Genomic DNA, 55,531 nt, shown 5'->3' with positions numbered 1-55,531 from the left:
GGGCTTCAGCCGGTGCCGGTCGGGGTGGCGGGGGAGTTGTATGTCGCCGGCGTGGGCCTGGCCCGTGGTTATGTGGGCCGCCCGTCGCTGACGGGCGAGCGGTTCGTGGCCTGCCCCTTCGGCACTGGTGAGCGGATGTACCGGACCGGGGACCTGGCGAAGTGGAGCCCGGACGGGCAACTGCTGTTCGCCGGGCGTGCGGATGAGCAGGTGAAGATCCGCGGTTTCCGTATCGAGCCGGGTGAGATCGAAGCCGCCTTGCTCACGCACGCGGACGTCAGGCAGGCCGTGGTGATCGCCCGTGAGGACACCCCGGGAGACAAGCGCCTGGTCGGCTACGTGGTGGCCGTTGGTGACGAAGAGCCCGAGGGCCTGCGGGAGTTGGTGGCCGCGCGGCTGCCGGAGTACATGGTCCCGGCCGTGTTCGTGACGCTTCCGGAGCTGCCGCTGACGGCCAACGGCAAGCTCGATCGCAAGGCCCTCCCGGCACCGGAGTACGCCACCGGCACGGGGCGTGCGCCGGCGACGGTCCAGGAGGAGATCCTGTGCGCGGCCTTCGCCGACATCCTCGGCGTGGAGTCGGTCGGGGTCGACGACAACTTCTTCCGGCTCGGCGGGCATTCACTGCTCGCGGTTCGGCTGATATCGAGGATCCGCGCGGTGCTGGGCGTGGAGGTCAGGGTCCGGTCGTTGTTCGAGGCCCCGACCATGGCCGGACTGGCGGCCCTGCTGGCAGAGGACACGGGGCAGGCCCGTACCCCGCTGCGGGTTGCGGCACGTCCGGAGCGGGTGCCGTTGTCGTTCGCCCAGCAGCGGCTCTGGTTCCTGGCCCAGCTCGAAGGCCCGAGCCCGACGTACAACATCGCCACCCCGATCCGCCTGCGCGGTGACGTGGATGCCGCGTCGCTGGAGCAGGCGCTGCGGGATGTGATCGAGCGGCACGAGTCGCTGCGGACGGTCTTCCCCGCCCAGGACGGCAAGCCGTACCAGCAGATCCTCGACTCAGCGGAACTGGACTGGGAGCTGCAGGTCCGCCGGCTGGATCGAGGCGAGATGGCGGATGCCGTGGGGGAGGCCTCGCAGTACGCGTTCGATCTGTCGACCGAACTGCCGATCCGGGCATGGCTGTTCCACGCCGGATCGGACGAGCAGCTCTTGATGGTCGTCATGCACCACATCGCCGGCGACGGCTGGTCGATGGGTCCGCTGAGCCGGGATGTCGCCACGGCCTATGCGGCTCGGCGGCGCGGCCAGGTCCCGGACTGGGAGCCGTTGGCGGTGCAGTACGCCGACTACACGCTCTGGCAGCGGGAGTTGCTTGGCGAAGAGTCCGACCCGGACAGCCTGCTCTCGAGGCAGACGGCATACTGGCGGCGGACGCTGGCCGGTGCTCCGGAGGAGCTGGCGCTGCCGAGCGACCGGCCGCGGCCGGCAACGGCAAGCCACCGGGGACACCGGATACCGGTGCGGATACCGGCTGAGGTCCATCGGTCACTGGTCGACCTCGCCCGTGCCGAGGGCGTGACGGCGTTCATGGTCCTGCAGGCGGCGATGGCGGTGACGCTCTCACGCCTGGGGGCTGGTACGGATGTGCCGATCGGGTCGCCGATCGCGGGTCGTACGGACGAGGCGTTGGACGATCTGGTCGGGTTCTTCGTCAACACGTTGGTGATCCGTACGGACTTGTCGGGTGATCCGGAGTTCCGGCAGGTGCTGGGCCGGGTGCGGGAGGCGAGTCTGGGTGCGTTCGCGCATCAGGACGTGCCGTTCGAGCGCCTGGTGGAGGAGTTGGCGCCGACGCGGTCGATGGCGCGGCACCCGCTGACGCAGGTCTTGTTGTCGATGCAGACCAGCGACGACGCCTCGCTGGAGCTGCCGGGCATGCGTGCCGGCGCGGGCACAGGGGTGTCCGACGAAGCGGCACCGTCCTCGGCCAAGTTCGACCTGAACTTCGGATTCACCGAGGTACTGGACGGCAACGGCCGGCCCGCCGGCCTGCACGGTTCGGTGACGGTGGCGGCGGATCTGTTCGACGCGCCGGCGGCGGGACGTATGGCCCAGTGCTTCGGCCGTGTCCTTGAACAGGTGGTGGCTTCCCCCGATGTGCCTGTGTCAGCGGTGGATGTGCTGGAACCCGGGGAGCGGGATCGGGTGCTGGTGGGGTGGAACGACACCGTGGCGGAGGCGGAGTCGTCCTCGGTGGTGGAGCTGTTCGAGCGGCAGGTGCGAGCTGTCCCGGACGGGGTGGCGGTGGTCGCCGACGGGGAGCAGTTGACGTACGGCGAGCTGGATGAGGCGGCCGACCGACTGGCGTGCTACCTGCGTGATGTGGGTGTGGGCCGTGAGTCGGTGGTGGGGTTGTGTCTGCCGCGTGGTGTGGGGATGGTCGCGGCGATCTTGGCGGTGTGGAAGGCGGGGGCGGCGTATGTGCCGATCGATGGCGCGTTGCCGGCGGAGCGGGTGGCTTATCTGCTGGCTGACAGTCGTGCGCAGTTGGTCCTCGGCACCCAGGAGGCCCTGGACGAGCGTTCGGCCGGCCAGGTTCGGATGATCGCCCTCGATGACCCCGCGACCGTCGCCCTGCTGGAGGGCTACGCGGGCACCGCGCCGGAGATATCCATCACCCCGGCCGGACTGGCGTACGTGATCTACACGTCGGGTTCGACGGGGACGCCGAAGGGGGTGGCGGTCACACACGGATCGTTGGCCAACTACGTGGAGTCGGTCTCCGAGCGACTCGGCTGGACCGCGGTCGGGGCGCGGTATGCGCTGTTGCAGGCGCAGGTGACGGACCTGGGCAACACGGTGGTGTTCTCCAGCCTGGCCACCGGAGGCCAGTTGCATGTGCTGGAGGAGGCGGCGGTGACCGATCCGGAGGAGGTCGCCAGGTATGTGACCGAGCAGAACATCGACGCGTTGAAGGCGGTGCCTTCGCATCTGCAGGCGTTGACGGCCGCGGCCGGCGTCGAGGCGTTGCTGCCTGCTCGTTCCCTCGTGCTGGGTGGCGAGGCCGGGTCGCCCGGCTGGGTTCAGGAGCTGGTGGAGGCGGCCGCGGCCGGTGGCCGGCGTGTGTTCAACCACTACGGGCCGACAGAGACCACGATCGGTGTGGCCACGGCGGAACTGACGCCGAATATGGTCGGCGGCGGGGTGGTGCCGATCGGTACCCCGATCGCCAACACCCGCTTCTTTGTGCTGGACGAGACACTCCAGCCGGTGCCGGTCGGCGTCACGGGTGAGCTGTACGTCGCCGGCGCCGGTCTGGCCCGCGGCTACATGGGTCGTCCGTCGCAGACCAGTGAGCGGTTCGTCGCCTGCCCGTACGGGGCCGGTGGCGAGCGGATGTATCGCACCGGGGATGTGGCCAGGTGGAGTGCGGACGGGCAGTTGGTCTTCGCGGGCCGGGCGGACGAGCAGGTCAAGATCCGCGGGTTCCGCATCGAGCCGGGTGAGGTCGAAGCCGTCCTGTCCGCGCACCCGGAGGTGGCGCAGGCCGCGGTGTTCGCCCGCGAGGACACCCCCGGCGACAAGCGTCTGGTCGCCTACGTGGTGTCCGTCGACGGCGATGAGCCGGATGGGCTGCGGGAGTTCGTTGGCGGGCGGTTGCCGGAGCACATGGTGCCGGCCGCCTGCGTCACCCTGCCGGAGCTGCCGCTGACCGCCAACGGCAAACTCGACCGCAATGCGCTGCCCGCCCCCGACTACGCCGCCGGAGCGACCGGCGCGGAGGAGAAGAGGAACCTCGCCACGAGCCTGGAGTACCTCGTCAGCGACGTATTCGCCGACGTTCTCGGGCTCGACGAGGTCGGCTTCGACGACGACTTCTTCCGGCTCGGCGGACACTCCCTGCTGGCGGTGACCCTCGTCACGCGGTTGCGGGAGAAGGGCATCTCGACCACGGTGCGGAATGTGTTCGCCGCGCCGACCGTCGCCGGCATCGTCCGCCAACTGACCCTGGCGTCGATGAGCGACTCGCTCGGCAGGGTCCTGCCCATCCGGGCCGGGGGAGACCGGCCGCCGTTCTTCTTCTTCCACCCCGCCTCCGGCCTGAGCTGGTGCTACCGACCGCTGACACGCTACGTACCCGATGGAATTCCGCTCTACGGGCTGCAGGCCGCCGGAATGGACGGCAGCGGCACGCTGCCGAGCACGATCGACGACATGGCGTCGGACTACGTCGAACAGATCCGGACCATCCAGCCACACGGCCCCTACCACCTCGTGGGGTTCTCGTTCGGCGGTATCCCCGTCCACGAGGTGGCCGTTCGCCTCCAGGAGGCGGGCGAGACCGTCGCGGCGCTCGTCGTCATGGACACCTATCCGGCCCAGCACAGGGGAGAGGAGACCGTCCGGCCTCCTGAGGACGTGCGGCCGGCCGTCGAACAGCGCGACCCCGAGACGCAGTTGCGGGAGGACGCGGCGCGGATCCGAGGGGAGGTCGGCGACATCATCGACGGAATCACCGAGGAGGAACTGCTCCTCATCACGAAGATCTTCCGCAACAACACAATGCTGCGAAAGCGTCATGAGGCCGGTGTCTTCCACGGTGACATGCTGGTCATCGTCGCCGAGGGCGGCGAGGACAGCGAGTCGCATGACTCGCAGCTATGGCGTTGGGAACCCCACGTCCGCGGCTCGATGTCGGCGGTCGGCCTGCCCTGCCGGCACACCGACCTCATGCTCCCCGACATGCTGAGCCGGGCATGGGAGGCGATAGCCGCATGGATGGAGTCGAGGAGCGCGGAATCCGGGACGTGAGCGGAACCCCGGGCCGGACCCGGACCGGAGGTGCCGGCCACCTCCGCTCCCGGCGGCCCGCGGATCAGGCGGACAGCACCGGGGCGTGTACCGGCAGGGCCACGCGGACCGAGAGCCCGCCCTCAGGGTTGGCCGTCGCGTGCACGCTGCCGCCATGGGCGTTGGCGATGGCGACGACGATGGAGAGCCCGAGGCCCACGCCTTCGGACGAACCGGTCCGGTCCGCGCGCAGCCGCCGGAACGGCACGAACAGCTCGTCGACCTGCTCGTCCGGAACCTGCGGGCCGGTGTTGTGGACCACGAGACCGCCGTCGGGGGACAGGTCGATCAGAACGTGCCCGCCATCGACGTTGTGCCGGATCGCGTTCTGCACCAGGTTGGCGACGAGACGGGTGAGCAGCACTTCGTCTCCCGAGACGATGACGGGAGGAGCGACGGCCGTGAGGCTGATGTTGCGGCGTTCGGCCAAGGGGAGTTGTTCGGCGATGACCTGGTCGACTGCGGTGGCGAGATCCACCGGATCCCGGGTGGTGAGCTCCTGCTCTCCCTGCGCGAGTACGAGCAGGCCCTCGATGAGCCGCTCGAAACGCATGGTGGCGCGGAGGAGTTCTTCGCGAATCCGGGTCACCCGCTCCGGGGTCGGGTCGTTCAGGCCGATCTCGATCGCCGTCCGCTGGATGGCAAGGGGGGTGCGCAGCTCGTGGGAGGCGTTGGCGACGAAACGGCGCTGGCTCGCCACGGCGTTGTCCAGTCGGTCGAGCATGGCGTCGAAGGCGTCGGCGAGCTCCTTGAGTTCGTCCTGTGGCCCCGACAGGGCGATGCGTTCGTGCAGGGTGGACAGTGACAGGCGGCGGGCGGTGGCGGTGACGCTGTGCAGCGGACGCAGCAGCCGTCCGGTGAGCCACCAGCACACCACGATGGCCAGCAGCACCAGCACCCCGATGGCGATCAGGCTGATGATGAGCTGGGTGTCCGCCAGTGCCTCCTGCAGCTGCTCCTTCTCGCCCACGATGATGGCCGATGGCTCGGACTTGGGGAGGTCCGGAGAGACGGCGTCGGACGCCTCGTACGGGAGGACCGAGCAGGGTGCCTCCGGAGGCCGGAAACGGCAGGGGATCTTGGCGATCGAGCCGGGTGAGACGAAGTAATTGTCCACCTTGTTGCTGACGGCGCGCTGCTGGAATCGTTGCGTGACGATCAGCACTGCCAGGGTGATGATCGTGAACATGCCGCTGTAGAGCAGCGTCATCCGGGCCCGGAGCGAGCCACTGAACGCCGAAGGGATGCGCCGCACGATCCGTACCAGCCCCATGACCTGCGCCCGCTTCCTGCGATGGTGACGACAACGGCGGGGTCGCCGACATCTAGTGACGCAGATGCCCTGTACGGAGGGGGTTAACGCCTTCGGTCACCTTGCGGAAACCATCTTGGCCTTTCTCCGCACAACCGACCGGAACGCGAATCGGCCGCCAGGCGAACCTGACGGCCGATCATGGAAGGATGAAGCTCAGTCCGTACCTTTCATGGCTTCTATCAGGCTCTTGGGCCGCATATCGGTCCACGTTTTCTCGATGTACTCGAGGCACTCATCCCGTGGCGCCTCGCCGAACGTGGTCTTCCAACCGTCGGGCACATCCACGAAGACGGGCCACAGCGAATGCTGGCCTTCATCGTTGACCAGGACCAGATAGCTTGCGTCGGGATCCTCAAAAGGGTTTGGCACGACACCGTCCTTATTTCTCGCGACAAGAGACCGCAGCGACGAGCGGATCCACTGTTGCATAGGCCCTCACGGGTCATCAATGGGTGACGGTGCATACAGCTTTACCGCTGAAGGCGGAGCTGTTCAACTGCGGCGTTTCGCCGGTTGGACGGGGGTCGGCCGACGTTGACGCAGCTGGGGCGCTGTGGTGCGTTAGTAACCACGCGCGGCGCAGGCGTATGCGCGGAATCAGTTCGCAGGGAACCGGGTGCCGGTAAAGCGGCAGCGTAAATTCCGTACAGGAGGGCCCAGATGCCTGACAGCCGAGACCGAATATTTCTCCGCTCGAATGCGATCATCGAACCACTGGTCGACAGGTTCTATGCGTGGATGCATATTGTTGCGCCCGCTCAGGCGTCCATGAACCTGGCGAATGTGCAGGTGCCGCTGCTCGAGTCGTACCTCCAGTCTCCGCAGGTGCACATCTCGGCCAGCAGCAACCCGGCTCTGCGCGGCGGATACTTCGTCGACGTCGAGGAGTCGCGGGCTGCGGAGGTCGGCGAACTGCTGGACACCATCAAGCGCGAGCGCGCGGACATGCTCGCGTTCGCCGCTGCCATAGCCGAGGCGGACGAGCTGCTGCGGCAGAACGCCACCGGCTTCGATCTCACGCCGCTGTACCCGAAGCTGCCGGCGGCGCTGAACGGCTTGGTGGAGCTGGCCTACGACACCAGCAACCAGGCGTCCGTGCACCTGATCGAGCCGCTGCTGTACCACAGCAAGGCCTTCGACCGGGGCCGCCAATCCGTCCAGCTCTCCCTCGACGACGGTGTGGAGCGGCCGTTCATCCTCAGCACCCCCCGACTTCCCTCACCCGACGTGCTGGACCTGCAGATCCCGTTCGACCACCCCGGTCTTGACGAGCTGATGAGGGCGCGGATCGAAGGGACGACCGCCGCTCGCCTGCACGAGGCGCTCGGGCTCGACGGCGCCCAGGCCGCCCAGCTGGACCGGCTGCTCGTCCCGGAGCCGAGCCTCGCGCCGGACCGGCACATCGACAGCGGCGGCCGGATCCGCTACTTCGGGCACGCGTGCCTCGTGCTGCAGAGCCCGGAGGCCGCTGTCGTGGTGGATCCCTTCATCAGCACGGACAACCGGCACGGCGACCGGTACACCCTCGACGACCTGCCGGACCACATCGACCTGGCGCTGATCACGCACGGGCACCAGGACCACATCGTCCTGGAGACCTTGCTGCAGCTGCGCTCGCGCACCGACGCGGTCGTCGTCCCCCGCTCGTCGCGGGGCAACCTGTGCGACCCGTCGATCGGCCTCTACCTCAAGTCCATGGGCTTCACGGTGATCGAGGTCGACGACTTCGACGAGGTGCCGCTGCCGGGCGGCGCCCGAGTGGTGGCCACGCCGTTCCTGGGCGAGCACTCCGACCTCGACATTCGCTCCAAGTCGACCTACTTCGTGCAGTTGGCCGGTCTTTCGGCGTTCATCGGCGCGGACTCCTCGGGCATCGACCCGGTGCTGTACCAGTACATCCGCTCGCACCTGGGCGGCGTCGACAAGGCGTTCCTGGGCATGGAGTGCGACGGTGCCCCGCTGACCTGGCTCTACCAGGGACTGCTGACCCGCCCGGTGACCAAGAAGATGAGCGACTCGCGCAAGCTGTCGGGTTCGAACGCGGAGCAGGCAGGCGCGATCATGACCGAGCTCGGCGCGGGAGAGGCGTACGTGTACGCCATGGGTGAGGAGAGCTGGCAAGGCCACGTCATGGCGACGACGTACACGCCCGACACGTACCAGATCCAGCAGATAGAGGAGTTCCTCACCTGGTGCAAGGCGCAGCAAATCCACGCGGAACACCTGTTCAACAAGCGCGAGTGGCGCTGGTAAGAGGTCTTCGACGATGCCATATCTCCAGTCCAACGGGATCCGGCTCGCCTACCAGAGGTCCGGGCCGGGCAGCGAGACGGTGCTGCTCATCATGGGGTCGGCCGCGGCCGGCTACGCATGGGACATGCACCAGACGCCGGCGCTGCACCGGGCCGGCTATGCGACCGTCACCTTCGACAACCGCGGGATCGCGCCCTCGGACGCCCCACCCGGCAAATACACGCTGGCGGACGTGGTCGCCGACACCAAGGGCCTGATCGAGGCGCTGGATCTGGCACCGTGCCGGATCGTCGGCACCTCGATGGGGTCGCTGATCGCCCAGGAAATTGCCATCAGTGACCCACACCTGGTCCGTTCGGCGGTGCTCCTGGCCACCCGCGCCCGCTCGGACGTGCTGCGCCGGGCGCAGACCGCGGCGGACCGGGCCCTGCTGGAGAGCGGGGTCAAGCTGCCGCCGAAGTACCGGGCGGTCAATTCGGTGCTCCACATGCTGTCCCCGGACACCCTCAACGACGAAGAGGCAGCGGCTTCCTGGCTGGAGATATTCGAGCTGGCCGGCGGCGACGGACAAACCGTCGCCGCGGGCCAGCAGTGGATCGACACCGACCAGGACCGCCGATCGGACCTCGGCAGGATCATCGCACCCTGCCGCGTCATCACCTTCGCCGATGACGCCGTCACCCCGCCGCGCCTCGGCGCCGAAGTGGCGGACGCCATCCCGAACTGCGACCTGGTGGAGATTCCGGGCTGCGGGCACCTTGGGCATCTGGAGCGCCCGGAGCCGGTCAACGAGGCGATCGTGGAGTTCTTCGACAAATATTGATCCATGTCATTGGCGGGCCGGCGGCGAACGAAGCGGCGCCGGCCCGCCAACGGGCGTCGCAGCCCCTCCGTACCGGCCTCACAGCCTGTACCCGCTTCCCGGTACGGTGACGATGACGGGCGGATCGCCGAGCTTGGACCGGAGCTTGCTCATCGTCACCTTGACGACGGTGGTGAACGGGTCCGTGTGCTCGTCCCAGGCCCGTTCCAGCAGCTCCTCCGTGCTGACGACCGCGCCTTGAGCCTGCATCAGCACTTTCAGCACCGCGTACTCCTTGCGGGACAGCGGCAAGTAGCGCCCGTCGCGGGACGCCTGCCGACGCGCCGTGTCCAGCGTGATGTCGCCGCACTCAAGGACCGGGGGCAGCAGCGGCCCGGCGCGGCGGCCGAGCGCAAGGACCCGCGCCACCAGCTCGTCGAAGGCGAAGGGCTTGGCCAAATAGTCGTCGGCCCCCAGGTTCAGTCCCGCGACCCGTTCGTGTACCGCGCTGGAGGCGGTGAGCATCAGGATGCGTACACGCCCCCCGAGTTGGGCCATGGCGCGACAGATCTCGTCGCCGTGTACCCGTGGCAGGTCACGGTCCAGGACCAGTACGTCGTAGTCGTTGACGGCTAGTCGCTCCAACGCGGTGGCACCGTCATAGACGACATCGACCGCCATCGCCTCATCATGAAGCCCCTCGGCCACCAGGTCCGCCAGAAATTGCTCATCCTCGGCCACCAGAATTCGCATGCTCAACATTGGCACACATCCGCCGTAATGCGGCGGTGAACAAACACAGTTCGAGCCGGTGGAGATCAGGCGGAGGTGTCCGCGGTCAAGGACGTCAGCAGGTCGTTGAGCCGGGTGACGAATGCGGCCGGCTCGTCGATCCGGGCACCTGTGGCAAGGACCGCCTGGTCGAACAGGACATGCGCCCAGACGGGCAGGCGCGGGTCGTCCTGTCCGCGGTTGAGCCGCTTGACCAGGGCGTGGCCGGGGTTGATCTCCAGGATCGGCTGGTGGGGCAGACCCGAGCCCCGTAGCCGCTGCACGGCGGTGACGTCGGTTTCCGTCCCGTCGGTGACGATGCAGGCGGGGGAGGTCGTCAGCCGGCTGGTCACGCGTACGTCCCACGCCTTGCCCGCCAGGTGCGCCTTGAGCCGGCCGAGGAGCGCGGCGTAGTCGGAGCTCGCCTGGTCGGCGGCCTGTTTCTCGGCGTCGTCCGTCAAGTCGCCGAAGCCGGGCGGCCCCTGGGCGACGGACTGCAGCCGCTTGCCCTGGTACTCGCGCAGCGGGCCGGAAACGACGAAGCCGTCCACCGCCTCGCCCAGCAGGAGCACTTCGATGCCCTTGGTGCGGAACGCCTCCAGGTGAGGGCTGGCCGCGGCGGCGGCCGGGCTGGGTGCCAGGAGGTAGTAGATCCTGTCCTGGCCCTCCTTCATCCTGGCCACGTAGTCGCTGAGCGAGACGTCGGCGTCCTGCGTGCCCGAGTAGGTGGAGGTGAAGCGCAGGAGCTCGGTGATGTCCTCCCGGTGGGGAGGGTCGTCGGAGATGCCTTGCTTGAGCACGCCGCCGAACTGCGTCCAGAAGTCCGTGTACTTGTCCGGCTGGTTGTCCGCGAGGCCCTTCAGCAGCTTCAGCACCCTCTTGACCGCGCTGGAGCGGATGTGGTCGACAGCCTGGCTTCCCTGGAGGATCTCCCGGGAGACATTCAGTGGCAGGTCGGCCGAGTCGATGACCCCGCGCACGAATCGCAGGTAGTCGGGCAGCAGCTGCCCGGAGTCCTCGAGGATGAAGACGCGCCGAATGTGCAGGCGTACGCCGCCGCGGGCCCGCGGAACCCACAAGTTGTGCGGTGCGCGGGACGGGATGTACAGCAGGAGCGTGTACTCGTACCGCCCTTCGACCTTCGTGTGCAGATGGGCGAGCGGATCGGAGAAGTCGTTGGTGAGGTGCCGGTAGTAGGAGTGGTAGTCCTGCTCGCTCAACTCACTTTGCGGGCGCGCCCACAGGGCCGATGCCTGATTCACCGGGGCTTCGTCCTGCCCCATCACGATCGGCTGGCTGATGTGGTCCGAGTAGCGATGGATGATCGAGCGCAGCCGGTGCTCGTTCAGCAGCCCGTCCTCGCCCTCGCGCAGTTCGAGCACGATCGTGGTGCCGCGATCGGCGCGCTCGACGGCCTCCAGCGTGTACTCGCCCTTGCCGTCCGACGACCAGCGCACTCCCTCGGACGCCGGCAGCCCGGCCCGCCGCGAGGTCAGCACCACTCGTTCGGCGACGATGAACGCGGAGTAGAAGCCGACACCGAACTGGCCGATCAGTTCGGCATCGCGGCGCTGGTCCCCGGTGAGCGTCCGGATGAACTCGGCGGTGCCCGAGTGGGCGATGGTGCCGATATTGTTCATCGCTTCCTGGCGGCTCATGCCGATTCCGTTGTCGGCGATGGTGATCGTGCCCGCGTCCTTGTCGAACGTGACGCGGATCTGCGGCGCGTCGTCCTGCTCACCACTGGCCGATTCCGGGTGGGAGTACTGTTCGAACCGTAACCGGTCGATCGCGTCCGAGGCATTCGAGATCAACTCGCGCAGGAAGATGTCCTTGTTGCTGTAGAGCGAGTTGGCCATGAGGTCGAGAAGCTGCGCCGCTTTGGCCTGAAAGGTGCGCGTCTCCGGATGTGCCTGCAGTGTCATCGCTTACCTTCCGTACCGGCAGTAGAAGAATTCCCCACAGCTCACAGGCACTGCTGGTAGTCACGTTTGCCGAGCTGTTCGGCGATCTTCGCCCAGCTCTCGGCGTACTGCCGGGCCAGGTCGGCCGTCGTCCGGGTGCAGTGGTGCGGGACCGCGTCCATCAGCTCCGGCCACTGGCTCATGACGGTCACATTGTGGTGAAGGAGTCGCAGCAGCTCGCGGCCGGTCTGTTTGTGGCGCAGCGAGGGATCGCGCATCAGCATCTTCAGCGCGCGGCCGGGGTCGACCTTCTCCGGGGCTTCCCGGCGTCGGCTCTGCGAGGGCCTCGCCGGTTCCGTCGGCCGGCCCTTGGCGCCCACCACAGGCGGGGAGGACAGTGCTTTCACCGGAGGTTCTCCCGCCGCGAGCCGCCTCTTGACGTCCGTCACGGTCGCGGGTGAGATGCCGGCGAACCTGGCCACCTCACGCAAGGACGCGTCCGGACGCTCGGCAAGCACGTGGGCAGCCCGCAGGCGTCCCTCGGTGCTGTTCAACGGGCGGACCTTGCCGTCGATTCCGACCCGCACGTGCGGCGCGGGGGAGGCGGCCCGTCCCCGGAGGGCGGCAATCGTCTTGGCCCCCAGGCCGGTGGCACGAGCTATCGCCCGGTCCGACATGTGTGCGTGCGAGACGAGGATCCTTTCCGCCGCAGTGCGGCGATCCGCGAGTGACAGCGGAAGGCCGTGCGTGACATTGGCCTGGACAGCGCATAAGAAGGCGTCGTCTTCGCTGCCGTCGAAGAAGACGGCTCTGATTTTGGTGTCGCCTCGCAGGACGGCGGCGAAGACGCGATGCACCCCGTCAATGACCTGCATGGTGCGTTTGTTGACGACGATCGGTGGCAGTGGGCTATCGGTTTCTGCCAGGCGAATGATATGCAGCCGGTCTTCTCCCTCGACTCGGGGAGAATCGCCCGAGCGCAGTGCGGAAATCTCGACTGTGGTGAATTCCTGCTCCTGCTCGGCGGGGTGCTCATGCGTTCGTTCTTTTAGATCATTGGGCGACTGCCGCAGGACAGGGGCAGTGATATCGATGTCAGACTGCTGCAATGCGATCACCTCGCGTGTGGATTGCTGCTGTTTCGCGTGAGGGCGCAGCAGCAGGAATTATGCGATGGGTCAGCGGTTGTCCAGTGGGAGTGCGCCCGGCATCTCTGCCATGTCAACTCGCCGGCGCCGTCTGGTCCTCCTGGCCTGCGGCGAGTTGGGGTGAGCCTGCTGCGAGTTGGGTCAGGGGAGCGCCCGCTCGTCCAGCGCCTGCGCGAATTCCCGCCAGGTGTCCGCGTTCTGCTGCGCCAGCGCGATGACCAGGTCGCCGCAGTGCGGCGGCACGGCGTCGGCCAGCTCGAGCCACTGGTAGACCCCGACAAGGTTGCTCCGCAGCGAGCCGACCAGCCGTCTCCCCAGTTCCGTGTCGAGTATGAGCGGGTCGTGCAGCAGGGGTTCCAGCAGGGATGTCGGCTTCTCCTGCGTCCCCTGCTTCTCCGGCTTCTCGGGCTTCTCCTGCTTCTCCGGCGTCTGGATCTGCCGGGGCTCCGAGGCCGGATCGGAGGGCGGCTCCGCCGGCGGCTCTGGAGTGGTGGCGGCCGGCCGCGTCGACTCGCCGACAACGCTTTCGCCCGCGAGGATCCGCTTGCGGACATCACTCGCCGTGGCCGGCGAGATCCCGGCGATCCGGGCCACTTCCCGCACGGAGGCCTGCCGGTTCTGGGCGATCACCTCTGCCGCCCGGTGCCGGCCTGCCGCCCGGTCGAGTGGCCGGACTCTGCCGTCCTGTCCGGTGCGGGTGTCCAACTCCGTCCGGGACGCAGTTGAACGCCGGATGGCGGCCACGCTCTTGGCGCCAAGACCCGATGCTTGTGCGATCGCCCGATCGGACAGGTGGGGGTGGGAGGCGACGAGCCGTGCTGTCGCCGCACGCCGGTCGGCCAGCGACAGAGGCAGGCCGTGTTGCGAGTTCGATTCGATGGCGAGCAGGAAGGCATCGTTCCGTGATAGATCGACGATGCGTGCCTCGATGGTTTTCTGACCTCTGAGGAGGGTGGCCAGAACGCGATGTACGCCGTCGATGACCTGAATGTTCCGCCGGTTCACCAGTATGGGCGGAAAAAGTGTATCGCTCTCTGCGAGTTGCTCGGCGTATTTCCTGTTCTGCCCCGCAAGGCGGGGTGACTCGCTGAACTGCAGCAGCGCTATGGGGAGTTTCGAAATTTCCCCGGTCCGGGACGACGTATTTCTCTCTGCATCTGCCGATCCGCTTGCCGACTCGATGTGCGCACTCTTCGTTCTGAACTCAAACAGACTCAAACTATCCCCCGTTGGAGTTTGAGCTACAAATACTGGAATGGATAGGCTACATTCGAGTGGAACGTCCCGCCGATATCAGTACGTGAAACATCGACAGGCATAACGATGCGACCGGCCATTTCCCGCAACGCAAAGAAAGACCTCCCCCTGCCGCAGCGCGGTTACCCCTTCGCTCCCGCTGTGCTTGCTATCGAAAGAATAGCCTCTGGTATTGACGCGTCAACCGCGGAAAATGGAGAACGATCGTCCACTCCTGCGTCATTGCGGGTCGCCATGGGAGCTGGCGTACGGTTATGCCCCTGAACGATCAACGGGTTCGGAGACCTTGATTATCTGAGGTCGCGTCCACCATGTGGACATGGGGCCTGCCGGGGCGTACGAAAAGGATCACGGTCAATCCGAATATTGAGAGTGCCCGCGTCCATCCGTAGCATCCTCAGCCGCCAAGGGAATGGATACGGTCACCATGGAAAATGCCCTCGTGGTCGGCACGGGTTTGATAGGGACCTCCGCCGCGCTCGCCCTGAACGCCCGCGGCGTGACCGTGCATCTGCGGGACGCGGATCCCGCCGCGGTCAGGATCGCTTCCTCCCTCGGAGCCGGCACAGTGGAGGCCCCGCAGGAACGCGTGGATCTGGCTGTCGTGGCCGTACCCCCGGCGCTGGTGCCCGATGTCCTGGTCGGGCTGCAGGCCGACGGCGTGGCGAGGCACTACACCGATGTCGCCAGCGTCAAGGCCGGACCGCAGCAGGAGGCGCTTGCCCTCGCCTGTGACACCGCGCGCTACGTCGGCGGCCACCCGATGGCGGGCCGTGAGCGCGGCGGGCCACTGGCCGCCCGGCCGGATCTCTTCGTCGGGTGCAACTGGGTGCTCACACCGACGCCCGACACCGACACCGACACGCTGAACAGCGGGCTCGAACTCGTGGCCCTGTGCGGGGCCGTGCCGGTGGTGATGGACGCCGTCGCGCACGACCGCGCGGTCGGCCTCGTCTCGCACGCTCCGCACGTCGTGGCGAGCCTGGTCGCCGCCCTCCTGGAACGGGCCGACGAGCGCGCGGTGCGCCTCGCGGGCTCCGGCGTCCGCGACCTCACCCGCATCGCGGCCGCGGATCCGGGCTTGTGGGTGGACATCCTCGGCGCCAACGCGCTGGTGGTGGCCGATCTTCTCGAAGAGCTGTCGGAGGGCTTGGACGACGCAGTCGCCGGCTTGCGCGCCATGGCGGCCACCGACGAGGACAAGCGCGACAGCGGCGCACGCACGGTCGAGAACCTGCTGCGCCGCGGTCAGTCCGGGCGCGTCCGCATTCCGGCCAAGCGCGGCGTGCTGCCGGAGCAGTACGAGACGGTGACGGTCGTGATCGGCGACCAACCGGGCGAGTTGGCGCGGCTCTTCACCGATGCCTCGCGCGTCGGCGTCAACGTCGAGGACGTACGCCTGGAGCACTCGGCCGGCCAGTCGACCGGGCTGGTTCATCTGAGCGTGGCCCGGGATCTGATGGACGTGCTGGTGGCGGAACTCCGAAACCGTGAGTGGCGGCAGAACTGAGCGGCTTCACCGGCGGTCCGGCGTGCCCGGTCCGCCGGCGCATGCGCTGTTCGGGTCCGCAGGCTGCTGCACGTCAGTCGGTGCGGACCCGCAGGCTGCTGCACGTCAGTCGGTGCGGACCCGCAGGCTGCTGCACGTCAGTCGGTGCGGACCCGAAGGCAGCTGTACGTTAGACACTGAGGACCCGAAGGCGCCTGTCTCGCGTGGCCTCGACGGCAGGCGACCGATCGGCTCAGTCCTCGATCCAGCCGTGACTCCCGCCGAACTTCACCAGCTCATGGCGGAGTTGCAGAATCTGATCTGCCGTCAGTGATGATCCGGCCTTCAGCAGGAGTTCGGTGATGTCCCTCGTGTACTCCTCACCGGTGAGCACGTCACACATCGGATACTCGCCGTCCGCTGCCTTGGCCGCCTCGCCTCGCCCTCTCGGTGACGAGGGCATCGGCGTCGCCGAGACGTCCGGCCTGGTCCGGACCGCGGCGGGCGCAGCGGAGGCGTCGGAGGTGCCGGACTCGGCGGAGTCCTGAGCGAGCCTGATGCTCGAGGCCTTCAGCCCGCGCCCACCGTCCTCGACCTCGAATTCAACCGCCAGTCCCGACCGGAGATACATCTCGGGGATCAGCAGGTCATTCACATGCAGAAAGATGTCCTCACCGGCATCGTCCGGAGCGATGAAGCCGTAACCCCGCGTGCTGTCGAACCGCACCACACGTCCTGAAGTCATACGAACCCCTAACACATCCGGGCCCCTTGCCCGGCCCCATGTACCGGCACCGTAACTTTTCCGCGGACATGGCGGTGTGTCCAGTGATGGTGCTCAACGGCTCGGGAAGCGGCCGGCCTCATCTCCGCAGCCGGCCAACTGACCTGCCCAGACGCCCAAATGATTAAGGTGCACGGCTGCGGTGGCCGGCAATGTCCGAAAGGCGGCCCGGCGGGTGTTCAAGTGCGTATCGCGTCAGTTGAACACGGCTGTGCAGCTGTACGGACTTGTTCCTGAGGAACGTGTCGCGCCATAGTGCGGCGGGCCCTATTGCGGTTGAAGAAAGGCGCATGCGGCACCCAGTCGAAATCCGCCAATTCAAAGCCAGCCCGCCAGGGAGGCAGCTCATGGCTGTGCACGACGTCGAATACGTTGAGCTGTACACGAGCAAGAAGAAATCGTTCGTCGACTATTTCGTCTCGTCCATGGGGTTCAGGCAGACGGCGGAGGCGGTGGGCCCCGACCGGAGTTCCGCACTGCTGCAGCAGGGCAGCGTGCACATCGTCGTCACCACGGGGCCGGCTACTTGGGAGTTCCTCGGCTCGCACGGGGACGGCATCGCCGATATCGCCCTGGCCTGCGATGACGTCGCCCAGAGCGCACAAACGGCTGAGGCCGCGGGAGCCACGCTGACCGCTACCGCGAAGGACACCCGGACCATCGCCGGATTCGGCAGCGTCGTGCACACCCTTGTACCCCGCACACCCCGCTCGGCCCTCGGCCCGCGCGGGTTCGACTGGAACGCCTTGCCGGACGCGTCGAGCGGCCGGCCCACCGGCCGGATCCAGTTGCTCGACCACATCGCGATCTGCGTGGAGGGTGACTCGCTCGACACGTACGAGGCCTTCTACCGCGACGCCTTCGGACTGTCCCGCTACTCCTCCGAGTACGTGGACGTCGGCGAGCACGCCATGGACTCCGTCGTGGTGCGCAGTTCGTCGGGCCGGGTCACCTTCACCCTCGTCGCACCCGACCAGCGGAAGGGCACGGGCCAGCTCGACGCCTTCCTCGAGCGGAACGACGGCCCGGGGGTGCAGCACCTGGCATTCCTCGTGGAGAGCATCGTTCCGGCGGTCCACGAGTTCCAGGACCGGGGGGTCGAGTTCCTGACCGTTCCGGACAGCTATTACGACGGCCTGGCCGAACGCCTTCCGGGGCTGCGGGCGGAGATCGACGTGCTGCGCTCGGCGCGGGTGCTGGCGGACCGCGACGAGTGGGGCGACCTCCTGCAGCTGTTCAGCCGCTCGCCCCACGAACGCAACACCCTGTTCTACGAGCTGATACAGCGCCGCGGCTCCCGCGGCTTCGGCGGCGGCAACATCCGCGCCCTGTACGAAGCGATCGAGCGTGACCGGCTGGCCGCCGAATGAACCACGGTGCCGATGGCGCGGGCGGCCCGTTGACCTTGGCTGACTATGCCGAGCTGGCGCGGCAGCGCCTGGACCCACAGGTCTGGGACTTCGTCGCCGGCGGCGCGGGCGACGAGCGGACGCTGGCAGGCAACGCGGTCGCCTTCGACCGCGTCCGGCTCCACCCCCGGGTACTGTCCGGCGTGACGCAGCCCGCCCTCAACACCCCGATACTCGGCCGCACTTGGGCTGCACCGGTGGGCGTGGCACCCGTCAGCTACCACACGCTGGCCCACCCCGACGGGGAGGTGGCCACGGCTGTGGCGGCCGGCGCGGCCGGAGTTCCGCTCGTCGTCAGCACCTTCGCCGGACGTACCTTCCACGACATCGCCACTGCTGCCACGGCCCCCCTCTGGCTGCAGCTCTACTGCTTCCGCGACCGCAAGGTGACCCGCGGGCTCGTCGAGCGCGCGGAGGAGGCAGGCTTTGAAGCGCTGGTCCTCACCGTCGACGCCCCCCGGCTCGGCCGTCGGCTGCGGGACGAGCGCAACGGCTTCCGGCTCCCGCCCGGGATCGTGCCGGCCAACCTCTCCGGCACCGGCTTCTCCGCACCCGGCGAGCACGCCCGCGAGGCCTTCGACGCCGCCCTCGACTGGACCGTCGTCGAGTGGCTGCGCTCCATCAGTCCGCTGCCCGTCCTGCTCAAGGGCATCCTGACCGCCGATGACGCACGCCGGGCGACGGAGGAGGGCGCGGACGGCGTCATCGTGTCCAACCACGGCGGCCGCCAACTGGACGGAGCCGCGGCCACCCTCGACGTCCTGCCCGAGGTCGCGGCGGAGGTCTCCGGCCGCTGCACCGTGCTGCTCGACGGCGGCGTCCGGCGCGGTGGCGATGTCCTGGCCGCTCTGGCACTCGGGGCGGACGCGGTGCTGATGGGCCGCCCCGTGCTGCACGGTCTGGCGGCGGCGGGACGCGACGGTGTCGCGGACGTACTCGGCATCGTGACGGACGAGCTGGCGGACGCGATGACGCTCTCCGGCTGCCCCTCGGTCGCCGACGCCGGCCCCGGGCTGGTCTCGGGGAGCGCTGTGCCCCTGGCGCGAACCGGCGGGCGCCCGGCCGCGGCAGAGCGGCCGCGCACGCATGTCTCCGGGCTGCTGAAGGAGGAGTTGCACGGCAGCGTCTCCGACCCGGTGCTGGACACGATGAACTTCCTCAACGAGATCACGCACCGCTACCCCGATGCGATCTCCTTCGCCCCCGGGCGTCCGTACGACGGCTTCTTCGACTCCGAGCAGCTCTTCACGCACATCCGTCGCTACATGGACCACCTGGCCGCCGCCGGTCGTTCTCCCGCCCAGGTTCGCGATGCCCTCTTCCAGTACGGGCCCACCAGCGGGCTGATCCGCGGGCTCGTCGCCGACTCACTGCGCCTGGACGAGGGCATCGACGTGCCGGCCGAGTCCATCGTCGTCACCGTGGGCTGCCAGGAGGCGATGCTGCTCGTCCTGCGTGCCCTGATCGCAGGACCGGACGACGCCCTGCTCGTCTCCAGCCCGTGCTACGTGGGCATCACCGGTGCCGCTCGCCTGCTCGACATTGAGCCGACCGCGGTCGAAGAAGGCGCCGACGGGTTTTGCTGCGAGGCTCTCGAAGCGGCCATCAGGACCGAGCGCGCCCGCGGCCGCCGTCCCCGCGCCTTCTACGTCATCCCCGACCACTCCAACCCGTCCGGCAGCACCATGGCGATCGACGAGCGGCACGAGCTGCTGAAGCTCGCCGACCGTGAGGACTTGCTCATCCTCGAGGACAGCCCCTACCGGCTGGTGAGCCCGGGACTGCAACTGCCGACACTCAAGTCCCTCGACCGCGACCGTCGCGTGGTCCAGCTGGGTTCCTTCGCCAAGACGCTCCTCCCCGGCGCCCGGGTGGGCTACGCGGTCGCCGACCAGCTCGTCACGGCCCCGTCGGGCAGCACCTGCCTGCTCGCCGACGAGCTCAGCCGGATCAAGAGCATGGTGACGGTCAACACCTCGACGCTCAGCCAGGCCTTGATCGGCGGAATGCTCCTCGCCGGCGAGGGCGGCGTGAGCGAGCACAACGCCGGTACGGCGCGCCACTACGGGGAAGCCATGCAGGCCACCCTCCGGGCGCTCGACGCCGCGTTCACCGAAGCCGAACGGGAGGATCTCGGCGTGAGCTGGAACCGGCCGAGCGGCGGCTTCTTCCTCACCGTCACCGTCCCGTTCCCGGCCGACAACGCCGCACTCACGCGCTCGGCCGAGGAATTCGGCGTCATCTGGACGCCCATGTCGTACTTCTATCCGCAGGGCGGCGGGGAGCACACGCTCCGGCTGTCCGTGAGTTACCTGACCCACGCCGACATCCATGAGGGAACCGGTCGCCTTGCACGGTTCATCAGGACGGCGGCGCACTGAAAGGACGACAGGAGTGCTCACCATCGTGCACCGTCTGCACAGCAAACCCCGCATGTGGGGGTGGACCTTCCGATGACCGCCACCATCACCCGCCCGGCCGGTGGCTCTCTGCCGGCTCCTCCAGAGCTCCAGCCGAAGCCCTTCGCCAACTCCAGCCGCATCATCGGTGTCGGCACCGCCGTGACCGAGGTCTCCTACTCGCAGCACGAGCTGCTCGACCGCTTCCGGATCACCGACCCCAAGATCCGCTCAGTGTTCCTGAACAGCGCCATCGAGCGGCGCTACCTCACCCTCCCGAACCCCAGTACGACGGAGCCCTTCTCTCAGGAATCCCAGGGCGAGTTGCTCACCAAGCACAAGCGGATCGCCCTCGACATGGGGGCGCGGGCCGTGCGCGCGTGTCTGCGGGACGCGGGCATCGAACTCGCCGACGTCGACTACCTGTGCTGCGTGACCACCACGGGTTTCCTCACCCCCGGCCTCAGCGCGCTGCTCATCAAGGACATGGGCATGGGCGCCGGATGCAGCCGGGTGGACGTGGTCGGCATGGGCTGCAACGCGGGCCTGAACGCGCTCAACGCGACGACGGCCTGGTCGATGGCGCACCCCGGACAGGTCGCCGTCCTGCTCTGTGCCGAGGCATGCTCCGCCGCCTACGTCATGGACTCCACCATGCGCACCGCGGTCGTCAACAGCCTCTTCGGCGACGGAGCCGCCGCCATCGCTCTGTTCGCCGATCCACCCGACGCCGCCGGGCCCGCGCCCGGGGAACTGCCGACGGAACACGCGGGATCCTCTGCCGGCCCGTGCCTGCTGGGTTTCGCCAGCCACCTCATTCACGAGGCTGTGGATGCCATGCGCTACGACTGGGACGACGACGCGCACAAGTTCAGCTTCTACCTCGACCCGGACATCCCGTACGTGGTCGGGGCCCATGCGGAGCGGGTGGTGGACCGGCTGCTGGCCGACGCGGGGCTGCGTCGCAGCAGCGTCGACCACTGGCTCGTGCACTCCGGCGGCAAGAAGGTCATCGACGCGGTCCGCATGAACCTCGGCCTCACCCGCCAGGACCTGCGGCATACCACCGGGGTGCTGCGCGACTACGGCAACCTGTCGAGCGGATCGTTTCTGTTCTCGTACGAGCGGCTGCTCGAAGAAGGCCGCGTCAGAGCGGGGGACTTCGGCGTGCTGATGACCATGGGACCTGGGTCCACGATCGAGACGGCGCTGGTCCAATGGTGAGGGCGGAGCAGCAGGCAGCGGAGACGAGGCTCCGGGTGGACGGCGGACGGCCGCCGACGCCGGAGGCCATCGCGGCGATCAGTGCCGTGTGCGACCGTGCGGAGGACGCCGGGGGACGCAGCCCAGTGATCGTCGAGTTGTCCGGTACCCCGGACAGTGGTTGGGCCGATGAGCTGACGGTGGGTCTTGTCAGCAAGTGGGAGCGAGTCCTGCGCAGACTTGAGCGGCTGCCCACCACCACCATCGCGGTCGCCGACGGCGACTGCGGCGGCCCCGCTCTGGACGCCTTGCTGGCCACCGACATCCGCATCGCCACCCCTTCATCGCGGTTGGTGCCGGCCATGGCCGACGGGGCCACGTGGCCCGGAATGGTGCTGCACCGGCTCGCCCAGCAGGCAACCGGAACCGCGGCCATCCGGCACGCGGCGCTGTTCGGCACCCCGCTCGACGCCGCGCAGGCGCTGGCGCTGCACCTGATCGACGAGGTGACGGACGACACCGCGGTCGCGGTGGCGGCGGCCGCCGAACGCACCGTCGGCTTCGCCGGAACCGAGTTGGCCATCAGGCGGCAGCTGCTGCTCGATGCCCACACCGTCCCGTTCGAGGAGGCGCTCGGGGCCCATCTGGCGGCCTGCGACCGAGAGTTGCGGCGGATCTCGGCCGAGGCCGCGACGTGACCGGCACCGTACCGGCGTCCGTCCAGCCGGCGAGCACGGGGGAGATGCGGGCGAGTCTCCCCCGTGCGCGCGCGGCGCTCGCGCGCGCGGCACAGCAGTCGGCTGCGTCGCCCCCGGACCGGATGAGGACGCTGCGCAGCGCCTTCCTCGATGCACATGGCGACGCCGTCTACGCCGAGCTCACCGCGGACCGTACCCGCGGCCTGCGTCTTGGCGAGCTGGCCGCCGCGGGGGCGGGCGCGTTCCCGGGGCTCGTCCCCACCGCGGCCGAGCTGGCCGCGGACCGCGCGCTGCCCCAGGCGCAGAAGGCGGGTCACGAGATCGACCTGGGCATCTTCTTCTGCCGGATCCTGCGCTCGCCGTGCTCCGGCGGCCACCTGGTGGACGCCATGCTCCACCCCACCGAGCGGGCCCTGGAGCTGCTGCCCGCGTTCACCGCCACGGGGTGGGCCGACCTCGGCTCCGTGCGGATGGAGCGCCGCGACGGGGTTGCCCGGCTGACGATGTGCCGTGACGACTGCCTGAACGCCGAGGACGACCGGCAGGTCGACGACATGGAGACAGCGGTCGACCTGGCTCTGCTCGACCCCGCGGTCGAACTCTGCCTGCTCCGTGGGGGAGAGATGACCCATCCCCGCTATGCGGGGAAGCGCGTGTTCAGCTCCGGGATCAACCTCAAGAGCCTGCATGCCGGGGACATCTCGCTCGACGGCTTCCTGCTGCGCCGCGAGCTCGGGTACCTGCACAAGATCTGGCGCGGCGTCCGCGTCGACGACGGCGCGTCCTGGCATGCGTCGGCCCGGTCCAAGCCGTGGGTCGCGGCCGTCGACACCTTCGCCATCGGTGGCGGGATGCAGCTGCTGCTGGTCGTCGACCACGTCCTTGCCTCCTCCGACGCCTACCTCAGCCTGCCCGCGGCCCGGGAGGGCATCGTTCCCGGAGTCGCCAACCTCCGGCTGACCCGGTACACAGGGCCGCGCCTGGCACGCCAGATCATCCTGGAGGGCCGCAGGATCCAGGCAACCGACCCGGAAGCCCGGCTCCTCGTGGACGAGATACACACCCCGAACGAGCTGAACGCTGCTGTCGAAGCCAGCCTCGACCGGCTCCGGGGTCCGGCGGTCACGGCGAACCGGAAGATGCTGAACGCCGCAGATGAGGACGTCGACGTGTTCCGGCGCTATATGGCGGAGTTCGCGCTGGAGCAGTCGATGCGCCTGCACAGCGCGGATGTGGTCGACAAGGTCGGCCGCTTCTCCGCTCGGGGCACGGAGGCCGGGCAGAGCCCTTGATACGAGCCGGAGGGGCATCCGGCCCCGGCTCACAGGCCTCGCGCGAGTTAGGCGTGGCCTTGGCAGGGGAGTTCTCCAGCGTCATGGCCGCCGATCGAGCGCTCGATGTGCGCGTTTGCGCAGAGACGCACGCGCCTGCCCGACTGATTGCATCGGGTAGCTGACGTGTCGGGTTGCCTGGAGCGCAACGACGCTTCCAGGCAACCGACTTCAGGCTCTAGAAGAACCCAAGCTTCTTCGGGCTGTAGGAAACGAGAAGGTTCTTCGTCTGCTGGTAGTGCTCCAGCATCATCTTGTGCGTCTCGCGCCCGATGCCGGACTGTTTGTAGCCGCCGAATGCGGCATGGGCGGGGTACGCGTGGTAGCAGTTCGTCCAGACGCGGCCCGCCTGGATCGCGCGGCCCGCGCGGTAGGCGGTGTTCATGTCGCGCGTCCACACTCCGGCGCCCAGGCCGTACAGCGTGTCGTTCGCCGTCTTGATGGCGTCGTCGAAGTCGCTGAACGACGCGACCGAGACGACCGGGCCGAAGATCTCCTCCTGGAAGATCCGCATGCGGTTGTCGCCTTCGAAGATCGTCGGCTGGACGTAGTAGCCGCCGGCCAACTCGCCGTCGTACGTGATGCGCTGGCCGCCCGTCAGGACCTTTGCGCCCTCCTGCTGGCCGATGTCCAGGTAGGAGAGGATCTTCTCCAGCTGGTCGTTGGAGGCCTGGGCGCCGATCATCGTGTCGGTGTCCAGCGGGTGCCCCGGCACGATCTGCTCCGTGCGGGCGACCGCCGCTTCCATGAACTCGCTGTAGTGACCGCGCTGAACGAGAGCGCGGGACGGACAGGTGCAGACCTCGCCGTTGTTGAGGGCGAACATCGTGAAGCCCTCGAGCGCCTTGTCGCGGAAGTCGTCGTTTGCGGCCCACACGTCGTCGAAGAAGATGTTCGGCGACTTACCGCCCAGCTCCAGCGTCACCGGCTTGATGTTCTCCGAGGCGTACTGCATGATCAACCGCCCCGTCGTGGTCTCACCGGTGAAGGCGACCTTCGCGACACGCGGGCTGGAGGCGAGGGGCTTGCCCGCCTCGACGCCGAAGCCGTTGACGATGTTGACGACACCAGGCGGCAGCAGGTCGGACACCAGGCTCAGCCAGTAGTGGATGGAGGCCGGGGTCTGCTCGGCGGGCTTGAGGACCACCGCGTTGCCCGCGGCGAGGGCCGGCGCGAGTTTCCATGTCGCCATCAGGATGGGGAAGTTCCACGGGATGATCTGCGCGACGACGCCCAACGGCTCATGGAAGTGGTACGCGATGGTGTCCTCGTCCACCTCGCTCAGCGACCCCTCCTGCGCGCGGAGGACCCCCGCGAAGTAGCGGAAGTGGTCGATGGCGAGTGGGATGTCGGCGGCCAGCGTCTCGCGGACCGGCTTGCCGTTCTCCCAGCTCTCGGCAACCGCGAGACCCTCGAGGTTCGCCTCCATCCGGTCGGCGATCTTCCGCAGGAGGTCCGCGCGGTCGGTGGGGGAGGTGCGGCCCCAGGCCGGTGCGGCGGCGTGCGCCGCGTCCAGGGCGCGCTCCACGTCCTCGGCCGTACCGCGGGCGATCTCGGTGAACGGCTGCCCGTTGATCGGGCTCGGGTTCTCGAAGTACTGGCCGCGGGCGGGCGGGACGTACTCGCCGCCGATGAAGTGCTCGTAGCGGGACTGGTAGGAGACAACTGCGCCGTCGGTGCCGGGCGCTGCGTAACGGGTCATCTTGGTGGCCTCCCGGGGAAGGCTGCCCGCCGTTGGGCAGCTCTCGCCCGGAGGCTAGGAGGGCGGACGTTGCAGGTACGTTGCGGGAGTTGCTCGGGGGCCGGCCAGCGCCTGATCGCCGACTCGTCGGGAGGGGGGAGAGCGCGGCCGTATCGTCCGCCTGCCCCCCGGCGCCTGCGCCGCCACGCCGAGTTCAGCGTCCAGCCCGCACGCGTGGCCCGCAGCCCACCCGGCGGCTGCGGTTCGCTCGGTTGCTGCAGCTGGCCTACCCCGCGCCGGTCAGCTCCGCGTCCAGCTGACGCAGCCGGGCCAGCACCGGCGGGGTCGCCCGTACCTGCGCCAGCGCCCGCCACACCACCAGGTCGTCCTCGCCCCACGGTGTGTGCACCCAGTCGGCCAGGAGGTCGGGGTCGCGGCGAGCGATGAGCGCCGCCCGCAACTGATCGGCCAGCCTGCGCCGCAGCCGCGCCACGGCAGGTGCCTGCGAGGCGGGCAGGAGAGGGCCCGCATACGCGGCGGCCGCCGCCGCGACCGCCCCCGAACCGAGTCGTCGCTCGACGGCGTCGACATCCGACTCGACCGGCACAGAGAGCCTGTACGGGCGTGACCTCAGCAGCTCCGGCCCCAGAAGCCGCCGCAGCCGAGCCAGCTCGGCCCGCAGCGTCACCGGCGTCACCGATTCGTCCTCGTACAGCGAGCACAGCAGCTCATCGCCGGTCATCCCCTCCGGGTGGCGGGCCAGCAGAACGAGGATCTCACTGTGCCTGCGGCTCAGCCGCACCTTGCGACCGCCGGTCAGCAACAGGGCCTCATCACGCCCGAGCGCGGTGAGCCCCACGGAGTCCCTGCTCTCCACCGGGGGTGTCAGCAAGGCCAGTTGTGACTCCGCGGCACGAGCGACCGCCTGCACGAAGGCGAGGCTGTGCGGATGCGCGAGCCCGTCGCCCCCGGTGATGTCCACCGCCCCGAGCAGCCGCCCGGTCCGCGGGTCGTGCACCGGGGCAGCCGCGCACGTCCACGGCTGGACGCGCCGGATGAAATGCTCGGCGGCGAAGACCTGCACCGGCCTGTCCACCGCCACCGCCGTCCCCGGGGCGTTCGTCCCCATCGCGGACTCCGCCCACCGCGCGCCCGGAACGAAGTTCATCCGTCCCGCCTTCTGCCGCGTCGCGGAATGCCCCTCGACCCAGAGCAGCCTGCCGTGCGCGTCGCACACCGCGAGCAGATGTTCACCGTCCATCGCGAACGTGCCCATCAGCTCACGGAACAGCGGCATCACCCCGGCCAGCGGATGCTCGGCGCGGTACGAACCGAGGTCGCCGTCGGTGAGCTCCACCGCCGCGCCGGTGTCCTCGGGGCTGACCTTGGCCCTGGCCGAGCGCCGCCAGGATTCGGCCACCACGGAACGCACCGGTCGCGTGAGCGTCCCCGCCTCGGTGAACCTCTCGTGCGCGCGCCGCAGCACCCGCACCCGCTCGGCAGGATCGGCGCCTGCTTCCAGGGCCACCCATGGTTCGGACAACTCGGCCTCCCGGGACGGCGATGGATGCAGCCATCGTCGCCCCGCGAGGCTGCCCCGACAAGCGCTGCGGCAACCGCCCTGACAAGCGCCTCGACACCTGCCGGGGTGCGAGCCGGTGGCGGTCAGGCAGAGTTGACCAGGCGGATATAGCGCGTCCAGTCCCAGTGCGGACCTGGGTCGGTGTGGTCGGCTCCGGGTACTTCCGCGTGCCCGAGGATGTGCTCGCGGTCTTTGGGGATGTCGTACGTATCGCAGATGGCCGAGGTCAGCAGCGCGGACTGCTCGTACATCGCGTCGGTGAAGTACTCCGGCTGATCCACCCATCCTTCATGTTCGATGCCGATGCTTCTGGTGTTGTAGTCCCAGTTTCCCGCGTGCCAGCCGACGTTGCGCTCGCGGACGCACTGGGCGACGTGCCCGTCCTTGGATCGCACCACGTAGTGGGCCGAGACCTTCTTGGCGGAGTTCTGGAAGATGGCGAGTGTGTCGGCGTAGGTCTCCTGGGTGACGTGGACGATCACGTAGTCGACGGGGTAGGTGCTGGGGCGGTTGGCGGCCGTGTAGTTGGAGGTGCTTGCCGGAACCCACTCGGCAAGTGGATAGTCGACCGCCCGAGGCCGGGCCGTGGCACGGGTGGCCGGGAGGAGCGCGGTGGGGACGGCGGCCAGGGCCGCGCCCTGCAACAGCCTGCGCCTGCTGGGGTAGCGTCTTGCTCGATCCATGGCTGGCCTGCCTCTCGGTGGGGGGAACAGCTGGACTTCTCAGTGGGGCAGCAGCGCTGCCGTCTCTCGCAGCCGCGCGTGGAGCCCCCGATGAGTTTCGCGCGCGGGCAGCCACTCCTTGCGGAGCTTGGCCACGCACGTGTAGTTGGTGTCGCAGACGTTGGCGAGCGGCGACTCGACGGTCTGGGTCGCGAACTGATAGGCGTCGAGCTCGCTGAAGCCGTAGTCGCGCACCAACCACTGCACCAGGTCGAGTTGCGATATTCGGAAGGCGTCCTCCAGCGGGCGTGCCGAGCCGGTGGAGATGATGTGGCTGTCGGATTCCAGGCGCGGCCAGGGCGTGGCGATCCCCTTCAGGAGTTCGACGATCACGACTGTGTTCATCGCACACTCGACGGCGACTCCGCAGGTTTCCCCTTCTCCCTGCCGGGCGTGTCCGTCACCGAGGCTCAGGAGCGCGCCCTCCACGTTCACCCCGAGGTAGCAGGTGACCCCGGCCCGCATTTCGGGGGTGTCCATGTTGCCGCCGTGTGCGTCTGGCACGAGAGCCGAGCGCACCTCCAGATTGGCCGGTGCGACGCCGACCGTGCCGTGCATCGGATCCATCGGCAGCGCTACCTCGAAGTCGCCGTCATGTGCGCTGAAGTGTGCGGTGCGCCGGCTCCGGTCGAGCTGCCAGATCCATACGGTCTCGGGCAGTGGAGGCTGGAGTGAGGCGGTGGTGTGGGTGGAGGTGAGCGCTCCGAAGAGGGGGACCGTGGTGGACGCCGCCCAGTCGCGGGCCGGTTCGATCGATACGAAGTGCACGGCGACGGTGTCACCCGGTTCCGCTCCCTCGACGTGGAAGGGGCCGGTCTGCGGATTCAGGAACGGGAACTGGCAGACCTCGGAGACCAGGTCCTTCTCCGAGCGCACGTTCCCCGCGAAGCAGTCCTCCGTGTACAGGTCGAGCACCGTACCCGGAGCGATCCGCGCCACGGGTGGCGCACCGCCGAATGTCCACGCGTACTCGCCGGGTTCCGGCCGCACGGTCAGGATGCGAGGCTGGTTCATGGCTGGACCGCACTCCTCAGTCGCTCCGTGGGGAACTCGTGGGCCTCGCGCGGCCCGACGGCCCCGCGACGCAGCTCGCGACGGCTTGCTCCCGACACCTGAATCCCCCGATCCGCGTGAACACGAAACCGCCGCCCAGGCGGTGGTGCCCCGCGTCAATCACGTTACGGCGCTGGCTGGTTGAGGCGGAAGGGCCCGATCTGAATCTGTGTACGGCACCGTGATTGTGGATAACGCGGTCACTCTTGAGGGTGCCGAGACTGCTGAGGAAGCCCGGGCGCGCCGAGGGCGTCGAGGCGATGGCTCGGGTACCTCAGCTCAAGCCGGCCGTCCTGAGTCCGGAACAATCCACCACCTCAGCGCAAGCCGTCCTCACTCCAGAACAGCCCACCACCGCAGCTCAAGCCTGCCGCCCCCAGCTCCGAGCAGCCCGCCACCTCAGTCAAACCTGCCGTCCCCAGCACCGAACAGTCCGCCGCTGCAGCTCAAGCCGGCCTGCCTCAGCCAAGGGCAGCGACACCCGAGGCGGCCTGTTCCTCCGCGCGGGTGCGGGCGGACTCCGCCTGAGCCGTGTCGCCAAGCCGGTCCGCCAGCCGGGCGCGGGCCCGCCAGTTGTAAGGGCAGATGGGACGCAGGTTGATGCGTTCGCTGAGCAAGGTGCGCGCCAGGTCGTGGCGGCCGGAACGGATGGCCGCTTCCACGAGCGTCCGCTGAATGGCGTCGCGCTGCGCGTGACTGCCGCCGAAGGAATTGAGGTGATGGCGGATCGGCGCGAGCAACTCGACCACGCGGGCGTACCGGTGCTGGCCGTAGGCGATGAGGGCGCGGCACACCGGGACGCCGATCTCGCGTGTCATGGCGTGATTCGACACCGCGGGGTCGCCCCGGTCGAGCCAGTGCTCGCGTTCCTTCACCAGCCGCTCGGCGTCGGAGAGCCTCCCGGCCCCCACATACGCCATCACTGCGTGAACGTCGTTGAAGGCGTAGTAGGCACCGTCCTTGCGCCCGGCCCATGCTTGGGCGAGCGCCGCCCAACGGGAGGCAACGTCAACGTCGACATCGACCAGAAGCAGGCGCCACAACAGGGCGGAAGCGTCCAGGAGTTCCATGGCGATGGCCTGCGATGCCTCGTTGTGGAGGGTGTTGTCGTAGACGCCGAGGACCCGATCGATGCTGCCCGCCTCCAGCGCGTACAGGGCGTAGTGCCACGCGTTGTGGACGGAGAGGTAGTTGCCGTCGGCCCAGTCCTCGGTCCGCGCGTCAAGGTAACGGATGCCCTGGCCGAACATTCCTCGCATCTCGTACGTATGAACGACCGCATGGATGCCCCACACATCCCGCGGGTGACGTTCGACGGCCTGAAGTCCGATCTCCTCGGCTTGGCCGTAGTGCCCGGCCTCTTCGAGCCCGAAGGCGTACATCCCCTGCAGTGGACCGAAGTGCGGGTCGTCACCGTCCCACGCGGAGAGCGCGCCGCCGATCCGGTCACGCAGCCGTTGCGCGTCTCCGGTGAAGAAGTCGATCTGGTGACCGACGGCCAGGGCGAGCGCGTCGCGAGGGAACTGGGTGCTGATCTCACCGAGGATCTCCCCGGCCCGCAGCATGTCCCCGCCCAACCACGCTTCGGCCGCCGCCGCGTGCATCGTCTCGCGAGGCGAGAGCCCGGTTGAATCGACAGCGGCTCGTAAGGCACTGAAGGAACGCCGGGCATCGGTCGCATCCTTCTCCTCGGTGCCGAGAAGCCCGAGATAGGCGCCGAAGACGTGCGCCATCGCCGAATCCGGCGATGCCACCACCATCGCCTGGGCATGGTCGGCGACTTCGGCACGGAAGAACAGCAGCGCGTCGAGCGCTCGCTCGTAGTGGCGGGCGGCTTCGCCGCTAGTGGCACTCAGGACGTGGGCGTGCCGGTCCTTTTCCATCGCTGTCCCCTCACGTACCGGCTCTGTCCGGTCCATCCGGTTTCGGTCGGTCTGTTCAGTCAGCCCAGTTTCGGGGTTCTGCCCGCGGGATACGAGGGCGACGCTCGGTTCGTCGAACCGACATGGAGCCGCATTGTTCTACGAATGTCTTGCCTGAGGTCCTGCTTGAGGTCTTGCCTGAGGCCCCGTCACAGCGTCCGCTGACGCGTAGTCCGACCGATCGCCGCAGCCAGCAATGCGACCCCAGGGATCAGCAACAGCGCGGTGCCGCTCCCCTCGTCCGCTGCGATGTGTGCGAACACCGCCGCGCCCACCGCGCCGCCGACCATGTCGAAGCTGCTCAGCCACGACATCGTCTCGGTGATGCGTCCCTCCGGCGCGAGGTCGCCGACGGTCGTGCGCAGCGCCGCGAACGTGCAGCCGATCACCAGCCCGGCCAGAGGACAGACCAGGAGCATGAAATGAGGCGACACCCTGGTGGTGAGCGCCAGCGAGCCCGTCCCGGCCGCGAAGACGCAGAGCAGTACGGACACCTTGGAGCTGTGCGAGAGGAGCTTCGGCACGGCACCCAAGACGAGGCTGCCCAGCACGCTGCCGACGGAAAGGGCACCGAGGTACAGACCGGTGAACCCGGCCGCCTGGTGCTCTTGTGCGTAGATCGGCAGCACCACATCCACCGCGGTCACCGCCATGACAAAGAGGGCGTCAGCGGCCAGCAGGCGCCGCAGCGGAGCGGAAGCCGGAGGGACGGGCCGACGTCCGGGCCGGATGGGGAGCGCTGGCCGGCCCGGCGAATTGATCAGGAGACCGACCGAAGCGGCCATCAGTAGCACGACGACCGCGAACGGCGCGACCGGCGAGATCGACAGGCTCAGCCAACTGGCGAGCACGGGTCCGGTGACCAGGGCGGCGCCCATCATCGACGCGTCGAGGGCCATCGCAGTGGCCAGCAGCCCGCCGCCCGAGGAACTGCCCTGCGAGCCGCCCGTGGAGCGATGCCAGGCCGAGCGCATCATGACGGTGACGGGGGGAGCGCTCGCACCCATCGCCGCGGCGAGCGCCAGGATCGCGGCGACGGACCCGCCGCCGCGCACCACCATGATCAGCAAGAGAACGGCCGTCAGATGTGCGGCCAAAAGACCCAGGAGGACCGGGCGTGGTGCGTGTCGGTCGATGAGTCGGCCGCGCAGGGGAGCGGTGCCCCCCTGGCCGACTGCCAAGGCACTCACCGCAAGCCCCGCGGCCCCGTAGGAGTGGTCTCGCCCCACCAGAAGCAGCAGACCCAGGCCGACCATGCTCGGCGGCAGCTTCGACGCGATGCCGGTTGTAGCGAGCCGCCAGAAGTCGGGTACATCCATCAGTTCCCGGTAACTGGAGAGGAGCCGTCGGGGCGCTGCCTCTTTCGGCTCGGTGGAGTCGGTGTGGGTCGAGCCGGATCGGCCCACTACCGGGGGAGGCGAGCGCGCAGGGCTCGGAGCGTCCAGTCGAGTACCGGCGCGAGACTTTCTGGCGCGGGCCACCCGTTGATGACGGCGAGCAGCACCAGGTAGCGATCCCGCCTGGGGTCGTCCATGGCCGCCAGGCGGGAGACCAGGCGTCGGCGGAGGGTGGTGTCGTCGGGGAGGACGAGGATGTGCGCGTAGTGCCCGGCGAGCGCCGTGACGATCGGTTCTGCCTCGGGCGAGGCCGGATCGGTGCCTGCCGCCAGGGCCGGCGCGACCTGTGAGCGGACGGCCTCGGCGAGGACGCGTGGCAGGCCGGTGCTGTTGTCCGGGGCGCGGTCGGTAGCCAGGTCTCGGGCCATGCCCCGCATCGTGGAGCGGAACCCAGGGTCCTGGAACAGCTCGGCCAGCTCCACCCAGGCCTCGACCTGATCGGCATCGGGGTTGTCCGGCAGCTCGGGCGTGAGGGAGCGGGCGACCCCCGCGAAGGCGGGGTGGTCGTCCAGCCCGTCGAAGATGGAGCAGAGAAAGTCGTCGATCAGACGATTGCGTTCTTCCTCGGAGAGCTTGGCCAGCTTGTGCATGAGATCCAACTCCTCAGGGGTGGAGCCGCGCTTGGCCACCGCCGTCAGGACCGCGCGTCGCAGGCGCAACACTCTGATCTGCACTTCCAACGCGTCCGCGTGCGCTGCGGCCACTTCGGGGAGCGAGACCTCCCGGTCGACGACCTTCCGGATGGTGGCCAGGTCGAGACCCAGGTCGCGCAGGGTGCGTACGAGGTCGAGGCGGGCGACGGCGTCGGTGCCGTACAGGCGGTAGCCGGCCGGGCTGCGGTCGGTGGGCGGCACGATCCCGGCGTCGGAGTAGAACCGGACGGTCTTGACCGTCAGTCCGGTCCGCCGTGCCAGATCACCGATCGAGTGGAGCGTGTCGCCGTTCATGGCCTCACCTTCCTGTCTCCCCTTACTGGAGACTCAAGCCCCGCCATCCCCGGGGGTCGGCCCCAGTACTTACTGCGCACGCGTTGCCTCCATGGCGTCGAGCAGATGCTGCGTCGCGGAGGACAGTGGCCCCGGCCGCACGGCAAGGCTGACGGCCGAGCGCGCGCCGAGCAGCGGGCCGAAGACGATACGCCGAGCCCGCGGAAGATCACCCACGAGGTCGAAGACGGTCCAGGAGGGCGAGCCGCTCGCCGCGTCCGCGGCGAGCGCCGTCAGAGTCTCTTGCAAGGTGGTGAAGGGCGGGCCGGCCGGCACATCGACGCCCGCACGCCGCATCAACCCCGTCACCAGATCGTGAAACGCCGGGTTGTGGTCCCGTGGCGCCAACCGCAGCGGCAGGCCCGCGAGATCGGCTGGCTCGAAGCGGGGCAAGGCTGCCAGCGGATGCGTGGCGGGCAGCGCGACGATCAGCGGATCGTCCCAGACCGGCGTTACCGAAAGCCCCTGCTGCGGACCGTCCCCTCGGACGAGTGCAGCATCCAGCTCCCCACTCCGTAGTGCCTCGATACGCCGCTCACGCGTCGCCTGGAGCAGCCGGACCTGTAGCCCCGGGACGCGTTCCGCCAGCAGATCGAGCGCCGGATGCACGCGTTCCGCGAAGGCCCGGGCGGTGCCGAGACGCAACACGCCCTCTGCGCCGGAGACGATCTGGTCGGCTACATGGCTCACGCGGGCAGCGGCGGTGAGCGCAGCCTTCGCCTCTGGCAGCAATCGTTCCCCGGCCGCTGTGAGCCCCACACGGCGGGTGGTCCGGTCGAAGAGGCGCAGGCCCAACTCCCGCTCCAGACGCGCGACCTGCTGGCTCACCGAGGCCTGTACGACGTGCAGCCGCACGGCCGCTCGACCGAAACCGCCCTCGTCCGCGACCGCCACGAAGTACTCGAGTTGCCGAAGCTCCACTGTGTCCGCGCTCCTCCCGCATCCCATCCACGCGAGCACATTCATCGGCTCAAGTGATCACTGCCTTGATGAACAGCTTCTTGGACGCGCCGTGTTCCCGCGATGGACTGGTGCCTCACGAGCCTGCACCGCACCCGAAGGAGCACGACGTGTCCCACGACCCGCACGCCCTGATCGTCCACGCACGAGACGCGGAGGAGGTGCCCCTGCCCGGAGGCGGCCGGTTCCGGCTGCTGGAGGACAGCCTTGCGACCGGCGGACTGCTGGGAGCCAATCGGCTCGCCCTGCCCGCCGGCGCCGACGGCACGCGCCCGCATCACCACCGTCTGTCCACCGAGCTCTTCCATGTGCTCGACGGCACCATGGAGTTCCTGATCGACGGCGTGATCACGGCTGTGGACAAGGGCGGTCTCATCGTGGTGCCGCCCGGCACGGTGCACGCCTTCGGAGCGTCGACCGATGGCCCGGCGGAGTTCTTCGCCGTTCTCACCCCGGGGATCGAACGGTTCGGCTATTTCCGGCAGTTGGGTCGCATCGCACGAGGAGAGGCGGGGTGGGACAGCATGGACGAGCTGCACGAGAATTACGACGTGCACTTCGTAGGGGGAGCGAAGTGGCGCTGACAAAGATGCGGCCCGCACCAGCTGACAGGGCACGCGGCCCGCAACAAGAAGAGCCACGACAACAAGAAGGGCCACGACAACAAGAAGGGTCACGACAACAAAAGAGGCCGCAAGGAGCCTTGCGACAAGAGAGCGCGGGCCCCTACGCCGCCACCCCCGCCGGATCATCCAGGACCGCCCGTACGACCGAGTGCGCCGCCCCCAGCAACGGACCGTCGGAGCCGAGCCCGGACACAGTGACAGCGCAAGCCGTGCCCGAGGTACGGCGCCCCAACTCGCCTTCCAGGGAGGGCAGCATCCACGGCGCGAGCCGGGACAGGGCGCCGCCGAGCACCACCGAACGCGGATCCAGCAGATTCACCGCACCGGTGAGCGCGATACCCAGTGCGGCTCCCGCACCTCGCAGCGCCTCTCGTACGTTCTCGTCGCCCTGCGCGGCGCGCTCCGCCAGCACGCCGACGCGGTCCGTGCCCGGATCAAGGCCCGCCGCACGCCACACGGCTTCCTCGCCCGCGTACTGCTCCAGGCAGCCACGCCCGCCGCACGGGCACGGTGGACCGTCCGGCCATACCGGCATGTGTCCCAACTCGCCCGCGAAGCCGCGTGTCCCGCGCAGCAGCCGCCCGTCGACGACCAACGCGGCTCCGATGCCGATCTCCGCCGACACGTGGAGGAAGTCCTGGGGCGCTTCTTCGCCGAGCCACAGCTCGGCCAGTGCCCCGAAGTTGGCCTCGTTGTCCACCGTCAGCGGCAGCCTGCCCGGTACCAGGGCACTGAGGTCGACGTCGTGCCAGTCGAGGTTGGGGGCGCGCACCGCCACTCCCGTGCCGCGGGCGACCAGGCCCGGGACGGCGAGGGCCAGTCCCGCGGGGCGCAGGCCCGCCTGGCGGACCTCCTCGCTCACCTGCCGTACCAGCGCGACGAGTTCCTCGATGACGGGTTGCGGGGCGCGTCCCCGGTTGTCTCCTTGCCGCACGGCACGCGCGCGTACCTCTCCGCGCAGGTCGACCACGCAGACGGCGAGGTGATCGACGCCCACTTCGGCGCCGATGCCGGCGGGCCCGCTCCTGCTCACCGCGAGCGCGGAGCCGGGGCGCCCCACCTTGCCGGGGCGCTCGGGGCCCAGTTCGTCCAGGAGCCCGGAGCGGATCAACTCGTCCACCAGGGTGGAGACGGCGGCCCGCGTCAAGCCGATCCGGGTGGCCACGGCGGCACGGGACAGCGGCCCGTGCGCCGCGACGGCGTGCATGACGCGCGAGAGGTTGCGGCGGCGCATCCCCTGCTGTGTGTCGGGCAGCGGAACTCCGGACGTGCCCCGGCGCGCGTCGTGCGGTGGTGCGGTCATGCCCCCGTCAGTCCCTGTTCTTCCGTCCTCATGGCCGTGCGTCCTCGTGGCCCCCGGCGCCGAGCAGCGGCGTCGCGTCGGAGACTACCCCGGCGATCCGCGCGAGCGCCGACTCGTCCCGCTCCACGGGCGGCAGCACGGGCCCCTCGGCCGTGCCCCAGCGGCGCGCCACGGCCGCCGGGTCCTCACCCGTGAGGAGGCCCGCTGCTTGGGCGGCAGCACCGAGCGCGACCAGTTCCTTGGCCTCGGGCACCTGAACGGCCCGTCCGGACAGCCGCCGCACGGTGTCCTGCCAGGCCCTGCCCCGCGCCCCGCCGCCGATGAGCAGCAGCGGAGCCGAGCGGTCCGCGTCGGCGTCCAGGACCAGGTCGAGGGCGCCGAGCAGCGAGTGCACAGCCCCGTCGTAGGCCGCCTGCAGCAGCTGCCCCGGAGTCGTGTCGTGCCGAAGGCCGTGCAGCAGTCCCGAGGCGTGCGGCAAGTCAGGGGTGCGCTCGCCGTCCAGGTAGGGCAGCAGGGTGACGGCGCCGCCGGCCTCCACCGCCTCGCGGTCCAGGCTCAACAGCGCGGCCACCCGGTCCACGGCCAGGGTGCAGTTGAGGGTGCAGGCCAGCGGCAGCCAGTCGCCGCGCGCGTCGGCGAAGCCGGCCACCGTGCCCGTCGGATCTGCCTGGCGCCGCGTGGAGACCGCGTACACGGTGCCCGACGTTCCCAGGCTCAGCACCGGGGTACCGGGGCGCAGGCCCAGCCCGAGTGCCGCCGCCGCGTTGTCGCCGGTCCCGGGGGCGACCAGTGTGCCCTTGGAGAAGGGCAGTTCGCCGCTCCCACGCACGGTGCCCGCGACCTCGCCGGGCCGGACCACGCGCGGCAGCAGGTCGGGGTCAAGGCCCACGAGCCCCAGGATCTCCTCGTCGTACGCTTCCGTCGCCGATGCCCACCATCCCGTACCGGAGACGTCGCCCCGGTCGGTCGTGCCGCTCCCCGTGAGGCGTTCGGTGAGGTAGTCGTGGGGGAGCCTTACGGCTGCGGTGGCGCGGGCCGCCTCGGGCTCGTGCTCGCTGAGCCAGGCCCACTTGGTCACCGTGAAGGAGGGCCCCGGCACGCTGCCGACGCGCTCGGCCCACGCCTTGGGGCCACCGAGACGGTCCACCAGGGTGCGGGCCTGCGCCGCCGAGCGCACGTCGTTCCACAACAGGGCGGGACGCACCGGCCTGGCCTGCGCGTCCAGCGTGACGAGCCCGTGCTGCTGGCCGCCGACCGACACCGCGGCGGCTTCGCGCGCCGCAGCGCCGCACTGGTCGAGGGCCGCGCACAGGGCGTTCCACCACTCCTCGGGGTCGCTCTCGCGGGCGGCGCCCGAGCTGACGCTGTGCGGGGCCTGACCGCTTGCCACCACCCTGCCCGTGGCGGCGTCGACGACCAGGACCTTGGTGGACTGCGTGGAGCTGTCCACGCCGACGACGAGGGGCCCGTCGGCTGCTGGCGCTGATGACATCGGGGGTCTCCGTTCCCGCGGCTTTTCCGGGCACGCCCGGACTTCCTTCCGTCCGACCTTCCCAGGGATGCCTTCGGATACTAATTTGTTAAGCGCCATGACGAAATAGTCGCGGCAGCCGCACATGAGCGGGCGCGCAGCCGTGCCCGGCCCGGCCTCACCGCCGTGCACCAGTCATCAAGGGAGCCGCACATGACGTACCAGCCCACTCCTGAGGACAAGTTCACCTTCGGCCTGTGGACCGTCGGCTGGCAGGGGAGGGACCCGTTCGGTGACGCGACGAGGGCGGCCATCGACCCGGCCGACTCCGTGCGGCAACTGGCCGAACTGGGTGCCTACGGAGTGACCTTCCACGACGACGACCTGATCCCCTTCGGTGCGTCGGACACCGAGCGCGAGTCGCACATCAAGCGCTTCCGGCAGGCGCTCGACGCGACCGGCCTCGTGGTGCCGATGGCGACCACGAACCTCTTCACGCACCCCGTCTTCAAGGACGGCGGCTTCACCGCCAACGACCGCGACGTGCGCCGCTACGCGCTGCGCAAGACGATCCGCAACATTGACCTCGCGGTGGAGCTGGGCGCCCACACCTATGTCGCGTGGGGCGGCAGGGAGGGTGCGGAATCCGGTGCGGCGAAGGACGTACGCGTGGCTCTCGACCGCATGAAGGAGGCCTTCGACCTGCTCGGCGACTACGTGACGGAACAGGGCTACGACCTGCGTTTCGCGATCGAGCCCAAGCCGAACGAGCCGCGCGGCGACATCCTGCTGCCCACCGTCGGGCACGCCCTCGCCTTCATCGAGCGCCTGGAGCGCTCCGAACTGTTCGGCGTCAACCCCGAAGTGGGCCACGAGCAGATGGCGGGCCTCAACTTCCCGCACTCCATCGCCCAGGCTCTGTGGGCGGGCAAGCTCTTCCACATCGACCTCAACGGCCAGACCGGCATCAAGTACGACCAGGACCTGCGCTTCGGGGCGGGCGATCTGCGCAGCGCCTTCTGGTTGGTCGACCTCCTGGAGAGGGGCGGTTACGAGGGGCCGCGGCACTTCGACTTCAAGCCGCCGCGTACGGAGGACTACACCGGCGTGTGGGCGTCGGCTGCCGGCTGCATGCGCAACTACCTGATTCTTCGCGAGCGTGCGGCCGCGTTCCGTGCCGACCCCGAGGTCCAGGAGGCCCTGCGGGCGTCCCGCCTGGACGAGTTGTCCCTGCCGACCGCCGAGGACGGTCTCGCCGGGCTGCTCGCCGATCGCGGTGCCTTCGAGGCCTTCGACGTGACCGCGGCGGCGGACCGTGGCATGGCCTTCGAGCACCTCGACCAGCTGGCCATGGATCATCTGCTGGGGGCGCGCGGCTGACCGGAGGCTCCAGCTCCGTTATCGCCGGCAGGTATCAACTTGCGCGCGGGGGTCGCATCTTGACCCTTTCGAGGCGACTCTGGACGGTATGGCCATGCCGCCCGTACCGCCGCCGCCTCCCCCTCCGCCGGGTGACCCGCCCCCGCCGGGCGATGGGGGCTTCGGACCGCCCGGGGGTGGGTACGGCCCGCCGCCGGGTGACGGATTCGGGCCGCCCCCGGGCGGCGGAGGGTGGCCTCCCGCGGGCGGCGGAGGTGTGCCCCCTGGAGGGGGCGCGTGGCCGCCTGCTCCGCCGCCGGGCGGGCCGTCCGGTCGAAGGGGCGGGATGTTCATCCTGCTGGCGGTGATCGTCGCGATCGGAGCCGTGGTGGCCGTGGTCCTGGTGGCCACCAGCGGTGACGGCTCAGGCGACGAGAAGGGCCCTTCCGAGAGCAGCGAGAGCTCGGGAGGCAAGCCCAAGCCGTCGCTGAGCATCCCGTCACAGATCCCCTCCGAGCTGCCCTCGGAAGTGCCGACAGAGGTGCCGACGGAGGCCCCCTCGAACCTGCCGAGCGGCCTGCCGTCGGAGCTGCCCAGCGAACTGCCGACCGGCCTGGACTCCCTGGTGCCTTCAGGCGCGGACAACGAAGTGCGCTACTACTTCCTGAAGGTGCACGTCACCGAACCGGCGTCCTGAACGCTGCGTCGCACACGGGGTCGGCAGTTCAGATGCCCTTCGGCAGCCGCACGTACGTCACCGTGGTCTCCACGTCGCTGTCCACGAGCCGGCCCTCCTCGTCGAACGCCTCCGCCCCGTCCGTCATCCCGAAGTCGTTGTCATTGATCAGGGCGAGAGTGTGACCGTTCACGCGGGCCACCCCCTCGATCTTGCCGGGCACGCCCTCGATGCGGGCCAGGTCGACCAGCAGGCGCTTCTTCAGGACGGGCACTCCGGAGGCCGCCGGATCGTCGAGCTCCTCCAAGGAGGGGCTTGTGGCGTCGTCGTCCCACTGCTCGCCGAGAACGTCGGAATTGCGGTCGAGCCTCACCGTGTGCAGCCGCGCGGCCTTGTCGGTGCGCTCTTCGACCATGAGCCGGTCACGGCCGACGGCCACCACGGAGGAGATCTTCAGCTCGGACGTGTCGTCCTCGCCCGGGTCGACGACACCCACCGCGTCGAAGCGGTAGGCGTACTCGGCGGTGACCGCCTGCTTCTTCGGCGAGAAGCGCAGCAGTCGCGTCGTCCGTGACGCGTCGCCCGCGTCCTCGTCCGGCACGGACAGGGGGCTCTGGACCGCCATCACCAGGTCACCGCCGGGGAGTTGCGCGAGCCCCTCGAAGCCGCGGTTGCCCTTGCGGTGCAGAAGGATGCCCGGAAGCGCCTCGGCGACCGGGTAATCGGCCCCCGACAACTTGAGACCCTCGGGTACATAGCGCTTGAGCACCTTCCCGCGCGCGGAGACGTGGACGAGCGACGGACCGTACTCGTCGACCAGCCAGAAGGTGCCGTCGTGCGCCCGCACGATGCCCTCGGTGTCGAGGCCGTTCGGGTCGTAGGTCAGTGCCGTTTTCGCGTCGTAGGTGTACGGCGCCTCATCGCGCCCCTCCTGGTTGGGCAGGCCGGTGACGGCCTTCCCGGAGGAGGTGGTCACCGGGAGCGCGTCGATGATCTCAACGGTGTCACCGGAGACGCGGATCTTCACGATCGCCGGATCAAAACCGGGCACAGGGAAAGTGCGGCGCTTCTTGCCGTCCACCTTGATCTGGCCGTTGGGCCCGCGGTCGGTGACCGTCCAGAACTCGCCCTTGCGGCCCGCCGGATAGATGTCACTGCCTATGCCGCCGAGCGCCACACCGCGGTCGTCGCTCACCGTGCCGGGCATCAGGTCGTTGCTGAACGTCTTCAGGGGGACCTCCCCGAGTGTCGCCGTCGAGGTGATCCGAGGCGCCTTCTCCTTGCCGCCGGTCTGGGCGCCCGTGGCGGTTCCGGTCACCGCGATCGCGGCGAGCACGGCCATCGGCACACCCGCGGCGACGGAACGGCGGACGCGACGCTTACGGGCGGCGTGCGGGGACATGGGTGCCTCCTGGGGCGCAAGTGTTCGGTGACAGCGATCAGACTTCGCCGTCGTCGCGAACACCGGGAGGCAGGGAGGTGAACGGGAGGGGGCACGCTGACGGCGCCTCCCGCGAGGGGCGGGAAGCGCCGTCGTCATGCTCGGGCCGGTCAGCGGCAGTTGGGCACCTGGCCCGGGTCGCCCCCCTTCGCCTGGATCGCGCTGATGTGCTCCCGCACTCGGGGCCCTGCGGAACGGGGGAGTCCAGTCGCGGTCAGCACCCCCTGAACCGATGTGATCCACACTCTCGGATGTCATGCCCGCGCTCAATCGCTGGCCAGGGGGAGTGCTCGCGCCGGTGTTCCCGGCGCTTTTGTGAGTGGCTGGAGTGCGCCGGTGGCCGTCGCGCCCGTCACCAGATGGGGCGGCGCGGGTGCTCGGGCCCGGGTGCGGGCCCGCGGAAAGCGGATCCGGTGCGGGCCTGCGGAAGGCGAGCCGGTGCGGGCCTCCGGGAAGGCCCGCACCGGACTCGCCTTGCCTATTCGCCGCCGGTGGCCACGGCCAGTGCCGTCGCGGGGTCGTGGGCCGCGGGGCCCGCCGGGGTCCAGCGGCCGCGCTCCTTGCGGTAGGGCCACCAGCGGCCGTCGGCGCTGTGCCGCAGCTGGGCATCGCTTCCGACCACGGTCCAGCGATTGCGGGCGGCGCGCAGCTGGGGGCGCTCCTCGTCATCCCACGCCGCCTCCAGCGCGGCACGCGCGCGTGCCAGCGCGTCCGCCGCAGGTGTCCACTCCTCCTCCAGAACGGCCAGCGCTGCCGGGCCGCCGTACTCCCAGGCCCGCACGGCCAGGGTGAGGCCGTCCTTGCCGCGGCCGGCGGCGGTCGCAAGGCGCGCGGCCACCGGCGCGGGTGCCGAGAGGGCGAGGCGAACGGCGTCCTCGTCCGGCGTGAACTCCTTCTCGACCGGCTGGCGCTCGTGCCCGGGGGAGAGCGCTTCGGCCAGCATCCGGTGCGCCTCCACGGCCGCCTGCGCCGCCAGGAATTCGAGCGCGGTCACATCAAGGCCGGGCGCGGGCTCCGCTTCGGTGTCGAGCGAAGGCGGCAGGCCCGGCTCAGGCGGCAGCGGAGGCAGTTCGGGCAGCGGGGGCAGGATGGCTCCCTCGGCGTACGCCTCGTCGGCGTCCACGCCCTCCTGGGAGCCCTCCTGCTCCTGCGCAGGCACCTCCTCGGCCTCCGCGTGCGCCACGCTGCGTACCTGCAGCTCGTCCAGCAGCTCGCGCTCCGCGCGGCCACGCATCAGGAACAGCACGAACGGATCCTGGTCGAGCAGCCGTGCCACCTGGTAGCAGAGCGCAGCGGTGTGCCCGCAGTGGTCCCACGCGTCACAGTCGCACTCGGGCTCCAGGTCCCCGATGCCGGGCAGGAGTTCGACGCCGGCTGCCGCCGCGTCCTCCACCAGGTGCGGCGGCATCTCGCGGTCGAGCAGCGCCGCGATGTGCCCGGACCGCTCGACGGCCATGCCCAGGAAGCGGTCCCACTCCTCCTCGCTGAGCCGCTGCAGCAGTACGTCCGAGCGGCGCGGGGTGCCGTCGCGGTCCTGGACGACGGCGGTGATCCGGCCGGGGCGCACCGAGACCGCGCCCACGGCTCCCGCGCGCGCGAACCTGCGTCCGGCCTTCAACTGCTGCAGATCCAGGGCTGTGTCCTCAAGCGCCTTCAGCCACGCCTGGCCCCACCAGCTCTGTGCGAACCCCCGACCGTGCGTGGCCGGCAGGGCGGCGAAGGTGCGTTCGTACTCGGAGGCGCCTTCCCCGTGTCGGCTGTCTCCGCGTGTCTCGTCGTTCGGCTCGTCGTACATGTCGTCGCTCATCGTGTCCCCCCTCGCAGCTCCACCAGATCGGACAGCTCGGCGTCGGTGAGTTCGGTCAGCGCCGCCTCGCCGGAGCCGAGCACCGCGTCCGCCAACTCCCGCTTGCGCAGCAGCATGTCGGCGATGCGGTCCTCGATCGTCCCCTCCGCGATCAGCCGGTGCACCTGCACCGGCTGCGTCTGTCCGATGCGGTACGCCCGGTCGGTGGCCTGCGCCTCGACGGCGGGGTTCCACCAGCGGTCGTAGTGCACGACGTGTTCGGCCCGTGTCAGGTTCAGCCCGGTGCCCGCCGCCTTCAACGACAGCAGGAAGACCGGGACTTCGCCGTCCTGGAAGCGCTCCACCATCGCCTCGCGCGCCGCGATGGGCGTGCCGCCGTGCAGGAACTGCGACGGGGTGCCCCGGGCCGCCAGGTGCTGCTCGATGAGGCGCGCCATCTGAACGTACTGCGTGAAGATGAGCACGCTCGCGTCTTCGGAGAGGATCGTGTCGAGCAGCTCGTCGAGGAGTTCCAGCTTTCCGGAGCGGCCCTCGATCCGCGGCTTGTCCTCCTTGAGGTACTGCGCCGGGTGGTTGCAGATCTGCTTGAGACCGGTGAGCAGTTTGACGATCAGGCCGCGTCGGGTGAAGCCGTCGGCGCCGGCGATCTCGGCGAGGGTCTCGCGCACCACGGCTTCGTAGAGGCCCGTCTGCTCAGTGGTGAGGGATACGGCGCGGTCGGTCTCCGTCTTGGGCGGCAATTCGGGTGCGATGCCCGGGTCGGACTTGCGCCTGCGCAGCAGGAAGGGGCGTACGAGCTGGCCGAGCCGTTCGGCGGCTGCCGGATCCTTGCCGTTCTCGACGGCCTGGGCGTAGCGGGTGCGGAAGGTGCCGAGCTTGCCGAGCAGGCCCGGTGTCGTCCAGTCGAGGATGGCCCACAGTTCGGAGAGGTTGTTCTCCACGGGGGTGCCGGTGAGCGCCACGCGCGCGCGTGCGCCGATGGTGCGCAGCTGCTTGGCGGTGGCCGAGTACGGATTCTTGACGTGCTGGGCCTCATCGGCGACGACCATGCCCCAGGGGGTGTGCGCCAGGCTGTCCGCGTCGAGCCGCATCGTGCCGTACGTGGTGAGCACGAACTCCCCGTCGGCGAGGTCCTCCAGGCTGCGCCGAGAGCCGTGGAAACGGCGCACGGGGGTGCCGGGGGCGAACTTCTCGATCTCGCGCTGCCAGTTGCCCATGAGGGAGGTGGGGCACACGACCAGGGTGGGCCCCGCGGTCTCGTCGTGGGTCTGCCGGTGCAGGTGCAGGGAGATCAGCGTGATGGTCTTGCCGAGACCCATGTCGTCCGCGAGGCAGCCGCCAAGCCCCAGGGAGGTCATCCGGGCCAGCCAGTTCAGGCCGCGCAGCTGGTAGTCGCGCAGATTCGCGGCGAGCGCTTCGGGCTGGCCGACGGGCTCCATGCCCTCGGGGTCCGCGAGGCGTTCGCGCAGCGTGGCGAGCCAGCCCGTCGGCTGGACGTCCACGCGCTGCCCGGCCAGTTCGGTGGTGCCCGTCAGGACGGCGCTCAGGGCGTCGATCGGGGTGACCTTGTGGTCCTGGTGTGCGCGAGCGCGCCGGGCCTCTTCGGGGTCGATGAGCACCCACTGGTCGCGCAGGCGCACCACGGGGCGGTTGGCTTCGGCGAGCTGGTCGAGCTCCGCGCGGGTCAGTTGTTGATCGCCCAGCGCGAACCGCCAGTTGAAGGCGAGCAACGCGTCGGCGGAGAGGTACGACGGCGTGTCCGACGACGGCTTCTCTGGGCCCTTGGTCTCCTCGTCGGGCGGGCCGATGACCGCGCGGGCGGTCAGGTTGCGCGCCAGTTCCCTGGGCCAGTGCACCTCGACACCCGCGGTGGCGAGCATGCGGGACCCCTCGCCCAGGAGCGAGGTCACTTCTTCGTCGGCGAGCTCGATCGCATCGGGGACGGTGGCCGAGAGCAGCGGGGCCAGCGGCGGCCACGCACGCGTGGCGCGTCGCAGCGCGAGCAGGGCGTCCATCCGTGAGCGAGCCCCGAAAGCCTGCCCCGAGGCGCCGGAGCCGGCCCATGCCTCGGCCGCGTCCGCGACGAGCGAGGGGTCGCTGACACTGTGCAGTTGCAGTACGGCGCGGAAGGGCAGCCGGGTCCCCTCGAAGGTGTCGGACACCAGGCCGGGTACTTCGACGCGCAGCGAGATCCGTACGCCGGCGTCGTGCCCTGCGGCGACGTCGGTGGCCCAGGGGCGCTGTTCGGGGATGTGTTGGGGCTGGGGCGAGGCGAAGGGCGCAGCGCCCGCGGCCAGAGACGCGGCCGGGGTGCGCGGCAGTGTGTCGGCCACCGCGTCCAGGAACTGGCGCAGCAGCCGTTCGGGGTCGGGCAGCCGCAGGGGTTCGGCGCCGCCCTCCAGCGGAAGGGCGTGCGCGGCGGGGGGCATCGCCGCGGCGAGGTCGCGCAGGCGTCGCAGGTCGTCGGCGCCCAGCGGACCCGAGCGCCACGCGTCGTGATCGCTCGCCGTCAGTCCGGGCAGCAGCAGTCCGCGCGCGGCGAGTTGCAGCGCGAGCAGGCCTGCCGTGCCCCAGAACGCCGCCGTCGGGTGCACGCCCGCCGCGGCACGCGCGCGTGTCAGGACGGGCAGCGCCGCGCGCATCGGAAGCACGGTGGCCGATACGTCGCTGAGGTGGACTCCCTCGTCGCCGGGAACCGCGATGGCCAGTTCCTCGACGGTGCCCGCGGCGCAGGCGGGGGGCGCGTCCCCCTCGGGGTGCCAGAAGGCGACCCGGCCGGTGCGTGCCGGGTCGGCGGAGACGAACAGGACGGAGCAGCGGGACAGTTCAGAGATCTCGGAAGATGACGCGGCAGAGGGCCTGGGCACGGCGATGGCGCATTCCTCAAACTTGACTACTGGGGGTGGAGCGGCCGAGAGTACAACACGTCGGCCCCCGGGCGTGAGTGATTACGGGGTGATCCGCGTCACGAAGCGCCGAAGGTGTAGCTAACCCCCCTCCCGGGCGGTGCTGTCCCCCTCCCGAGACGGGTGAAGGCGCCATGGTTGTCCCAGGTCACGGGCTCATACGTTGAGTCACGCCAGCCCGATCCAGTCAGAGACCGGAGACCTCACCATGTCCCAGGCCGCCGCAGCAGTCGCGGAACGTTCCCCAGGCACCACCACGAGGCAGCCCGCCGGGAGCGATTTCGCGCCTCTCCTGCGCACCGTCAAGGAGCAGGGGCTCCTGGGCCGCCGCACCGGCTGGTACGCCCGCACCATCGCGATCAACGCCGTGGCCCTGGCCGCCGTGGCGACGGGCATGTTCCTCGTCGGCGGTTCCTGGTGGGTGCTGCTCCTCGCGCCCGTCCTTGCCGCACTGTGTGCCCGTACGGCGTTCATAGGCCATGACGCCGGGCACTCCCAGATCACCGGCGACCGCGGCGTGAGCCGAGCCATCGGACTGATCCACGGCAACCTCCTCCTTGGCATGAGCTCGGCCTGGTGGAACGACAAGCACAACCGGCACCACGCCAACCCCAACCACATCGAGAAGGACCCCGACGTCGCCGCGGACGTCCTCGTGTGGACGAGCAAGCAGGCCAAGGTCCGTGTGGGCTTCCGGCGCTGGCTCACCCGCAACCAGGCCTGGCTCTTCTTCCCGCTGACGCTGCTCCAGGGCGTCGCCATGAAGCTCTACGGCTTCCAGGACCTGCGCCGCCAGGCGCCTCGCGAACGACTGCTCGAGGGCTTTCTCCTGGTGGCCCACCTCATCGGCTACGTGACGCTGCTGCTCGTCACCATGCCGGTGGGGCACGCGCTTGCTTTCGCCGCCATCCACCAGGCGCTCTTCGGCCTGCACCTCGGCCTGGCCTTCGCGCCCAACCACAAGGGCATGGAGATGCCCGACCCCGACGGGGAGCGCTGGGGCCACCTCAGCCGCCAGGTCCTCACCTCGCGCAACATCCGAGGCAGCGTGCTGACCGACTGGTTCCTGGGCGGACTCAACTACCAGATCGAGCACCACCTGTTCCCGAGCATGCCCCGCCCCAGCTTGCGGCGCGCCCAGCCCCTGGTCCGCGCCCACTGTGCCGAGCTGGGCATGCCGTACACCGAGGCTGGATTCATCGACTCCTACCGACAGGTACTGCGCCACATGTACGAGGTCGGCGAGCCCCTGCGGGTCGAGTAGCAACGCGCCCCGGACGCGGCTCAGGGTTACGTCAGGGTCGCTCCTCAGGGGTCTATCAGGGGAGCAGTCCGGAACCGTGGACGGCCCGATCCCGTTTCTCAAGACAGAGAGCGGCAGCAGCCGCGAAGGAGGCGACACACATGTCGAAGAACGCGAAGATCGCCGCAGGAGGTGTGGCGGCCGGACTCATCCTGTTGTTCTGGCTGCCCTGGTGGGCCGCCTTCCTGATCGTGCTCGGAGTCCCGGCCGCGGCTTACCTGACCCTCGACCCCGGACAGCGGCGCAGGCTGCGCCGCGTCTCGCGCAAGGAGTTCGGGCACTGATCCGGCACCCGCAGCGGGTAACGCGCCGGTGAGAAGCCGCCCGATGCGCAGCGGCTGACGGCAACTCCGCTCGCGGTCCCGCCCGGGGCGGCACCGCGAGCGGAAAACCCCTTGCGCCCCGGCAGTTGCGCGGTGACCATGGCGCACATGACTTCCGGAAAGGAGGCCCAGCGATCCCACGGTGATCGCTGATGGCCGCACAGGAGGCGTCGCAGACGCCGTCCCTCCCGCCGCAGCCCTCTCCCGCGCCGCTGACGCCGGCCTGGCTGACGGCTCACTTCGACCCACTGCCCTTCCCGGCCCGCATGAGCGCCCTCGCCCGCTACGCCCGGACGCTCACCGAAGACGCGTACGGCACACTTCGCGCGGCCCTCGCCGCCGGTACCCCTGACGAGCGGCACACCGCCCTCTTCCTGGCCGTGGCCCGGCGCGACCTCACCACCATCGCCGAAGCCCTCGCCGATCCTTTCCTGCGCCGCCGCGCGCTCTCGGCGTCCATCCGGCTTCCCGTGTCCGAAGCGGCCCTGGAACAACTCGCGTTGAGCGACATCGCGGCGGCACGCCGCGAGACCTACCGCGTCCTGCGCCTGAGCCGCCGGCGCGCCCTCGCCGCACGCCTGCTGCCCGAGGTCCACGAACGGTTCGGCGCACGGGACGCGGTCCACCTGCTGCCCGCCTGCCCGGCCGAGACGGTCGGAGCATGGCTGCCCCGCCTCGATCCACCTGTCGCCGTCCTGAACGCGCTGACCCGCACCGCACCCCTTGCCCTGGCCCAACTGCTCGTCACTCGGAGCGAGAGCCGCGCCAACCGCGACCGCCATCGCTTCGTGAGCCGCAACCGAGCGATCGCGAGCGTGGCCGCGCAACACGACCCGGAGGCCGGACTGCTGCTCCTGGCACAGACTCCCGATCTCCTGACCCCGCGAGCGGCCCGAACCCTGCTGCATCACCCCTCCAGAGTCCTGGAGATCCTGCGAGCCGCACCCGACCAGGACGGCTCTCCCCGCGAACTGCGTATCTCTGCCGGAGCCCTGCCGCCCGCCACCCGACGGGTCCTGCACGCGCTCCCGCCCGCGGAACTGCTGGAACTCGCCCGCCGCTGCCCCGTGACGCAGCCACGACACCGAGGGCCGGGACGCCACGACACCGAGCCCGACAGCCTGGTGGCCATGCTGCCCGCACCGCAACGCCGTCGCCTCGTCGAGGAACGCACCGCCCGGCCCCGCTCGGTGCGGAGCCTGCCCGTGGCCACACTCACGGCCCTGGAGCCTGCCGACAGGGCGGAGATCGTCATGCCCTGGGTGGAGCGCTTCTCGCGTAGCGAATGGACGTTGAGCCGCCTTGCCGTCGGCCTTCCGCTCGCGCTGGGAGAACCGGTGTTGCGCGACATGGCAGGGCAACACCGCATCCACCAGCGCCAGATGGCCTGGCCCGCGCTGCTCGCCTGCGCCGAACTCGAAGGCGATGCGGAGCAGTTCGCGCGGATCGCAGAGGACTGCGAGCGGGCCTGGCACGACCAGGAGGAGGTACGCAGAGTTACCCTCCAGCAGCTCGCGGGGGCGCCCCCACGTCTGCTCACCGCGCTGCCCGACCGGGTCCTGCGTGACGCGGCACTGACCACCGTCCAGTCCCGCGACTCGACCACCCACACCCTGGCCGCCGCGGAACAGCTGCTCCGCCGCGCCACCGAGAGCGCCGCGGCGACCGGCAGGCTGCACCGCGCGGCCTACGCGGTGGAACTGCTCTGCCACGTCGTGTCCGACCCGCGCTCCCGCAAGACCGCCCTGCCGCTGCGCATCGACGAGGAAGCGGCGCGTGCCGTCTGGTCCGCCGCAGCGCAGGGCACACCGGCGCCCCCCGGCCTGCGCACCGCCCTCGCGGAGCTTCTCGCGCCGCACCTCACCGCACTGCCGGAACTCGACGCTCTGGTGCGCGCGATGGCGCTGGAGTCCGACGACCCGGACATCGCCGCCCGCGCGGCGGCCGCCTGGGTGGGTCCGGTGAAACTGCGAGAGCGGCGCAGTGCCGAACTGATCGGCCATGATGCCTCGTTCGCGTCGGTGCCGGTCATCCTGCGCACCGTCGTCACCCGGCGCACCGACCTGCTGGACTCGGTGCTGCTCGCCGCTCAAGACGGGCTCAAAGGCCGCGTGCGCCCCCGGGCCGTCGCCTGGGCCGCAGACCGGCACGCAGGCGTCACCGGTCGCTGGCTGCCGGCGCAACGCCGCGCGTGGGACGAGCACCACGCGCGCGTGGCCGCCGACGAGCCGGCCCCCTTGCGTACCCGTGCCGACGCGGCAGCTCAGGTCCGTGACGCCGCGCTGCTGACCGCACTCGCGGAATCAGCGCCGCAACCCGTCGCCGCGGCGGCACTGGGCGTGCTGGGCGAGGTCGTCGGTGAGGCGTACGACGCCGTACCACCTGCCACCGAGGCCCTACTGGGCACACTGCTGCGACACGCCGCGACGGGCGGCGTCCGGGGCCGGGCGGCCATGGCGTCCGTGCGCCGACTCCTGGCGGTGGTGCCGGACCCGGAAGCGGTCGCCCTGCTCGGCCCCGTGGCCTGTGCTGCGGACGCCCCCGTCGGCTCTCGGAAAGAAGCCGTCCGCGCCCTTGGCGCGCTCACCGGGGACGCGGCGTTCGACGCTCTGGTGGCGGCCTGGGACGCGCCGCGGCAACACCGTGACGTACGCGCCGTAGTGGCCCGCCATCTCCTTGCCGCGATCCACCGACCCGGCATCGCGGAGCGCCTGGCCCGGTCGGCGGACCAACCCGCGGTACGGGAAGCAGTGATCCACGCGCGCGTGGGGCTCGTGAACGAAGGCGCCGGGGAGGCCTACGCGGACTTTCTGGCCCGCTTGGTGAGGGACGGCGACGAAGAGACCGTGGTTGCCGCGTGCCGGGCCCTGCCCGCCTGGTTCACACCCCGATCGGCCGACGCCATGAGGGCCGTCGCCGATGTCGCCACGGACCTGGGGCGGAGCCGACGGGAGTGGGACGCGGCCGCTCAGCAGTGGGCCTGGTTTCCCCCGGGCGCGGCCGGAGGGACCATCCTGAAGAGCGTTATCCGGCGGCTTCAGGACCGTGCCGGCACGCCGGACCCGCAGGTGCGCGCCGACGCGCTCCGTCGTCTCTCCGGCATCGCCGAGGCCGTGCGCGTTCGCCGCGGCTCTGCCCAGACGCTCCTCGTCGCCGACTCCTTGGCCCTGGCGCTGCACGCCGTGGGCCTGTACCCCGACGCGGCAGCTCTGACCTGGGACACGTCGCTGGCCGCCGTGCGCCACGGCCGACACAGCGTTGCGCGCTGGGAACGGCTGCTGGTTCTGGTGGGGGAGCGCCCCGAGCGTCTGCCCTTGGCGAGCGCATTGCATCTCGACGTCCCGACGCCACCCGCGCGTGCGGCCCTGCTCGCGGCCGCGCGTCTGCTGCGTGAGCGAGGAACCCCGGTGGCCGGGGTGATGGCCCTCGCACTGGTGCGGGCGGGTGGCCGGGCGACGTCGTGGGACGAGACCTGGCGCGCCGAACTGGTGGCGTTGCGCGAACACACGGACCACGACACCGCGATGGGTGCGTTGATCCTCGCCGCCGAGCGGAACCGCTGAGAAGTCGCCCGCCCCGGAAAACGCGTCGATCAGAGGGGCGGCGGTCAGGCGGGGCGTACGGCCATCTTGTCGAGTGCGTCGAGGAGCGAGGGGAGTTCGGGACCGCGACCCACCGGCAGCACCTCGCCCGGCTCCTCGTCGAGCAGCACGAACGCGATGTCGTCGGTCCTGGCGACCATCGACCAGCCAGGACCGTCGGCACGAAGAATGCGTGCCTCACCGGAGGCGAACGAGGAGCGCACGCGGCCCAGGGGCGGCGGGGTGCTCACGTACGCCCGCGCTTCGGCCAGCACGCGACGCACGCCGGTGAGGGGCGCCTGAGCGGCGTCAGCCTCGACAGCGGCATCGGTCGCGGAATCTTCGCCGCTGCCGGGGCCTGCGTCGCCCTCCTGCGCCGCGTCGCCATCGGGGCTGTCGGTCGAGAAGTCGGCGTCGTCGATCTGCTCGCGCCACGCCGCCCACTGGAGCGCGATCTCGTCGGCGCCCAGCCGGCGCTGAGCGGGGCCCCAGAAGTCGGACTGCGGAGGTGAGAGCGGCTTTTGGTCCGCTTCCTCGGGTTCGGGATCGTGCGGAGCGGGCACGTTGGGCGCCGCGACGGCGACCGCCAGCGGCCAGCCGGGCAGTGCGGCGACCACCGTACGTTCATCGGGCGACAGGTCGTACTCCATGCCGCAGTCCCAGGAGGCGATGGCGACGGCCACGAGTGACACGTCGTCGACGACGACGGTCCACCGGGCGCCCGCACCATCCTGGCCGAGCACCAGACCGTAACCGGTGGCGAGTGGTGCGAGCCCCAGGGCCGCGCATGCCTCCGGATAGTCGTCGCCGAGCACACTGGGGAACTTCGCGGGTGTCAGCAGCACCGCGGTCAGCACGTACAGCGCGTCGTCCTCGGCGGCGACAGCGTCGTCCGTTCCGGCCATGCCAGCCTCCCCATCGCTTCTTCCGTCGGCGCACCCTAACCACAGGTCCGGTTGATCGTCGAGGGGCGCGTGACCAGGAAGGGTGCTCATAGGCGCCGCGAACTCGCTCGTGTGCGCCCGCGACGGTCGCCTAGGGTGCCTGTCATGCCTGGAGCCAGTGCGCACTACGTCTGCCTGCCGTGCCGTGCTTCTTTCAAGAAGCCGGCCGACTACGGCCGGGTGCGTGCCGATGTCTGCCCGCAGTGCCAGGGCCAGTTGCTCAACGCGGGATCGGCGCTCGCCGTGCCCAAGCGCCGCGACACGGCGGCTTGGCGCGCCTTGAGCGTGGTCCTGCTGTCCGGCCTTCGCTTCCGCCAGGGCTGCTGCGGCGACGGCCCCGGCTATCGCCCTCGCACGCCGCGCGAGGTCCGAGAGCGCCTCGCACACGCGGCCGAGGCAGGCACCCCCCTCCATGAGGCACTGGCCTGCCCCGATCCCACGCACACCGACGTCAGGCGGCAGGCAGGCCGAGGAGCGTACGCGCCACGACCGCCGGCGATTCGTCGCGCTCCCGGGCGAGGGCGATGACCGCTCGGCAGGCGAGTTCACTGACCCCGAAGGACAGGGCCTCCGGCGACACCCAGCCCGCGGCTTCGTCCGCCCGGTCCTGGTCGTCGTCGGCGGACGCGGCCACGTAGACGGCGGCCGCCTCGAAGAGGTTGTGCGGGCGGCGCCGCTCCTGCTTGCCGTGCACAGCTTCGTCCGTGCGCCACAGCTTGCGGAGTTTGTCGAACATGTGGGCCACCTTCCCCCGGTCGTGGTTGCCGCTGATGATCACTCATCTGTTGTACCCCAACGTAGAGTTGGAGCTCCGGCGACAGAAGGGGGTCCGTGCGGTGAAGCGCTATGACCGGCTCAAGGACATCCGGCGTCTCGATCCGGAGAAGGACGCCCTGGAGATCTACCGGCTCACCGCGACGTACGAGTTCCCCTGGGACTACACCCGCGCTCTCGAGCTCGCGCTCTACCGCACCTACGCCGTCCCCAGCATCGGACGGCTCCTCGCCGAGACCGCGGAACTGACGGACCGTACGCAGAAGCGGTACGACGACACGGCTCTGCTCCTGGACACCGTCGTGGAGCACGGCTTCGGCACGGACACGGGCCGCACCGCGATCCGCCGCATCAACCACATGCACCGTAGCTACGACATCAGCAATGAAGACATGCGGTACGTGCTGTGCACGTTCGTGGTGATGCCCAAGCGCTGGATCGACGCCTACGGCTGGCGCAAGCTGTCGCGCCACGAGACGACCGCGGCCGCCGTCTACTACCGCACCTTGGGGCGGCACATGGGGATCCAGGACATCCCGGACTCCTACGAAGCCTTCGAAAAGTGCCTGGATGCCTACGAAGAGGCGCACTTCGCGTGGGACGAGGGCGCGCGCAAGGTCTCCGACGCGACCCTCGATCTCATGGCCTCCTGGTACCCGCGCCCTCTGGCGCCCTTGTTGCGCGCCTCGACCCTCGCTCTGCTCGACGAGCCCCTCCTGCGTGCCTTCCGCTACGAACCACCGAGCTCCGCCACCCGCACGCTGGTCAGGCGCGCGGTGCGGTTGCGCGGCCGGGCCGTGCGCCTGATGCCGCCCCGCACCGCGCCGCATTACGCCCGGCAGAACTGGGAGATCAAGGGCTACCCGCAGGGATACCGGGTCGGCGAGCTCGGCACGTTCCCCGTGCCCGGCGTCCGTGGATGCCCGGTGCCGCACAGTGGCGGGTCGGAGGCCACGTCAGCGCAGTGAGCCCAACGTCGTGCGCAGCCAGGCGAGTTCGGCGCGGCTGGTCGCGCGGGCGATGGTGAGGATCCCGCGTCGGAACGGATCGTCCAGATCCTCGGCGCGCAGCGGGTGCTCGCCGTCGTAGAAGAAGCTGGCCGGCTCCTCGAGGAAGGCCAGGCGGCGCTCGAGGACCGCCGCCTGTGCCGCCCTGTCGTCAACGTGGCGGAGGAAGGCGAGAACCGTGAACCAGCGGTTCTCGTCGGTGATGTCGGCCTGCTGCGGCTGCGTGAGCCTGCGGCGCAGCTCGCTCCTGCCGTCCGCGGTGAGGTCCAGGACGTGGCGGGGGGCGGCCACGGAGCCGGGCTGTGTCTCGCGGGCCAGCAGTCCGGCCTTCTCCAGCCGTTTGATGGCGGGGTACAGCGTGCTCTCGGCGACCGGACGCACGTGCCCGGTCAGGGCGGCGATGCGCTTGCGCAGCTCGTAGCCGTGCAGGGGCGCTTCGTAGAGGAATCCGAGGATGGCCAGTTCGAGCATGCCGTGCATTCTGCCGCACGGCCGGTGTACCTCGCCCTCGCAATACATCGGTCACGATGTATTGTCCTCTCGGAGTAGGTGGGGACGAGCCAGGGAGTGGCGATGCGGCAGGCACGGTTCGACGCGCAGGGCAGCTGCGTCCGATGGACGGAGAGCGAAGGATCCGTCCCGGCCCGGGTGTACGTGCACGGGCTCGGCGCGGCGTCGTCGGTCTACCACGCTCACATCGCGGCCAGAGCCGAGCTGCACGGACGCCGATCGCTCTTCGTCGATCTGCCGGGCCACGGCATCAGTGACCGCCCGGCGGATTTCGGGTACTCCCTGGAGGACCACGCGGACGCCTTGGCCGCGGTATTGGACGCGGCCCAGGTGACCGGCGCGGAGATCGTCGCGCACAGCATGGGCGGCTCCGTCGCCATCGTGCTCGCGCACCGACGCGCCGACCTGGTGTCCCGGCTGGTGCTCACCGAGGCGAACCTCGACCCCAATCCGGCCGTGACAGCGGGCAGCAGCAACATCGCCGCCTACGAAGAGGAGGATTACGTCGCCGACGGCCACGCGCGCGTGCTCGACACGATCGGCCCCCTGTGGGCGGCCACCATGCGGCTGGCCGACCCCCGCGCCCTGCACCGCAGCGCCACGGGGCTGGTGAGGGGAACGCAGCCGACGATGCGCGCGATGCTCGTGGAGCTGCCCGTCGAGCGTGTCTTCCTGCAAGGCGCGCGCAGCGGCGAACTCCCGGGGGCAGAGGAGCTGTCGGCATCCGGGGTGACGGTCGTGACCGTGCCGAAGGCGGGGCACAACGTCATGTTCGACAACCCGGAGGTGTTCGCCTCAGCCGTCGCCGGACGCGGTGAGAGTCGCCGGACGCGGTGAGAGTCCGACGCCACGGTCCTAGTCCTCTCGTACAGCCAGGGCGAGATACCGTGCGTCCTCGTCGACGTAGGAGGTCATCCGCCAGCCGGCGGCGGCCAGAATCGGGCGGAGGTTCGCCTCGGCACGCAGATCGTCCTGCGTGATCTGGCGACCCTGCCGCGCCGCGAGCGCCGCCCGGCCGATGGGATGGAAAAGGGCAAGGATCCCTCCGGGACGCACGACACGCCTCAACTCCCGCAGGTTCTCGGCCGGATCGGCAAGATGGGAGATCAAGCCCGCGCCGAACACGGCATCGAGGGACGCGTCGCGCACCGGGAGGCGGGACACGTCCGCGAGCAGGAGTTGCCCGTCGCGGTCCCTGCCCGCCCGTGTGGCGGCCTCCAGCATGGCGGGCGTCAGGTCGGCCCCGAGCACGACCCCCGAGGGTCCCACGACCTCCCTGAGCGCGGGCAGGGCACGTCCGGTGCCGCACCCGGCGTCGAGGACACGGCCGCCGGGGCGCAGGCCGAGCTCGGCCGCGGCGGACCGATAGGCGGGGCCGTCGTCGGGGAAGCGGCTGTCCCAGTCGGCCGCTCGGGCGGAGAAGAAGTCACGGACACGCGTGTGGTCATCGCTCATGCGGCCATGATTGCTCAACGACGCGCATGTACGTCGGGGGCACACGTTCGAGCGTCACGCGATCGTTCAGGACCCTCTCTCTGTCATCTTTCAACACCTTTCGAACTGCGCCCCCGTTGTGCGCCCCTGTTCGGACTAGCGTCCCGGAGCCATGGGACACCTGGACCACGCCACCTTCGGCT

Annotated in this window: 42 protein-coding genes (1 of these 42 cut by a window edge); 18 read left to right on the top strand and 24 right to left on the bottom strand. The window is 69.9% G+C overall.

From position 1 onward, the window contains the following. Positions 1-4,758 (top strand): amino acid adenylation domain-containing protein (locus ACWD02_RS33715; RefSeq protein ID WP_451217635.1); only part of this gene is annotated, 4,758 nt, incomplete at its 5' end. 64 nt (positions 4,759-4,822) lie between these two features. Here the strand turns inward: ACWD02_RS33715 and ACWD02_RS33710 are convergent. Both ACWD02_RS33710 and ACWD02_RS33705 read right to left on the bottom strand, forming a co-directional pair. Next, positions 4,823-6,070, bottom strand: coding sequence for a sensor histidine kinase (locus ACWD02_RS33710; protein WP_451217632.1), 1,248 nt, complete (start codon positions 6,068-6,070; stop codon positions 4,823-4,825). A 195-nt stretch (positions 6,071-6,265) separates the two neighbouring features. Further along, complete coding sequence (locus ACWD02_RS33705) at positions 6,266-6,481, bottom strand: MbtH family protein (protein ID WP_451217680.1); 216 nt, start codon at positions 6,479-6,481, stop codon at positions 6,266-6,268. Between the two features lie 291 nt (positions 6,482-6,772). On the opposite strand from ACWD02_RS33705, the gene ACWD02_RS33700 reads away from it, so the two are divergent. After that, complete coding sequence (locus ACWD02_RS33700) at positions 6,773-8,365, top strand: MBL fold metallo-hydrolase (protein ID WP_451217629.1); 1,593 nt, start codon at positions 6,773-6,775, stop codon at positions 8,363-8,365. Positions 8,366-8,444: 79 nt separating this feature from the next. Next, the gene (locus tag ACWD02_RS33695) at positions 8,445-9,188 is read left to right on the top strand and encodes an alpha/beta fold hydrolase (RefSeq protein WP_451217626.1); all 744 of its coding nucleotides are present in this window, start codon (positions 8,445-8,447) and stop codon (positions 9,186-9,188) included. Between the two features lie 78 nt (positions 9,189-9,266). On the opposite strand, the gene ACWD02_RS33690 is transcribed toward ACWD02_RS33695, so the two are convergent. From ACWD02_RS33690 to ACWD02_RS33675, 4 genes are all read right to left on the bottom strand, one after another. Continuing rightward, positions 9,267-9,920, bottom strand: a complete 654-nt coding sequence (locus ACWD02_RS33690; protein ID WP_451217623.1) for a response regulator transcription factor — start codon at positions 9,918-9,920, stop codon at positions 9,267-9,269. A gap of 65 nt (positions 9,921-9,985) precedes the next feature. Beyond that, positions 9,986-11,863 (bottom strand): molecular chaperone HtpG, encoded by a 1,878-nt coding sequence (htpG, locus tag ACWD02_RS33685; RefSeq protein WP_451217620.1) that lies wholly within the window; start codon positions 11,861-11,863, stop codon positions 9,986-9,988. A gap of 41 nt (positions 11,864-11,904) precedes the next feature. Further along, on the bottom strand, positions 11,905-12,960 hold the full coding sequence (locus ACWD02_RS33680; RefSeq protein WP_451217617.1) for a ParB/RepB/Spo0J family partition protein: 1,056 nt from the start codon (positions 12,958-12,960) through the stop codon (positions 11,905-11,907). A gap of 171 nt (positions 12,961-13,131) precedes the next feature. After that, positions 13,132-14,208, bottom strand: coding sequence for a transcriptional regulator (locus tag ACWD02_RS33675; protein ID WP_451217615.1), 1,077 nt, complete (start codon positions 14,206-14,208; stop codon positions 13,132-13,134). Between the two features lie 451 nt (positions 14,209-14,659). Between ACWD02_RS33675 and ACWD02_RS33670 the strand changes: the two genes are divergently transcribed. Next, a complete protein-coding gene (locus ACWD02_RS33670; RefSeq protein WP_451217612.1) occupies positions 14,660-15,757 on the top strand; it encodes a prephenate dehydrogenase in 1,098 nt (365 codons plus the stop codon). 232 nt (positions 15,758-15,989) lie between these two features. Here the strand turns inward: ACWD02_RS33670 and ACWD02_RS33665 are convergent, their stop codons facing one another. Next, entirely contained in the window at positions 15,990-16,481 is a 492-nt protein-coding gene (locus ACWD02_RS33665) for a cold-shock protein (RefSeq protein WP_451217609.1), read from the bottom strand. Between the two features lie 386 nt (positions 16,482-16,867). Here ACWD02_RS33665 and hppD point away from each other — a divergent pair, with 386 nt between their 5' ends. From hppD to dpgC, 5 genes are all read left to right on the top strand, one after another. After that, a complete protein-coding gene (gene hppD / locus ACWD02_RS33660; RefSeq protein ID WP_451217606.1) occupies positions 16,868-17,890 on the top strand; it encodes a 4-hydroxyphenylpyruvate dioxygenase in 1,023 nt (340 codons plus the stop codon). 35 nt (positions 17,891-17,925) lie between these two features. After that, positions 17,926-20,310, top strand: coding sequence for an aminotransferase class I/II-fold pyridoxal phosphate-dependent enzyme (locus ACWD02_RS33655; RefSeq protein WP_451217603.1), 2,385 nt, complete (start codon positions 17,926-17,928; stop codon positions 20,308-20,310). Positions 20,311-20,382: 72 nt separating this feature from the next. Next, complete coding sequence (gene dpgA, locus ACWD02_RS33650; protein WP_451217600.1) at positions 20,383-21,552, top strand: 3,5-dihydroxyphenylacetyl-CoA synthase DpgA; 1,170 nt, start codon at positions 20,383-20,385, stop codon at positions 21,550-21,552. Then, the gene (dpgB, locus tag ACWD02_RS33645) at positions 21,546-22,229 is read left to right on the top strand and encodes an enoyl-CoA-hydratase DpgB (protein ID WP_451217597.1); all 684 of its coding nucleotides are present in this window, start codon (positions 21,546-21,548) and stop codon (positions 22,227-22,229) included. Before dpgA ends, dpgB begins: the two co-directional genes overlap by 7 nt. Before the next feature lie 44 nt (positions 22,230-22,273). Next, positions 22,274-23,521 (top strand): (3,5-dihydroxyphenyl)acetyl-CoA 1,2-dioxygenase DpgC, encoded by a 1,248-nt coding sequence (gene dpgC / locus ACWD02_RS33640; protein WP_451217677.1) that lies wholly within the window; start codon positions 22,274-22,276, stop codon positions 23,519-23,521. A 217-nt stretch (positions 23,522-23,738) separates the two neighbouring features. Here the strand turns inward: dpgC and exaC are convergent, their stop codons facing one another. The 8 genes from exaC to ACWD02_RS33600 form a co-directional block, all read right to left on the bottom strand. Next, positions 23,739-25,262, bottom strand: coding sequence for an acetaldehyde dehydrogenase ExaC (exaC, locus tag ACWD02_RS33635; RefSeq protein ID WP_451217594.1), 1,524 nt, complete (start codon positions 25,260-25,262; stop codon positions 23,739-23,741). A gap of 265 nt (positions 25,263-25,527) precedes the next feature. Continuing rightward, entirely contained in the window at positions 25,528-26,784 is a 1,257-nt protein-coding gene (locus tag ACWD02_RS33630) for a GAF domain-containing protein (protein ID WP_451217591.1), read from the bottom strand. 122 nt (positions 26,785-26,906) lie between these two features. Then, on the bottom strand, positions 26,907-27,506 hold the full coding sequence (locus ACWD02_RS33625; protein WP_451217588.1) for an N-acetylmuramoyl-L-alanine amidase: 600 nt from the start codon (positions 27,504-27,506) through the stop codon (positions 26,907-26,909). Positions 27,507-27,545: 39 nt separating this feature from the next. Further along, entirely contained in the window at positions 27,546-28,559 is a 1,014-nt protein-coding gene (locus ACWD02_RS33620) for an acetamidase/formamidase family protein (RefSeq protein WP_451217585.1), read from the bottom strand. Positions 28,560-29,059: 500 nt separating this feature from the next. Next, positions 29,060-30,481: a tetratricopeptide repeat protein gene (locus tag ACWD02_RS33615; protein WP_451217582.1), complete on the bottom strand. Its 1,422-nt coding sequence runs from the start codon at positions 30,479-30,481 to the stop codon at positions 29,060-29,062. A 188-nt stretch (positions 30,482-30,669) separates the two neighbouring features. Then, entirely contained in the window at positions 30,670-31,926 is a 1,257-nt protein-coding gene (locus ACWD02_RS33610) for an MFS transporter (RefSeq protein WP_451217579.1), read from the bottom strand. Continuing rightward, positions 31,926-32,864, bottom strand: a complete 939-nt coding sequence (locus ACWD02_RS33605) for a MerR family transcriptional regulator (RefSeq protein ID WP_451217576.1) — start codon at positions 32,862-32,864, stop codon at positions 31,926-31,928. Before ACWD02_RS33605 ends, ACWD02_RS33610 begins: the two co-directional genes overlap by 1 nt. Positions 32,865-32,933: 69 nt before the next feature. After that, positions 32,934-33,824, bottom strand: a complete 891-nt coding sequence (locus ACWD02_RS33600; protein WP_451217573.1) for a LysR family transcriptional regulator — start codon at positions 33,822-33,824, stop codon at positions 32,934-32,936. 149 nt (positions 33,825-33,973) lie between these two features. On the opposite strand from ACWD02_RS33600, the gene ACWD02_RS33595 reads away from it, so the two are divergent. Continuing rightward, positions 33,974-34,447, top strand: a complete 474-nt coding sequence (locus ACWD02_RS33595; protein ID WP_451217570.1) for a cupin domain-containing protein — start codon at positions 33,974-33,976, stop codon at positions 34,445-34,447. A gap of 142 nt (positions 34,448-34,589) precedes the next feature. Here ACWD02_RS33595 and ACWD02_RS33590 read toward each other — a convergent pair whose 3' ends face one another. Together ACWD02_RS33590 and xylB are read right to left on the bottom strand one after the other, a co-directional pair. Beyond that, entirely contained in the window at positions 34,590-35,792 is a 1,203-nt protein-coding gene (locus ACWD02_RS33590; RefSeq protein ID WP_451217567.1) for an ROK family protein, read from the bottom strand. 28 nt (positions 35,793-35,820) lie between these two features. Then, on the bottom strand, positions 35,821-37,284 hold the full coding sequence (gene xylB / locus ACWD02_RS33585; protein ID WP_451217565.1) for a xylulokinase: 1,464 nt from the start codon (positions 37,282-37,284) through the stop codon (positions 35,821-35,823). Positions 37,285-37,476: 192 nt separating this feature from the next. On the opposite strand from xylB, the gene xylA reads away from it, so the two are divergent. Beyond that, on the top strand, positions 37,477-38,643 hold the full coding sequence (gene xylA, locus ACWD02_RS33580; protein ID WP_451217563.1) for a xylose isomerase: 1,167 nt from the start codon (positions 37,477-37,479) through the stop codon (positions 38,641-38,643). A gap of 325 nt (positions 38,644-38,968) precedes the next feature. Beyond that, positions 38,969-39,319: a hypothetical protein gene (locus ACWD02_RS33575; protein WP_451217561.1), complete on the top strand. Its 351-nt coding sequence runs from the start codon at positions 38,969-38,971 to the stop codon at positions 39,317-39,319. A gap of 28 nt (positions 39,320-39,347) precedes the next feature. Here ACWD02_RS33575 and ACWD02_RS33570 read toward each other — a convergent pair whose 3' ends face one another. The 3 genes from ACWD02_RS33570 to ACWD02_RS33560 all read right to left on the bottom strand — a co-directional run bounded on the left by ACWD02_RS33570 (position 39,348) and on the right by ACWD02_RS33560 (position 45,413). Then, the gene (locus ACWD02_RS33570; protein ID WP_451217558.1) at positions 39,348-40,700 is read right to left on the bottom strand and encodes an esterase-like activity of phytase family protein; all 1,353 of its coding nucleotides are present in this window, start codon (positions 40,698-40,700) and stop codon (positions 39,348-39,350) included. Between the two features lie 517 nt (positions 40,701-41,217). After that, the gene (locus ACWD02_RS33565) at positions 41,218-42,546 is read right to left on the bottom strand and encodes an SWIM zinc finger family protein (RefSeq protein WP_451217555.1); all 1,329 of its coding nucleotides are present in this window, start codon (positions 42,544-42,546) and stop codon (positions 41,218-41,220) included. After that, complete coding sequence (locus ACWD02_RS33560; protein ID WP_451217552.1) at positions 42,543-45,413, bottom strand: DEAD/DEAH box helicase; 2,871 nt, start codon at positions 45,411-45,413, stop codon at positions 42,543-42,545. The genes ACWD02_RS33565 and ACWD02_RS33560 overlap by 4 nt, the downstream gene beginning before the upstream one ends. A 247-nt stretch (positions 45,414-45,660) precedes the next feature. On the opposite strand from ACWD02_RS33560, the gene ACWD02_RS33555 reads away from it, so the two are divergent. The 3 genes from ACWD02_RS33555 to ACWD02_RS33545 all read left to right on the top strand — a co-directional run bounded on the left by ACWD02_RS33555 (position 45,661) and on the right by ACWD02_RS33545 (position 50,641). Next, on the top strand, positions 45,661-46,716 hold the full coding sequence (locus ACWD02_RS33555; protein ID WP_451217549.1) for a fatty acid desaturase family protein: 1,056 nt from the start codon (positions 45,661-45,663) through the stop codon (positions 46,714-46,716). Positions 46,717-46,856: 140 nt separating this feature from the next. Beyond that, positions 46,857-47,039: a hypothetical protein gene (locus tag ACWD02_RS33550; RefSeq protein WP_451217546.1), complete on the top strand. Its 183-nt coding sequence runs from the start codon at positions 46,857-46,859 to the stop codon at positions 47,037-47,039. Positions 47,040-47,230: 191 nt separating this feature from the next. Beyond that, a complete protein-coding gene (locus tag ACWD02_RS33545; protein ID WP_451217543.1) occupies positions 47,231-50,641 on the top strand; it encodes a hypothetical protein in 3,411 nt (1,136 codons plus the stop codon). 44 nt (positions 50,642-50,685) lie between these two features. Here ACWD02_RS33545 and ACWD02_RS33540 read toward each other — a convergent pair whose 3' ends face one another. Next, positions 50,686-51,564 carry a hypothetical protein gene (locus ACWD02_RS33540; RefSeq protein ID WP_451217540.1) on the bottom strand — a complete coding sequence of 293 codons (879 nt, stop codon included), beginning with the start codon at positions 51,562-51,564 and terminating at the stop codon, positions 50,686-50,688. A 490-nt stretch (positions 51,565-52,054) separates the two neighbouring features. Continuing rightward, positions 52,055-52,339 carry a hypothetical protein gene (locus ACWD02_RS33535; protein WP_451217537.1) on the bottom strand — a complete coding sequence of 95 codons (285 nt, stop codon included), beginning with the start codon at positions 52,337-52,339 and terminating at the stop codon, positions 52,055-52,057. Between the two features lie 100 nt (positions 52,340-52,439). Here ACWD02_RS33535 and ACWD02_RS33530 point away from each other — a divergent pair, with 100 nt between their 5' ends. Further along, complete coding sequence (locus ACWD02_RS33530; RefSeq protein ID WP_451217534.1) at positions 52,440-53,345, top strand: oxygenase MpaB family protein; 906 nt, start codon at positions 52,440-52,442, stop codon at positions 53,343-53,345. Here the strand turns inward: ACWD02_RS33530 and ACWD02_RS33525 are convergent. Further along, the gene (locus ACWD02_RS33525; protein ID WP_451217531.1) at positions 53,334-53,855 is read right to left on the bottom strand and encodes a PadR family transcriptional regulator; all 522 of its coding nucleotides are present in this window, start codon (positions 53,853-53,855) and stop codon (positions 53,334-53,336) included. The genes ACWD02_RS33530 and ACWD02_RS33525 overlap by 12 nt on opposite strands. Before the next feature lie 102 nt (positions 53,856-53,957). On the opposite strand from ACWD02_RS33525, the gene ACWD02_RS33520 reads away from it, so the two are divergent. Further along, on the top strand, positions 53,958-54,731 hold the full coding sequence (locus tag ACWD02_RS33520) for an alpha/beta fold hydrolase (protein ID WP_451217528.1): 774 nt from the start codon (positions 53,958-53,960) through the stop codon (positions 54,729-54,731). A gap of 18 nt (positions 54,732-54,749) precedes the next feature. On the opposite strand, the gene ACWD02_RS33515 is transcribed toward ACWD02_RS33520, so the two are convergent. Further along, positions 54,750-55,349 (bottom strand): class I SAM-dependent methyltransferase, encoded by a 600-nt coding sequence (locus ACWD02_RS33515; RefSeq protein WP_451217525.1) that lies wholly within the window; start codon positions 55,347-55,349, stop codon positions 54,750-54,752. 151 nt (positions 55,350-55,500) lie between these two features. Here ACWD02_RS33515 and ACWD02_RS33510 point away from each other — a divergent pair, with 151 nt between their 5' ends. After that, a protein-coding gene (locus tag ACWD02_RS33510) for an MHYT domain-containing protein (protein WP_451217522.1) crosses the window boundary here: on the top strand, positions 55,501-55,531 show its 5' end (the start). Its footprint extends 743 nt past the window's final position; the window shows 31 of its 774 coding nt (coding positions 1-31); the start codon lies at positions 55,501-55,503; its stop codon lies beyond the right edge, outside the window.

Source organism: Streptomyces sp. NPDC002853, from assembly GCF_053591915.1.
The sequence above is the reverse complement of the archived record's forward strand: the minus strand, read 5'-3'. Positions and strand labels throughout refer to the sequence as shown.

Excerpts from the sequence above, each read along its gene's own strand:
- ACWD02_RS33710 (WP_451217632.1), bottom strand. The coding sequence starts at position 6,070 with ATGGGGCTGGTACGGATCGTGCGGCGCATCCCTTCGGCGTTCAGTGGC.
- ACWD02_RS33700 (WP_451217629.1), top strand. The coding sequence starts at position 6,773 with ATGCCTGACAGCCGAGACCGAATATTTCTCCGCTCGAATGCGATCATC.
- ACWD02_RS33690 (WP_451217623.1), bottom strand. The coding sequence starts at position 9,920 with ATGCGAATTCTGGTGGCCGAGGATGAGCAATTTCTGGCGGACCTGGTG.
- htpG (WP_451217620.1), bottom strand. The coding sequence starts at position 11,863 with ATGACACTGCAGGCACATCCGGAGACGCGCACCTTTCAGGCCAAAGCG.
- ACWD02_RS33670 (WP_451217612.1), top strand. The coding sequence starts at position 14,660 with ATGGATACGGTCACCATGGAAAATGCCCTCGTGGTCGGCACGGGTTTG.
- ACWD02_RS33665 (WP_451217609.1), bottom strand. The coding sequence starts at position 16,481 with ATGACTTCAGGACGTGTGGTGCGGTTCGACAGCACGCGGGGTTACGGC.
- hppD (WP_451217606.1), top strand. The coding sequence starts at position 16,868 with ATGGCTGTGCACGACGTCGAATACGTTGAGCTGTACACGAGCAAGAAG.
- dpgA (WP_451217600.1), top strand. The coding sequence starts at position 20,383 with ATGACCGCCACCATCACCCGCCCGGCCGGTGGCTCTCTGCCGGCTCCT.
- dpgB (WP_451217597.1), top strand. The coding sequence starts at position 21,546 with ATGGTGAGGGCGGAGCAGCAGGCAGCGGAGACGAGGCTCCGGGTGGAC.
- dpgC (WP_451217677.1), top strand. The coding sequence starts at position 22,274 with ATGCGGGCGAGTCTCCCCCGTGCGCGCGCGGCGCTCGCGCGCGCGGCA.
- exaC (WP_451217594.1), bottom strand. The coding sequence starts at position 25,262 with ATGACCCGTTACGCAGCGCCCGGCACCGACGGCGCAGTTGTCTCCTAC.
- ACWD02_RS33625 (WP_451217588.1), bottom strand. The coding sequence starts at position 27,506 with ATGGATCGAGCAAGACGCTACCCCAGCAGGCGCAGGCTGTTGCAGGGC.
- ACWD02_RS33620 (WP_451217585.1), bottom strand. The coding sequence starts at position 28,559 with ATGAACCAGCCTCGCATCCTGACCGTGCGGCCGGAACCCGGCGAGTAC.
- ACWD02_RS33615 (WP_451217582.1), bottom strand. The coding sequence starts at position 30,481 with ATGGAAAAGGACCGGCACGCCCACGTCCTGAGTGCCACTAGCGGCGAA.
- ACWD02_RS33605 (WP_451217576.1), bottom strand. The coding sequence starts at position 32,864 with ATGAACGGCGACACGCTCCACTCGATCGGTGATCTGGCACGGCGGACC.
- ACWD02_RS33590 (WP_451217567.1), bottom strand. The coding sequence starts at position 35,792 with ATGACCGCACCACCGCACGACGCGCGCCGGGGCACGTCCGGAGTTCCG.
- xylB (WP_451217565.1), bottom strand. The coding sequence starts at position 37,284 with ATGTCATCAGCGCCAGCAGCCGACGGGCCCCTCGTCGTCGGCGTGGAC.
- xylA (WP_451217563.1), top strand. The coding sequence starts at position 37,477 with ATGACGTACCAGCCCACTCCTGAGGACAAGTTCACCTTCGGCCTGTGG.
- ACWD02_RS33575 (WP_451217561.1), top strand. The coding sequence starts at position 38,969 with ATGTTCATCCTGCTGGCGGTGATCGTCGCGATCGGAGCCGTGGTGGCC.
- ACWD02_RS33570 (WP_451217558.1), bottom strand. The coding sequence starts at position 40,700 with ATGTCCCCGCACGCCGCCCGTAAGCGTCGCGTCCGCCGTTCCGTCGCC.
- ACWD02_RS33565 (WP_451217555.1), bottom strand. The coding sequence starts at position 42,546 with ATGAGCGACGACATGTACGACGAGCCGAACGACGAGACACGCGGAGAC.
- ACWD02_RS33555 (WP_451217549.1), top strand. The coding sequence starts at position 45,661 with ATGTCCCAGGCCGCCGCAGCAGTCGCGGAACGTTCCCCAGGCACCACC.
- ACWD02_RS33550 (WP_451217546.1), top strand. The coding sequence starts at position 46,857 with ATGTCGAAGAACGCGAAGATCGCCGCAGGAGGTGTGGCGGCCGGACTC.
- ACWD02_RS33545 (WP_451217543.1), top strand. The coding sequence starts at position 47,231 with ATGGCCGCACAGGAGGCGTCGCAGACGCCGTCCCTCCCGCCGCAGCCC.
- ACWD02_RS33540 (WP_451217540.1), bottom strand. The coding sequence starts at position 51,564 with ATGGCCGGAACGGACGACGCTGTCGCCGCCGAGGACGACGCGCTGTAC.
- ACWD02_RS33535 (WP_451217537.1), bottom strand. The coding sequence starts at position 52,339 with ATGTTCGACAAACTCCGCAAGCTGTGGCGCACGGACGAAGCTGTGCAC.
- ACWD02_RS33525 (WP_451217531.1), bottom strand. The coding sequence starts at position 53,855 with ATGCTCGAACTGGCCATCCTCGGATTCCTCTACGAAGCGCCCCTGCAC.
- ACWD02_RS33520 (WP_451217528.1), top strand. The coding sequence starts at position 53,958 with ATGCGGCAGGCACGGTTCGACGCGCAGGGCAGCTGCGTCCGATGGACG.
- ACWD02_RS33515 (WP_451217525.1), bottom strand. The coding sequence starts at position 55,349 with ATGAGCGATGACCACACGCGTGTCCGTGACTTCTTCTCCGCCCGAGCG.